The organism is Methylovulum sp. (assembly GCF_028687615.1).
Lineage (GTDB): Bacteria > Pseudomonadota > Gammaproteobacteria > Methylococcales > Methylomonadaceae > Methylovulum.
Map to the genome: position 1 here is coordinate 57,672 of NZ_JAQTZU010000007.1, position 57,671 is coordinate 115,342.

Annotated in this window: 47 protein-coding genes, 1 tRNA gene and 3 pseudogenes (2 of these 51 cut by a window edge); 29 read left to right on the forward strand and 22 right to left on the reverse strand. The window is 49.6% G+C overall.

Annotated elements, in window-relative coordinates:
• Together rseP and PHH59_RS05755 are read left to right on the forward strand one after the other, a co-directional pair.
• Positions 1-410 carry the 3' portion of an RIP metalloprotease RseP gene (gene rseP, locus PHH59_RS05750; RefSeq protein WP_300012579.1) on the forward strand. The gene continues 958 nt to the left of window position 1, outside the view, so 410 of the gene's 1,368 nt are visible here — the last part of the coding sequence; its start codon lies beyond the left edge, outside the window; it ends in the stop codon at positions 408-410.
• Positions 411-498: 88 nt separating this feature from the next.
• Positions 499-1,221 (forward strand): DsbC family protein, encoded by a 723-nt coding sequence (locus PHH59_RS05755; protein WP_300012582.1) that lies wholly within the window; start codon positions 499-501, stop codon positions 1,219-1,221.
• A gap of 68 nt (positions 1,222-1,289) precedes the next feature.
• Here the strand turns inward: PHH59_RS05755 and PHH59_RS05760 are convergent, their stop codons facing one another.
• Positions 1,290-1,904 (reverse strand): DedA family protein, encoded by a 615-nt coding sequence (locus PHH59_RS05760; protein WP_300012585.1) that lies wholly within the window; start codon positions 1,902-1,904, stop codon positions 1,290-1,292.
• 410 nt (positions 1,905-2,314) lie between these two features.
• Complete coding sequence (locus PHH59_RS05765) at positions 2,315-3,361, reverse strand: hypothetical protein (RefSeq protein WP_300012588.1); 1,047 nt, start codon at positions 3,359-3,361, stop codon at positions 2,315-2,317.
• Positions 3,362-3,979: 618 nt separating this feature from the next.
• Between PHH59_RS05765 and smc the strand changes: the two genes are divergently transcribed.
• The 4 genes from smc to PHH59_RS05785 all read left to right on the forward strand — a co-directional run bounded on the left by smc (position 3,980) and on the right by PHH59_RS05785 (position 10,985).
• The gene (smc, locus tag PHH59_RS05770) at positions 3,980-7,540 is read left to right on the forward strand and encodes a chromosome segregation protein SMC (protein WP_300012591.1); all 3,561 of its coding nucleotides are present in this window, start codon (positions 3,980-3,982) and stop codon (positions 7,538-7,540) included.
• Entirely contained in the window at positions 7,540-8,376 is an 837-nt protein-coding gene (locus PHH59_RS05775; protein WP_300012595.1) for a cell division protein ZipA C-terminal FtsZ-binding domain-containing protein, read from the forward strand. Before smc ends, PHH59_RS05775 begins: the two co-directional genes overlap by 1 nt.
• A gap of 128 nt (positions 8,377-8,504) precedes the next feature.
• Positions 8,505-10,511 (forward strand): NAD-dependent DNA ligase LigA, encoded by a 2,007-nt coding sequence (gene ligA, locus PHH59_RS05780; protein ID WP_300012598.1) that lies wholly within the window; start codon positions 8,505-8,507, stop codon positions 10,509-10,511.
• A gap of 138 nt (positions 10,512-10,649) precedes the next feature.
• Positions 10,650-10,985: an ASCH domain-containing protein gene (locus PHH59_RS05785; protein WP_300012601.1), complete on the forward strand. Its 336-nt coding sequence runs from the start codon at positions 10,650-10,652 to the stop codon at positions 10,983-10,985.
• Between the two features lie 233 nt (positions 10,986-11,218).
• On the opposite strand, the gene PHH59_RS05790 is transcribed toward PHH59_RS05785, so the two are convergent.
• The 3 genes from PHH59_RS05790 to PHH59_RS05800 all read right to left on the reverse strand — a co-directional run bounded on the left by PHH59_RS05790 (position 11,219) and on the right by PHH59_RS05800 (position 17,581).
• The gene (locus tag PHH59_RS05790) at positions 11,219-14,572 is read right to left on the reverse strand and encodes an ATP-binding protein (RefSeq protein ID WP_300012604.1); all 3,354 of its coding nucleotides are present in this window, start codon (positions 14,570-14,572) and stop codon (positions 11,219-11,221) included.
• Between the two features lie 482 nt (positions 14,573-15,054).
• Positions 15,055-16,605 (reverse strand): regulator, encoded by a 1,551-nt coding sequence (locus PHH59_RS05795; protein ID WP_300012607.1) that lies wholly within the window; start codon positions 16,603-16,605, stop codon positions 15,055-15,057.
• Between the two features lie 304 nt (positions 16,606-16,909).
• Positions 16,910-17,581, reverse strand: a complete 672-nt coding sequence (locus PHH59_RS05800) for a cysteine hydrolase (RefSeq protein ID WP_300012610.1) — start codon at positions 17,579-17,581, stop codon at positions 16,910-16,912.
• A gap of 455 nt (positions 17,582-18,036) precedes the next feature.
• Here PHH59_RS05800 and PHH59_RS05805 point away from each other — a divergent pair, with 455 nt between their 5' ends.
• Complete coding sequence (locus PHH59_RS05805) at positions 18,037-18,741, forward strand: GntR family transcriptional regulator (protein WP_300012613.1); 705 nt, start codon at positions 18,037-18,039, stop codon at positions 18,739-18,741.
• A gap of 368 nt (positions 18,742-19,109) precedes the next feature.
• Here the strand turns inward: PHH59_RS05805 and PHH59_RS05810 are convergent, their stop codons facing one another.
• From PHH59_RS05810 to cas9, 5 genes are all read right to left on the reverse strand, one after another.
• Positions 19,110-19,469, reverse strand: a complete 360-nt coding sequence (locus PHH59_RS05810) for a dimethylsulfonioproprionate lyase family protein (protein ID WP_300012616.1) — start codon at positions 19,467-19,469, stop codon at positions 19,110-19,112.
• A 147-nt stretch (positions 19,470-19,616) separates the two neighbouring features.
• The gene (atzF, locus tag PHH59_RS05815; RefSeq protein ID WP_300012619.1) at positions 19,617-21,398 is read right to left on the reverse strand and encodes an allophanate hydrolase; all 1,782 of its coding nucleotides are present in this window, start codon (positions 21,396-21,398) and stop codon (positions 19,617-19,619) included.
• Positions 21,399-21,550: 152 nt separating this feature from the next.
• Entirely contained in the window at positions 21,551-22,231 is a 681-nt protein-coding gene (locus PHH59_RS05820; RefSeq protein ID WP_300012622.1) for an isochorismatase family cysteine hydrolase, read from the reverse strand.
• Positions 22,232-22,625: 394 nt separating this feature from the next.
• Positions 22,626-22,955 carry a CRISPR-associated endonuclease Cas1 gene (locus PHH59_RS05825; protein WP_300012626.1) on the reverse strand — a complete coding sequence of 110 codons (330 nt, stop codon included), beginning with the start codon at positions 22,953-22,955 and terminating at the stop codon, positions 22,626-22,628.
• Entirely contained in the window at positions 22,900-23,439 is a 540-nt protein-coding gene (gene cas9, locus PHH59_RS05830) for a type II CRISPR RNA-guided endonuclease Cas9 (RefSeq protein ID WP_300012629.1), read from the reverse strand. The genes PHH59_RS05825 and cas9 overlap by 56 nt, the downstream gene beginning before the upstream one ends.
• Before the next feature lie 711 nt (positions 23,440-24,150).
• Here cas9 and hyfB point away from each other — a divergent pair.
• Genes hyfB through PHH59_RS05860 form a run of 6 tightly spaced genes read left to right on the forward strand, consistent with a single transcriptional unit; the run spans position 24,151 to position 31,476 of the window.
• Positions 24,151-26,277 carry a hydrogenase 4 subunit B gene (gene hyfB, locus PHH59_RS05835; RefSeq protein ID WP_300012632.1) on the forward strand — a complete coding sequence of 709 codons (2,127 nt, stop codon included), beginning with the start codon at positions 24,151-24,153 and terminating at the stop codon, positions 26,275-26,277.
• 25 nt (positions 26,278-26,302) lie between these two features.
• Positions 26,303-27,247: an NADH-quinone oxidoreductase subunit H gene (locus PHH59_RS05840; protein WP_300012635.1), complete on the forward strand. Its 945-nt coding sequence runs from the start codon at positions 26,303-26,305 to the stop codon at positions 27,245-27,247.
• Positions 27,247-27,924 (forward strand): formate hydrogenlyase, encoded by a 678-nt coding sequence (locus PHH59_RS05845; RefSeq protein WP_300012638.1) that lies wholly within the window; start codon positions 27,247-27,249, stop codon positions 27,922-27,924. The genes PHH59_RS05840 and PHH59_RS05845 overlap by 1 nt, the downstream gene beginning before the upstream one ends.
• Positions 27,921-29,384, forward strand: a complete 1,464-nt coding sequence (locus PHH59_RS05850; RefSeq protein ID WP_300012641.1) for a hydrogenase 4 subunit F — start codon at positions 27,921-27,923, stop codon at positions 29,382-29,384. Before PHH59_RS05845 ends, PHH59_RS05850 begins: the two co-directional genes overlap by 4 nt.
• Positions 29,381-30,958: an NADH-quinone oxidoreductase subunit C gene (locus tag PHH59_RS05855; protein ID WP_300012644.1), complete on the forward strand. Its 1,578-nt coding sequence runs from the start codon at positions 29,381-29,383 to the stop codon at positions 30,956-30,958. The genes PHH59_RS05850 and PHH59_RS05855 overlap by 4 nt, the downstream gene beginning before the upstream one ends.
• 8 nt (positions 30,959-30,966) lie before the next feature.
• Positions 30,967-31,476 (forward strand): NADH-quinone oxidoreductase subunit B family protein, encoded by a 510-nt coding sequence (locus tag PHH59_RS05860; RefSeq protein WP_300012647.1) that lies wholly within the window; start codon positions 30,967-30,969, stop codon positions 31,474-31,476.
• Positions 31,477-31,883: 407 nt separating this feature from the next.
• Here the strand turns inward: PHH59_RS05860 and PHH59_RS05865 are convergent, their stop codons facing one another.
• The gene (locus PHH59_RS05865) at positions 31,884-34,589 is read right to left on the reverse strand and encodes an Rne/Rng family ribonuclease (protein WP_300012649.1); all 2,706 of its coding nucleotides are present in this window, start codon (positions 34,587-34,589) and stop codon (positions 31,884-31,886) included.
• A gap of 500 nt (positions 34,590-35,089) precedes the next feature.
• Between PHH59_RS05865 and rluC the strand changes: the two genes are divergently transcribed.
• The 6 genes from rluC to PHH59_RS05895 all read left to right on the forward strand — a co-directional run bounded on the left by rluC (position 35,090) and on the right by PHH59_RS05895 (position 40,149).
• Positions 35,090-36,052, forward strand: a complete 963-nt coding sequence (gene rluC, locus PHH59_RS05870; protein ID WP_300012652.1) for a 23S rRNA pseudouridine(955/2504/2580) synthase RluC — start codon at positions 35,090-35,092, stop codon at positions 36,050-36,052.
• Entirely contained in the window at positions 36,036-36,683 is a 648-nt protein-coding gene (locus PHH59_RS05875) for an HAD-IA family hydrolase (RefSeq protein WP_300012655.1), read from the forward strand. The genes rluC and PHH59_RS05875 overlap by 17 nt, the downstream gene beginning before the upstream one ends.
• Before the next feature lie 12 nt (positions 36,684-36,695).
• Positions 36,696-37,664, forward strand: a complete 969-nt coding sequence (locus PHH59_RS05880; RefSeq protein ID WP_300012658.1) for a S49 family peptidase — start codon at positions 36,696-36,698, stop codon at positions 37,662-37,664.
• Between the two features lie 152 nt (positions 37,665-37,816).
• Positions 37,817-38,092: a hypothetical protein gene (locus tag PHH59_RS05885; RefSeq protein WP_300012661.1), complete on the forward strand. Its 276-nt coding sequence runs from the start codon at positions 37,817-37,819 to the stop codon at positions 38,090-38,092.
• A 24-nt stretch (positions 38,093-38,116) separates the two neighbouring features.
• Positions 38,117-38,791 (forward strand): response regulator transcription factor, encoded by a 675-nt coding sequence (locus PHH59_RS05890; RefSeq protein ID WP_300012664.1) that lies wholly within the window; start codon positions 38,117-38,119, stop codon positions 38,789-38,791.
• Between the two features lie 14 nt (positions 38,792-38,805).
• Positions 38,806-40,149, forward strand: a complete 1,344-nt coding sequence (locus tag PHH59_RS05895) for an ATP-binding protein (RefSeq protein WP_300012667.1) — start codon at positions 38,806-38,808, stop codon at positions 40,147-40,149.
• Between the two features lie 87 nt (positions 40,150-40,236).
• Here the strand turns inward: PHH59_RS05895 and PHH59_RS05900 are convergent.
• From PHH59_RS05900 to PHH59_RS05915, 4 genes and pseudogenes are all read right to left on the reverse strand, one after another.
• Positions 40,237-40,566 (reverse strand): annotated as a pseudogene (locus tag PHH59_RS05900) (NAD-binding protein); the annotation flags it as partial.
• 3 nt (positions 40,567-40,569) lie between these two features.
• Positions 40,570-40,802, reverse strand: a pseudogene (locus PHH59_RS05905) (IS5/IS1182 family transposase); the annotation flags it as partial.
• A gap of 41 nt (positions 40,803-40,843) precedes the next feature.
• A complete protein-coding gene (locus PHH59_RS05910) occupies positions 40,844-41,812 on the reverse strand; it encodes a 2Fe-2S iron-sulfur cluster-binding protein (RefSeq protein WP_300012670.1) in 969 nt (322 codons plus the stop codon).
• An 18-nt stretch (positions 41,813-41,830) separates the two neighbouring features.
• Positions 41,831-42,217, reverse strand: a complete 387-nt coding sequence (locus PHH59_RS05915; protein ID WP_300012672.1) for a group 1 truncated hemoglobin — start codon at positions 42,215-42,217, stop codon at positions 41,831-41,833.
• Between the two features lie 170 nt (positions 42,218-42,387).
• On the opposite strand from PHH59_RS05915, the gene PHH59_RS05920 reads away from it, so the two are divergent.
• Positions 42,388-43,029: a methanogen output domain 1-containing protein gene (locus tag PHH59_RS05920; RefSeq protein WP_300012674.1), complete on the forward strand. Its 642-nt coding sequence runs from the start codon at positions 42,388-42,390 to the stop codon at positions 43,027-43,029.
• A 53-nt stretch (positions 43,030-43,082) separates the two neighbouring features.
• Here PHH59_RS05920 and clpX read toward each other — a convergent pair whose 3' ends face one another.
• The 4 genes from clpX to PHH59_RS05940 all read right to left on the reverse strand — a co-directional run bounded on the left by clpX (position 43,083) and on the right by PHH59_RS05940 (position 46,551).
• Complete coding sequence (gene clpX, locus PHH59_RS05925; RefSeq protein ID WP_300012676.1) at positions 43,083-44,348, reverse strand: ATP-dependent Clp protease ATP-binding subunit ClpX; 1,266 nt, start codon at positions 44,346-44,348, stop codon at positions 43,083-43,085.
• Positions 44,349-44,401: 53 nt separating this feature from the next.
• Positions 44,402-45,049 (reverse strand): ATP-dependent Clp endopeptidase proteolytic subunit ClpP, encoded by a 648-nt coding sequence (clpP, locus tag PHH59_RS05930; RefSeq protein WP_300012679.1) that lies wholly within the window; start codon positions 45,047-45,049, stop codon positions 44,402-44,404.
• 9 nt (positions 45,050-45,058) lie between these two features.
• Positions 45,059-46,360 (reverse strand): trigger factor, encoded by a 1,302-nt coding sequence (gene tig / locus PHH59_RS05935; protein ID WP_300012682.1) that lies wholly within the window; start codon positions 46,358-46,360, stop codon positions 45,059-45,061.
• A 106-nt stretch (positions 46,361-46,466) separates the two neighbouring features.
• Positions 46,467-46,551: transfer RNA gene (locus PHH59_RS05940), tRNA-Leu, on the reverse strand.
• A gap of 345 nt (positions 46,552-46,896) precedes the next feature.
• Between PHH59_RS05940 and dnaB the strand changes: the two genes are divergently transcribed.
• Positions 46,897-48,291: a replicative DNA helicase gene (dnaB, locus tag PHH59_RS05945; protein WP_300012685.1), complete on the forward strand. Its 1,395-nt coding sequence runs from the start codon at positions 46,897-46,899 to the stop codon at positions 48,289-48,291.
• Positions 48,288-49,385: an alanine racemase gene (gene alr, locus PHH59_RS05950; protein WP_300012688.1), complete on the forward strand. Its 1,098-nt coding sequence runs from the start codon at positions 48,288-48,290 to the stop codon at positions 49,383-49,385. Before dnaB ends, alr begins: the two co-directional genes overlap by 4 nt.
• Here the strand turns inward: alr and ccsA are convergent.
• The gene (ccsA, locus tag PHH59_RS05955) at positions 49,380-50,177 is read right to left on the reverse strand and encodes a cytochrome c biogenesis protein CcsA (protein ID WP_300012691.1); all 798 of its coding nucleotides are present in this window, start codon (positions 50,175-50,177) and stop codon (positions 49,380-49,382) included. The genes alr and ccsA overlap by 6 nt on opposite strands.
• Before the next feature lie 170 nt (positions 50,178-50,347).
• Between ccsA and ffh the strand changes: the two genes are divergently transcribed.
• The 6 genes from ffh (at position 50,348) to rplS (ending at position 54,936) form a co-directional block, all read left to right on the forward strand.
• Positions 50,348-51,703 carry a signal recognition particle protein gene (gene ffh, locus PHH59_RS05960; protein ID WP_300012694.1) on the forward strand — a complete coding sequence of 452 codons (1,356 nt, stop codon included), beginning with the start codon at positions 50,348-50,350 and terminating at the stop codon, positions 51,701-51,703.
• A 106-nt stretch (positions 51,704-51,809) separates the two neighbouring features.
• Entirely contained in the window at positions 51,810-52,892 is a 1,083-nt protein-coding gene (locus tag PHH59_RS05965) for a glycosyltransferase (protein WP_300012696.1), read from the forward strand.
• Positions 52,893-53,072: 180 nt separating this feature from the next.
• Positions 53,073-53,324, forward strand: coding sequence for a 30S ribosomal protein S16 (gene rpsP, locus PHH59_RS05970; protein ID WP_300012699.1), 252 nt, complete (start codon positions 53,073-53,075; stop codon positions 53,322-53,324).
• 5 nt (positions 53,325-53,329) lie between these two features.
• The gene (rimM, locus tag PHH59_RS05975) at positions 53,330-53,836 is read left to right on the forward strand and encodes a ribosome maturation factor RimM (protein WP_300012702.1); all 507 of its coding nucleotides are present in this window, start codon (positions 53,330-53,332) and stop codon (positions 53,834-53,836) included.
• Positions 53,836-54,582: a tRNA (guanosine(37)-N1)-methyltransferase TrmD gene (gene trmD / locus PHH59_RS05980; RefSeq protein ID WP_300012821.1), complete on the forward strand. Its 747-nt coding sequence runs from the start codon at positions 53,836-53,838 to the stop codon at positions 54,580-54,582. Before rimM ends, trmD begins: the two co-directional genes overlap by 1 nt.
• 9 nt (positions 54,583-54,591) lie before the next feature.
• Positions 54,592-54,936, forward strand: coding sequence for a 50S ribosomal protein L19 (gene rplS / locus PHH59_RS05985; protein WP_300012705.1), 345 nt, complete (start codon positions 54,592-54,594; stop codon positions 54,934-54,936).
• A gap of 138 nt (positions 54,937-55,074) precedes the next feature.
• Here rplS and PHH59_RS05990 read toward each other — a convergent pair whose 3' ends face one another.
• A complete protein-coding gene (locus PHH59_RS05990) occupies positions 55,075-56,715 on the reverse strand; it encodes an OFA family MFS transporter (RefSeq protein WP_300012707.1) in 1,641 nt (546 codons plus the stop codon).
• 220 nt (positions 56,716-56,935) lie between these two features.
• Between PHH59_RS05990 and PHH59_RS05995 the strand changes: the two are divergent.
• Positions 56,936-57,073: pseudogene (locus PHH59_RS05995) on the forward strand (transposase family protein); the annotation flags it as partial.
• A 58-nt stretch (positions 57,074-57,131) separates the two neighbouring features.
• Here the strand turns inward: PHH59_RS05995 and PHH59_RS06000 are convergent.
• On the reverse strand, positions 57,132-57,671 hold the 3' portion of the coding sequence (locus PHH59_RS06000; protein WP_300012710.1) for a hypothetical protein. 57 nt of this gene lie beyond the right edge of the window; only the last 540 of its 597 coding nucleotides appear in the window; the start codon falls outside the window, past its right edge — the gene reads right to left on this strand; it ends in the stop codon at positions 57,132-57,134.

A 57,671-nucleotide genomic window follows, 5' to 3' on the forward strand; every position in this document is an offset into this window, starting at 1 on the left:
TCGATTATGTCTTGTCGCCATTGGCTGCCATTCCGGTTGCATTTGAAACAACATATTATTATTCCATCACGACGTTAAAAATGATGGGCAAAATGTTCATCGGCAAAGCGTCAGTGGAAAACTTAAGCGGGCCCATCAGCATTGCCCAATACGCCGGACAATCCGCCAGCATGGGCTTGGTGCATTTCCTGAAATTCCTGGGTTTGGTCAGCGTCAGTTTAGGGGTGTTAAATTTACTGCCGATACCGGTGCTGGATGGTGGGCATTTGCTGTTTTTCGGGTTGGAGGCCATTAAAGGCAGTCCCATTCCAGAAAAAATCCAAATGGCATTCCAGCAAGTCGGCATCGCGCTTTTACTTTCTGTTATGGCTCTGGCGATGGTGTTGGATTTGCAGCGCCTCTTCCAATAAGACCCATCATCTATTCGCCTAAGGATGAACAAAACCTAGCCATTGCTGTCCGACAACCAAATTACTCAAAGCAACCAACGGGAAAATCATGAAAAAACTACTTAAGATCGCCGCGTTTTCAATCACGGCAGTGGCTTTAGCGGCAGCCCATGCCGATGAAAACGCCATTAAACAATCGATTGCCAAGTCCATGCCGGATGTCAAGATTGATTCGGTCAAGCCTTCCGAAGTTAAAGGCATTTTTGAAGTCGCAGTGGGTTCCACCATCCTTTATGCCACCGAAGATGGCAAATATTTATTCCAGGGACGTTTGATTGATGTTGAATCCCGCACCGATTTGACGGAAAGGAAATTAGCCGCCACCCGTCTTGCCGCACTCGACAAAATCGGTGAAGACAAGATGATCATCTTCAAGCCCAAAATAAATAAATACACCGTTTCAATTTTTACTGATATTGATTGTGGCTATTGCCGCAAGCTGCATTCAGAAATTGACCAGTACATGGCCCAAGGCATCACCATCCGCTACCTGTTTTACCCACGGGCGGGCAAAGGCTCAGAATCTTACAACAAAGCCATTTCAGTTTGGTGTGCAAAAGACCGCAACGCCGCCTTAACTGCTGCGAAAAAAGATCAGAAAGTGGAAACGAAGACTTGTGAGAATCCAGTCGACGAACACATGAAACTCGCCGCCGATTTTGATGTTAAGGGCACACCGATGATTGTGACGGAAAAAGGCAATATCTACCCAGGTTACCTGCCTGCCAAAGAATTGGTCGAGGCATTGGAAACCGAGAAAAAATTGCACTAAAGGGTTTACATTAAAATTTAGGGACAGTGTAAGCTGTCCCTTATTTGCAAGTTCTGCGCTAATGCGTATTAAGACTGGCTCGATTTTTTATGGTGGTAATACCATTTACCTATCATAAAGGCGATGCCGGCAACGATAGCAAAAACAATAAGATGTTCGACATCACTAATCGCGGTAAACACTTCATCGGCTAAATGCCCAAAATGGTATACAACCCAAACTATTCCGGGCACGCTGATTAACGCCGCCAGACCATCATAAAATAAAAACACATCAAAAGGTAAGTGCAAGGTTCCGGCACAGAAAAATGTAGGCGCACGCAAACCAGGCATAAAACGGGATACAAAAATGACTTTATTGCCGTTTCTATGAAGTTTTTCCTTGATGCCGTCAAGGCGTTCCGGCGTTAAAATTTTACTGAAAAAAGGTTTTTGTGTTATTTCCCGCCCGTATTTTGCCCCTAGCAGAAAAATGGTGCTATCGCCAATTAACACCCCCGTCATGCAGACGACGACCATGGCCCACACGTTTACTATGCCGTAATAAGCTAACATGCCTCCTACGAACAAGGTGATGTCTTCAGGAATCGGTAAGCCCAGACCACAGGCCAGCAAGATTACAAACACCAGCACATAAGGCATAATCCCACTGAAAGTCAGCGCGAAATTTAATAAGTCCTGCACGGTTCACCCCCCTCTTTTATAAATAATTGTTTGCCAACAAAAACCGCCGCCCGTTCGGACTTGCTTGTCACCTTTGGCGTTTTTGCGGGACGATTTTTATTAATTTTCCCATAAGTGCTTGCCCCAAAAAGCGCGGGTGAGGCATTCCCTGTTCAAGGCAAGCACTTATGAAACAATTAATGGTATCCACGCTTCAATAAAGCATAGTCTGAAGATAATCGCTGATAGTGGCGGGATTGTCAATTGACTGCTTGTTGGGTAGTGATTCATTTTATGTTGAATAATGACTTGAAACGACCGCTTTTGGAGATTTTTTAGTGGCAGGTTTGAGCACCCCCATCTTAAAACGGGCATCTTCCTAAATACCATGAAACCCGAAACCTAAAAGCACTGTTGTTTTAGCCGTCAAGTCACTGCGAAAAGCCAATATACTTCCGGTAAGGCGAATCCTGTTTCCAGGTGAAACTTTCTGTGTAATAGTGCATTAACGCCAGATAACCGAGCAGTCCTAACGTGATGGCTTTATGGATTTCCACACCAAAGAAAAATTGCGCCAGTTGCTTGACCAACTCGTCACCATAGGCTTGCAAGCCAAATGCCAGTGCGAACGACAATACAGGCAGCACGATAAAAATGGGCAGATGGCAGGCCCTACTTAAATGGTAAATGATATTTTGTGGCTGTGGACGATGTTTGTTGTAATCGTGGGTGACGTAAAAAATATAGGCGGTGACATCATGTACCAAGCGCGGTACGAGTATCGCCAAAAAATAATACTGCTGGGCGAACAGATAAAAACTGCTTAATACCAGCAAGACATTCGCCCACATAAAGCACTTGCCAAAGCGGGTTTTGATATATCGCTGGCATAACACCGCGCTCCCTGCCAAACCAATGCACAAACCGCCGATGATATGTTTTAGCCATTCGACTTGTTGCGCGTCCAAGCTGTTTTTTAGAAAAATGCCGATGTAAATAAAAATGCCTGCAACGACGCTTAACCACAACAACAAATGGTAAGCCCAAGCGGGCAGGCGGCAAATTCCCCGCGCGACACCATGCTGCTGTTTTAGCACATGCAGCACCGTCCATGATGCGACCAAGATGTACAAGGCTTTGTAGGGGATAAATAAGCTGCCGACGCCAAAAAACACGGCCAAAACGAGCGTCATCAATAAAATGTTGCGTTGGTAACGTTGCCAATAATCCGCGTTACTGACCAACAACACGGCACTGGCGACGATATGTGGCGTACCGAATAAAATTTGGAACAGAAAAAAATGCGACGGACTGTTTGGCAAATGGATTTTTAAATAATCTTGCCAAAGTCCTGCATCCAGTAGTTGCAACAATAGGCAGACAGGGATGATCAGGTACAAGCTTAATAACAGTCGGAATGACACGGTCAACTGAGTGTTGAGCGCCACGTCATGGAAAGAAGCGGTAGGTGCAGACATGGGGATTACCTTTTTAGGGTATTATAATTATGGGTTTGTCATAAACATATTGGTGCCAATCACGAAGGAATGTGCATGGAATAAATTCGCGGATCAAGACCTGTCAGGTTTCTTGTGCCCCAGAGGGTATCAAAACCTGACAGGTCTGACGAGCCGGTGCGGAAATTATTTCATGCACATTCCGAAAGACCTTGGGATTTTTGCTTATTTTAATTTTTTGATGCCGTGATTTATTTGCTAAGCCGATGTTTATGGGTACGTTTTCCAGCCGCCACGTTAAGATGTTGTTGCTATTGGGCCAAGCTGGTGGCAAATCCTCTCTTAACTATATGACAGCGGGATGAATATTTGTGGTTTTGTCCATATTTTGTTAATTGCCTGAAAAGCGGATTTTTTACCGATAGCCGATACATTAATATTCCCATCAGTGTTTGCCAAAAAAGCGTGAACGGGGTGCATCTGTCCAATGCAAGCGCTTATGGAACAATTGACAAGTAAAACCGATTAGGGCCTGCATTTAAGCGGGGTATGAAAAATTACCATTTAAAGGTCGAAATTCCTTTAAATATCGTTGATAATGTTAGCTTTTGCGCGTAGTGCCAGAGTTGTTTGTCCGTTATGAAGTTGGAAAAAATCAAGCTGTCAGGATTTAAATCGTTTGTAGACCCGACGACCATTCCGATCAATGGCAATTTGACGGCGATTGTCGGCCCTAACGGTTGCGGCAAATCCAATATCATTGACGCGGTGCGCTGGGTCATGGGCGAGAGTTCCGCTAAACATTTGCGTGGCGGCAATATGGCGGATGTCATTTTCAACGGCTCATCAGGCCGCAAGCCCGTCAGCACGGCCTCCGTGGAATTGGTGTTCAACAACAGCGAAGGCAAATTGGGCGGCGAATACGCGCAATACGATTCCATCGCCATCAAACGCCAGATCAGCCGCGACGGTCAGTCACTGTTTATGTTGAATGGTGCCAAATGCCGCCGTAAGGACATCACGGATTTGTTTTTAGGCACGGGCTTGGGTTCGCGTAGTTATGCGATTATCGAGCAAGGCACGATCTCGCGCATGGTCGAAGCCAAACCGGAAGACTTGCGCCTGCATATCGAAGAAGCGGCGGGCATTTCCAAATACAAGGAACGGCGCAGCGAAACGGAAACCCGTATGCAGCACACGCGGGAAAATCTCGAACGGCTCGATGATTTGCGCGAAGAAGTTGATAAACAGCTCAAACACCTACAAAAACAAGCCGAAAAAGCCGAAAAATACACCGCGCTGAAAAAACAGGAACGCCAATTTAAGCTGGAATTGCTGGCTTTACGCTGGCAAGCCTACCAACTGGCCGCCGACATGCTGGAAACCACGCTGCATGAAGTCGCCGCCGGACATAACCGTCTGTTCATGCAATTGCGCGAATTGGATATTACGCTCGCCGAGCAACGTGCCGGGCATAAACTTCAGCAACAGCAGTTTAACCAAGTCCAAGGCGATTACTACACCATTGCCGCCGATGTGGGCCGCCTTGAGCAAACCATCATCCATCAGCAAACCAGCCACCAGCAAATGCTGCAAGACATCAACCGCAGCCGCCAGCAAATCGAACAATTGCACAGCGAAATTGCCGCCGATACGCAAACCTTGGAAGAGCTTAAGGAGGATTTGGCGGTTGCCGAAGAAGAGCTGGCTATGGCCCAAGACAGCCAGGACGGGTGGCTGGACAAACAGCAGGACATGCAGCAACAACGCTTGCTGTGGCAGCGGCAATGGGACGGCTACCGCACCGAAAGCGCGAAATACCGTGGTCAAGCCGATGTGCAGCGCGTCAAGTCCGAACAATTGGCAAACCAAAACCGTCAGTTGCAAAGCCGTTTGGAAAAATTGCTGTATGAACGCGATGAGCTTGCCGCCCGTGATTTGGCGGAAGAGATCGCGATGCTGGACGAAGCCATCCAAACCATCGCCAGTGAACGCGAAAGCCTGCATGGACAATTGGAAGCGCAGAACCACATTATCCGTGAACAGCGGCAACAATTAAAAACCTGCCAAGCCGATTTGAATAGCCGCCGCTCCGAATTGCACGGGGCCACGGGGCAAATCACCTCGCTGGAATTGTTGCAGCAACATGCGATGGGCAAGGCCAACGAAAATCTGCAAAATTGGCTGGCGGCCTTGGGCTTGGACAAACAGCAACGCCTGGCGGAATATCTGGACGTGCAAACGGGTTGGGAAAATGCCGTGGAAACCGTGTTGGGCAATACCTTGGAAGCCGTTTGTGTCACGGATATTGCTTCGCTGTTGGCCCAATTGTCCGCGCTGACCCAAGATTCCCTGACCTTGTTCAAATTTCCGGCAAGTGCGGCAACGGCAAATTCTGATGCGGTCAAGATGCCACGTTTGTTGGATAAAATTAGCGCACCGTCGCCGTTAAATGGATTGTTGACTGGCGTGTATTGTGCCGATGACCTCGCCACGGCGGAACGTTTGTCTGGGTTATTGCAAGCCCATGAATCCATCATTACCCCTGAAGGTATTTGGCTGGGCGCGGATTGGGTCAAAGTCAGCCGCACCCAGGACAGTAAAATGGGCGTGTTGCAGCGCGAAAAAGCCTTGCGTACCCTGAAGCAACGTCAGGACGAGTTGCGGGAGTCGATTGACGGGCTGGAAGAGCGGTTGGAAAGCAGTGAAGCGGCGTTAAAAACCGCCGAGCAACTGCGTGAATCCCTGCAAATCCAACTTAACCACGTCAATACCGAATGGTCACAGAAAAATGTCCAGCACAGCGCACAATCGGCGCGGCTGGAACAGCAGCAACGGCGTTTGCAGCAAATCCGGCATGATGTGGACAGCATCAACGAAGAACTCACCGAAAATTCGGAAACCATCGCCGAAGCGCGTTTATTGCAGGATGAAGCCGAACAAGTTTTGTTTGACCAAGACGGGCAACGCGAAGGCTTGGAAGCCCTGGACCAGCAGTTGCAACAGCAACAACAGCAACTAGACCACAACGTCAACGAAGCGCGGCAGCGGCTCTACGATGGCAAAGCCAAGTTGGAAAATTTGCGGGCTTTGGAAATTTCCACGCTCAAGCAGCGCACCCGTTTGCAGGAGCAGCGACTACGGGCAATGGAATATCTTGCCGAACTGGAGCAAAAATCCCAACAAACGCTCTCGCCGCTGGCCGCCGAAAAACAGCTTGTGCGGCAAAAAACCGAAGAAAAACAACAGCTAGAGAAACAGTTGAAACAACATCGGCAACAACAGGAAGAGGGCGAAACTAAAATCGTGCAGTTGTCCGAAGAGCAAGTCCGCAGCCAACGGGCCTTGGAATTGCAAAAGGAACGCTTGGATAAATTGCGTTTTGAATTGCAGGAAAACCAAGTCCGCCAGCAAACCATCAACGAACAATTTGATGAAATGGCGGCGGATGTCCGGCAAATCCTCGACGTGTTGCCCGCCGGTGCCGACGAATCCCGTTGGAAAAAAACCGCTGATGAGGTGGTGTCACAGATTGAGCGTTTAGGCACGATCAATCTCTCTGCTATCGAAGAATACCAGGCGCAAGCCGAGCGGATGAAGTTCCTCAACGAGCAACATGCCGATCTGAGCGAAGCCTTGCAGACGCTAGATCAGGCGATCAGTAAAATTGACCAAGAAAGCCGGTTACGTTTTAAGGCGACATTCGATAAAATAAACAGCGGCTTGCAAGAAAAATTCCCCAAATTGTTTGGTGGGGGGCAGGCGTATCTGGAATTGACTGACAATGGCAAGCCAGTCGCATTAGGCGATGCCGGGAAGGTTGCCGAACAAAACTTGCTGGAAGCCGGTGTCAACATCATCGCCAGACCGCCAGGCAAACGCAACAGCTCCATCCATTTGCTGTCGGGTGGCGAAAAAGCCCTGACCGCCGTGGCCTTGGTGTTCGCGATTTTTGAACTCAATCCCGCGCCGTTTTGTTTGCTGGATGAGGTTGACGCGCCGCTGGATGACGCCAATGTCGGGCGGTTCTCTAAAATGGTCGAGGCCATGTCGGAGACCGTGCAATTTTTATATATTTCACATAATAAGGTTACAATGGAAATCGCAAAACAGTTGGCAGGTGTGACGATGAAAGAGCCGGGCGTGTCCCGGATGGTCGCAGTTGATATTGAAGAAGCAGTCAGTCTGGCGGAAATCTAATGGACAAAGAATTATTACGGGTAGTCATTATTGCAAGCGGCCTGATCATCATCGTAGGAATGTTGGCATGGCATTTTTTTAAGAACAAAAAGTCATTTCAAGGCACGATGTTTTTCGGAAATTTGGATATCAAAGGCAAAATCAACGATGCCTTGGTTGTCCATACCGACAATGATGATTTTGATATTGTACCCAAAGACAGAAAAAAACTGATTGATACCGATGAGTTGTTGGAAAAAATCAAATTAAAAACAAAGCCAAAGCCGAAATCAAAACGGCTACAACCTGAGCAAGAGCAGGTATCTGATCCAGCTCCAGGGCAAGAACCAGAACCAGATCAAACGGGGCAAATGTTTGATGATTTTGATGATGAGTTCGATTTTGCCGATAGCGAATATTTTGTTCCTGGGAAAGAACTGGAAGAAGAGGCCCTTGAACAACGCTTTATTGCCCCTGAAATTATTCAGTTCAGTGTGCTTGCCAAATCCGCCGAAGGTTTTAACGGCCTGGATTTGCTCAAAGCCTTCCGCATCGCCCAAATGGAATACGGTAGCTTGAGGATATTTGAACGCTTGGATGCCAACCGCTTGGTGGATTTTGGTGTCGCTTGTCTGGTCGCCTCTGGAACCTTTCCCGATCATGATTTAGATGAGTTTTATTGCCCTGGTTTGGTGTTTTTTATGCAGCCCGCGGTATTGGACGATCCAGTCAAAGTGTTTGATGATTTTCTCGAAGCCATTAATATCGTCGCGGTCGAATTGGACGGCAATTTGCTGGATCATGAGCGCAAACCGCTGACTAACTCGACGATACAGTTAATTCGGCAGAGTTTGTAATCCTAGAGTTTGTAATCCTAGAGTTTGTAATCCTGTAGGAGGATTTGTAGGCTAATGTCTTTAAGTCCATCACAATCCTGCCAGCAGCCTATAGGCATTTTATATCCCAATGTCTACACGGATTTATCGTGAACCCAACTTACCAGCAGCTTATCGCCACCCTCAACCAATGGGATTATGAATACTACATACTCGATAATCCTACCGTTGCCGATGCCCAATACGACCAAGCGTTCCGGCAATTGCTGGCGATGGAGACTGAACATCCCGATTGGGTCACGCCTGAATCGCCATCGCAACGGGTCGGCGCACAAGCGATAGACGAATTCCGTAAAATTGAACATCGCGTCAAAATGCTGTCGCTGGCAAACGCATTTTCACTTGAAGAAACCTGGCATTTTTTTGAAAAAGCAGCCAAAGACTTAGGGGTGGCGGCTGATGATTTGTCAATTGTCAGCGAACCCAAGTTGGATGGTTTGGCAATCTCCATCCATTACGAGCAGGGTTTATTTAGCTACGCCGCGACGCGTGGTGACGGGCAAATCGGCGAAGATGTCAGCCACAATATCAAAACCATCAAATCAGTACCTTTAAAATTAGCCACAGACTCGCCGCCAGAAGTTTTGGAAGTCCGTGGCGAAGTGTTCATGCCCAAAGCCGCTTTTGCCAAACTCAACCGGCTCGCGGAAGAACATAACGCCAAGACTTTTGTCAATCCCAGAAACGCCGCCGCCGGCACGATCCGGCAAATGGACCCGAAAATTGCCGCCGGGCGTGATTTGCGTTTTATCCCTTATGGTATTGGCGACTATCAAGGTGGGAAGGAGTTTGTCGCGCATTCACAAATTTTGGAACATCTGGTCCGTTTGGGTTTTCGAAAAAACGCCCCTTGTTATTGCTTTTCTGGCAGTTTTGCTGAATTTTCAAAAAATTATCAATTGATGGAACAAGCCAGAGACAGCTTGCCTATGGAAATTGACGGCATAGTCTACAAAATCGACAGCCTGGCCTTACAAAACACCTTAGGTTTTATCGCCCGCTCACCGAAATGGGCGGTTGCCAGAAAATTCCCCGCACAACAAATGGTCACGCAATTGCTGGACGTGGATTTTCAAGTGGGACGCACCGGAGTGCTGACCCCGGTGGCGAGGTTGGAGCCTGTGTTTGTCGGCGGCGTGACCGTCAGCAATGCGACCTTGCACAATATGGACGAAATTGAACGCTTGGGATTGTGCATAGGCGATAGCGTCGAAATCCAGCGTGCCGGCGATGTCATTCCGAAAATATCGCGGGTAGTGGCACAAGGCAGGGAACGCAAACCTATCATCATGCTCTCCAACTGTCCGGTTTGTGATGCGGTGGTGGAAAGGACGGCCGGACAGGCGGCGTTCCGTTGCACTGGCGGTTTAAGCTGCCCCGCGCAAGGGGCGGAGCGCATCCGCCATTATGCCTCGCGCAAATTTATGAACATCATCAATCTCGGCACCAAGCTGATAGAGCTGCTGTACAGCAAAGGCGTCCTGCACACCATCGCCGATATTTACACCTTGCAAGCCAGTGATATTGCCGGCTTGGACGGGCAGGGCGAGAAAAGCGCGCAAAACGTCTTGGATTCGATAGCCGCGTCCAAAACCACCCGACTGGGTACCTTCATCGGTGCCTTAGGCATACACGAAATCGGTGAAGAGAGCGCGAAAACGGTGGCGAAACATTTTAAAAATTATCAAGCCATTGCCGCCGCCAGTTTTGAAGAACTGATGCAAGTGCCTGATATAGGCCCGGTGATGGCGAAAAATATCGTCGATTTTTTCAGCGACGCGAAAAACCAAGCGATAGTGCAAGCCATTATCGACGCCGGAGTGAGCTGGTCTGATGAGGTCGGCGAAGCCCCTCAAGCGCAGCCCCTGGCAGGCCAAACCTGGGTCATTACCGGTACGCTATCTATGCCGCGCGATCATTTTAAAACCCTGCTGGAAAGCTTGGGGGCAAAAGTCTCAGGCTCGGTTTCCAAAAAAACCACTTGTGTGTTGGCGGGTGAAGATGCCGGTTCCAAACTGGATAAGGCGCAAGCATTAGGGGTGAATGTGCTGGGTGAAACGCAGTTTAAGCAACAGATAGTTGAATGGGCTGTTTAGATCAACTAGCAAAATCGGTTTTTATATTGAATTCCACTTAGGCTTTAGTTTAGCCTTATCTAATTCACCAAATTTTGAACCGTCTTCGGTAGTGGAAAACAACTATAATGTCCAACTTTTATCCACATGGAATCAACTATGGAAAACTTACCTGAAAAAACCTGCTCAATCGAGCGTTTAGTCACCCAGCCTCGGCTCGTTGCCGCCGCCAAGGCGGGCACGAAAACCCAGCAACGCCGTGATGGCGTTTATGGATGGGCGGGGGAGAGCTTCGAGCTGGAGGGGATGGCTTTTGTCGTGACCGACTTGAGCCGTCAGCGTTTAGGCGATATGACGGATGAGGACGCACGGGCGGAAGGTTTTCCTGGCTTGGCAATGTACAAGGACATCATCTTAAAAATGCACGCAGGCATGACCTGGGAAGAAGACCATTTGGTCTGGGTGCATAGTTTTGCTGTTAAGGAAAATGCTTGATCATTTTGCTGTAAAGACGTTTCCGGCAATTAGTTGCTCCGAATTCCGGAAACGCCGTCCTGTATGATTTTGCCTGCTGACTATCCCGACAATCTGTCATGTATGGCGGCTTATTCTTGCCTGCCTTATCCAAGAGCATAAGTATCTACACAAGTTTTGCAATCATTTGATTTTTATGAAATTGCCACTTTTCGTAAAATAGGGTTTGTGATCCTGTATCAATCCAAGTAAGCCTAAACCAATAACTTCTTAATTTCCGCCAAGCGGAATTCTCTGGTCAACGCTTTAATTCGTATGCCCAACGGCTTATATTCGGGATTGGTTTTCACCAATTCCGCGAGCTTTTTGTTCAAGCCCAGTAAATCGCCAATGCGTACAAACGCTTGCAATTTTTGCAAGATTTCCGGTGGCGGCAGGTGCAATTCGATCTCTGTTTCCCCTAATTCCGCCTCTTCGTTCTGGCAAATCCACGTCAATCCTATGTGCAATTTTAATTTGTTCAGCAACTCCCGCACTTGGATAGGTTTGGCGAGAAAATCATTGCAACCTGCTTGTATCGCCGCCGCGCGGTCAGCAGGATAGGCGTTGGCACTGAGGACGATGATCGGTTTCAGCAAGCCGTTTTTGCGCAATTGTCCGGCGGTTGTCGTGCCATCCATCACGGGCATTGCCAAATCCAATAACACCAGATCAGGATGCTGCTGCCCCGCTTGTAGCAAACATTCTTCGCCGGAGCTGGCGGTGTGCATGATAAAACCTAGCGGTTCTAAAATGGATACCATTACATCACGGTGTTCCGGTTGGTCGTCCACGACGAGGATTTTCTGCCGTCGTCCGCGATAGCCTGTGATGTTTTCTTCTTGTGCGGTTTCCGGCGCGGCCCCCAAATTTGGCAAAAACAGCCGTGCGGTAAACGTTGAGCCTTTACCGACCTCGCTAGCCACCGCCAAATCGCCGCCCATGATTTCGGCGAGGATTTTGCTGATGGTCAGCCCCAAACCGCTGCCGGCAATGGCGTTGCCCGTGGTGGTGTTCAGGCGTGTGAAGGGTTGGAAAATGGCGTCTAATTGCCCAGGTGCTATGCCCGGCCCCGTGTCGATGATCTGGATGGTCGCCACGCCGCCGCTGTAGCCGATACGCACGGTAATTTCACCTGTTTGCGTGAATTTGACGGCGTTGCTGAGGATGTTCATCAAGATTTGCCCGACGCGTTTTTCATCGGCGCGGACCCGTTGCGGCAGCGTGTTAAGGATTTGGCAACGGAATGACAAGCCCTTGTCTTCGGCTTGGGCTTTATAAATCCGCACCAAGTGTTCGATAAAGGCATAAAAGTTGATCGGTTCATAATTCAGCTCAAACTTCCGCGCCTCGATGCGGGCAATGTCCAAAATATCCTCAATCAAGGCCGACAAATGCTCGCCACTGCGTTTGAGCGTGTCCACCGCTTGCCGCCGATGTTCCGGTATTGCGGGGTCTTTGTGCAGGATGTACGAATAGCCGATGATGCTGTTCAAGGGGGTGCGGATTTCGTGGCTCATATTGCTCAAGAAGCGGCTCTTCGCGCTGTTCGCGGAGTCCGCCATTTTGATGGCCTGTTCCAGTTTGGCATCGGTTTTTTTATGTTCTTCAATTTCCATCAGCAGCAATTGCGTTTGCCTGCCGGTTTCTTCATGGGCGACACGGCGGCTTTCGTCATTCAAAATCAGCCACCAGGTGCATAAGCCGATGAACACCAGCAACGACGTGTAGACCTTGACGAAATTGGCTAGCAACAATTGGAAGGTGGGCAGCGAGGCTTCGGCGGCGAGCAAATCCTGATAATAAATGATGCCGATGAAAATACTGGTCAGTACCGATAAAAAACTAAATAACAACGTGAACCGCAACAAGCGTAGCCGTGCCGTCAGGTTCATGCGCGAGGGCATGAACCGCCGTGCGAACACTTCCAGATAATCGTCGAGCCGCGCGCCTGGCTTGCAAGCGTCCAGACAGCGTGCGTCCAAAGCGCAGCACAACGAGCAAATGCTACCGTTGTAGGCGGGGCAGTAGGCGATGTCTTCATGCTCGAAATCATTTTCACAGATCACGCAACGGTTGTGGCTGTGGCGGTTTTTCTTGTTGCGGTCACGGGCCAGATAATGTTTGTGTCCGGTGAAAAAGGCGATACTGGGAACGAGAATAAAGGCCAAGCTCAAGGAAATGAATGCTGAAAAGGCCCGCGCTTCCTCGCCGAACAGACCGATGTAAGCGAGTATCGACACCATCGAAGCCACCAAGGTGGCGATGATGCCGACGGGGTTCAAATCCGGCAGATAGGCGCGTTTGAATTCGATGATGTCCGGGCTAAGTTTCAGCGGTTTGTTGATCAATAATTCCGCCGCCACCGCGCTGATCCACGCTATCGACATATTGGAAAACAGGCCCAGCACTTTTTCCAAGGCGCCGAACACGCCGAACTCCATCAACAACAAGGCGATCAAAACGTTGAACAATAACCAAATCACCCGCCCAGGATGGCTATGGGTGATGCGCGAGAAAAAATTCGACCACGCCAACGACCCGGCGTAGGCATTGGTGACATTGATTTTGAGCTGGCTGATGACGACAAACAAGGTCGTGGCCGCCAAGGCCCATTCGGGGTTTGGCAGTAATTCTTTATAAGCGATCAAATACATTTGGGTCGGTTCGTGGGCGTGTTCGGGCGCGATGCCGTGGCGCATGGCAAGATGCGCGAGCAACGCGCCGCCCAATTGCCGCAACATGCCAAACACTATCCAACCCGGCCCCGCGCTAATCGTTGCCAGCCACCAGCGTAGCCGATTTTTCTCGGTTTTTTCCGGCATGAAACGCAAAAAATCCACTTGCTCGCCGATTTGCGCGACCATCGAAAACGCCACGGTGGTGGCACTGCCGAACAATAGCCAATCGAAGCCTTGCCCCGTTCCGGCAATCCAGAAAAACGTTTGCGCGGTCAGTAGTGCATCTTGTTCGTGCATGATGACGGCGATGTAGGGTGCAATAAGCAAAATCAACCAGATAGGTTGCGTCAACAACTGCATCCGGCTGATGGTGGTGATGCCAAAAGTCACTAGCGGAATCACCGTCACTGCACTGATGACATGGGCGAGGGCGATAGGGATTTGAAAATACAATTCCAAGGCCAGCGACATGATCGAGGCTTCCAGCGCGAACAGCGTGAACGTGAACGAGGCGTAAATCAGCGACGTGACGGTGGAGCCGATGTAGCCGAAGCCCGCGCTACGGGTGAGCAAGTCGATGTCGATGTTGTAACGGGCGGCGTAATAGCTGATCGGAAAACTGGTGATGAAAATAATGAGTCCGACAATGACAATCGCCCAAAACGCATTGGTGAAACCGTAGTGTATCGCCAAAAATCCGCCGATGGCTTCCAACACCAAGAACGAAGTCGAACCGAAGGCGGTGTTGGCGACTTCAAATTCCGTCCATTTGCGGAAACTGCGCGGTGCGAAACGCAAGGCATAGTCTTCCAGGCTTTCGTTCGCCACCCATGAATTGTAATCGCGGCGGATTTTCGAGATGTTTTGGTAGATATTTTTGTTTTTCATGGGCTTTTGTAGGGGGGCATACAGAATCCAATTGTAAGCAATTGAGCATATCCTCGGAAAACTTCCAGGATTTTGCTTGCCAAACATAAGCTCTAATAAATGGGTTATGTGGCAAATCTACTCAAAAACTAAAGGAAAATAATGAAACCTAGGCTAAATGGAAAATGGAAAATGGAAAATGGGAAAGGCAGCCACTGTATTAAAACGCGCTGACATCAGCTATCCGTCAAATAACCCATGAGTTATTTGACGGATTGTATCGGATTAGGGATTTAAGGTGGGAATAAAGGGGAAATGCTTCAGATTTGGAGGCTTTGGAAACATGCGGGGGGTGTTGAGGCAATTTGTTCCGGTGAAAAACAGGCTGATTTTGCAGAGAGATGAGTTTGAGCGAAGGGGGATTTTGAAACTATGCGCCAGTTAATCAAAAATAAACTGGCGCATGGTGATTGTTTCGGCACTAATTTACAAAACCGGGTGCTTTAGTGGGTTTCTGCTGAGGCAGGTGTGATTTCCGCAAACTTCCCTGACAAGAATAGTATCAACGCCACCATCAAGTAACTGAAAGCCACAGGTAAGGATTGCCCAAAGCCAATCGCTTCGCCGTGGATCAGGCCGACGAAAGTGCAAGCTGCTGCGGCAAAGGCAAAAATGGCGGCTTTCATTAGTTTCCGTTCGATAACGAAAGAAGCGATTGCCCCTAACATCAAACCGCCGAGAATCGCGCCGCCGCCTAGCACTTCTAAACCGTGATACAACACGCCGACCTTGCCTAACGCTTCCATGCCAACCGTAGCGGCACTGGTGCCTGCCGCACCCAAGGCATTGTCAATCTGTAATTTGCCCCAAGCGGCGAGGTGCGGCATTAACGCCAAAATGATCGCTGGTGCATGGTTTTTGGGAGTTTCTTGGAAGGCTTGTGCACCGATTAGCATACCGATGTACAACAAAATCGGTGAGATGGCGACGACCGGTATCAGCGAGGCCATCAACGCGAGGATGCCCAACCAGGACAGGATCAACACCGTGATGCCTGTGGCGGCGGAATAACCAATGCGTCCGCCCATCGATTTCCAGCCTGGATGACCGATGTACACGGCGTTGATGAACGGGTTGCCCATCATGCAGCCAATCAGGCTGACCACACCATCGGCGGACAACACGCGGGTAGTCGGGAAGCTGTCGCCGCCAACCGCCGCGCTTTCGACGTTGTCCATCGCTTCGACCAAATCGTAAATGCCGAAGGGGATGGCGGTTACCAAAATCACGCCCAAAAATTCAAAACCGGAAAACACATGCCCGATAGCGGGCATCGGTAATGAGAATCCAAAATTAGCGAACGATGCGCTGACATTGGCCATGCCCATGCCGCCATAATTCAAGCCCATCGCGGTTGAACCCCAAGCGATCAACGTACCCACGGCAATCGCAACCAGGCCCGCTGGAATGCCTTTGAAATACTTTACGCCACCAAACCAGCTCGCCAGAATAATCGCAAAACAGACCACGCCGACCACGGGGGTCATGAACATTTCCAAAGCGGGGCGCAAGGAGATGAAGGCGATGGAAACCCCCGCCAACGTACCCAGTAAAGCGGCGCGTGGCGTGACTTTGCGGATAAACGGCGCGATAAAACCGCCGAGCATCAGCACAAAGCTTTGGATAAACACCCAGGCCAAGCCAGCTTCCCAGCCTTTGACCGGATCACCGCTGCTGAGCGAAATCGGCAACATGATGACGAAAACCACCACGAACATGTGCGGCACGCTCACGCCGGAAGGCAGGGCGCAAACATCATCACGGCCTGTTTCTTTCGCCAACTTATAAGCCAGATAGGCATAGTAGACCGTGCTTAAGAACAGCATCAGCCCGGTCGCCGGAAGAATCCGCCCGAACACCAAATCATCGGGCATTTTCAATACAAACCGTAACAGTCCGGTCAAGACCAGCATATTGACCAGAATGTTCGTGCCAAAACCGAAGTAAGCGTTCCAGTCTCCGGGTGTCCAAATTTTAACCGTTGATGTTGTCATAGTGCCCTCTGTTGGTTTGCCTTGAATAAAAAACTGAAGTGGTATGTTAAGCCCAAGAATCTTGCTTCACTGCCATTAAGTTAATGGATAAGTTTATAAAAATCATTGTGTTGTGGTTTTTATAAATCCCCCTTGATCCCTCTTTTTCAAAGGGGGAAGGTCGTTTCATTGCCATCTCGGCGAAGAGGGTGTTATTTCCCCTTATGAAAAAGGGAAAGGTCTTTTCTTTATCATTCCAGCGAAGAAAACGTTATTCCCCCCCCTTTTGAAAAAGGGGGGTAGGGGGGATTTATCAGCGTAACGCTTACCCAGCCATAGCATCCAAAATACGCGCTGAATCCGTCACCCAACCAAAAATCCCGCCCTGCGCCTTTATCATTTTCAGGCCAGCTTCGTGAAATTCGGGAATATACGAGCCGCAGCAATCGCCCGGCACAAGGCAGCGATAACCCCGGTCATTGGCTTCGCGTATCGTGGTGTGTACACAAACTTCGGTGGTGACACCGCAGACAATCAAGTCTTCAATGCCGTTGGCTTGCAAGATGGATTCAAACTCCGTCGCGTAAAATGCGCCTTTGCCGGGTTTGTCGATGACCGGTTCGCCCGCTTGCGGATAGAGTTCGGGAATAATGTCTTGGCCTGGTTCGCCACGGATCAAAATGCGCCCCATAGGTCCCATTTCGCCTATCCTCACAGAAGGATCGCCGCGCTCCACTTTGGCTTTGTGGGCATCGGACATATCGGGGAGATGGCCTTCGCGGGTATGGATAATCAACATGTTTTGCGCTCTTGCCGCCGCTAGCAAGGCTTTGCAAGGTGCTATGGCGGCGGCCAGCAGGGAAACGTCATTGCCCAGGGATTCGCCAAAACCGCCGGGTTCCAGAAAATCCCGCTGCATATCAATGATGACAACGGCAGTTTTGGCTAGCTTGATGGTGATGGCTTCGGGTTCGGCATGAATTTCAATTACGGGCATAACAAACCTCTGCGGAGTGGGTGGTGATGGCAGGTAAAATGCAACTATGTATACAACAAAGCAAGTCCCGTACCATTGGGAATTCTGTTGTGTGTTTATTGCAAATTATTGTAAATAAATGGTTAATTAAAAATGACAGGGGTATTTTGTAAATGGATTGCGGGGCAGGTTTGCACAGAATTTGATCAATTTGGTGCGAAAAGCGGTAATTTTGCACACCAATGTCGCAACTTATTTATTCAGCCGCATTTACCAGTTGGTTTTGTCGAAGGGGGATGTTGGGGATATGTCGGATTTTCTGCCCTCGCTTCATTATTCAGCAGCCCGATGTTATATACTTCGGCATATTTAGGAATCAGGCAGACCTTTTAGGTTTTTTTATACCCTGGGGCACAAGAAACCTGAAATATCTTATTCGAGATTGACTCCTACCAACGATTGGCAGCAAAAATTACATGACCACGGCAAAAGGCGCGGCGGCGCAAAATATTTACAGCAAACTCCGCAACATGATCCTGAATTTTGAAGTCCAGCCCAATTCGCGTTTGACCGAAACCGAATTGGCGGGTTATTTCAATGTCAGTAGAACGCCGATCCGGGAAGCGTTGCAGCGTCTGGCAACCGAAGGGCTGATCACTATCCGCCCCAAACAGGGGTGTTTTGTGCGGTCTATGGATTTGGATGAATTTACCGACTATTACCAAATCCGCGTTAGTCTGGAAATGTTGTCGCTGGAATTAGCCTGCACCAATATGTCGGACGAGGCGTTGAAAAATTTGTGCAAAATCTGGGAAAAAGACACCACCGAAGATGACGAAGGCAAGGCTGAACGTGTCGCCAGCCTGGATGAAGCGTTCCATATCAAGCTTGCCGAAGGCGGCGGCAACCAGGCTTTAATGAAATTGCTGATCGACATCAGCAACCGTATCCGCATCGTCAGGCGTTTGGATTTTACCGACCAGGAACGCATCAGAAAAACCTACGAAGAACACCACCGCATCCTCCAGCACTTGCTCAACCGCGATGTGCAAGCGGCAAAAAATGAAATGTTGCGCCACATCAAAAAAAGCGAAGAATTCAGCAAAATGCTGACGATTATCCGCATGGGGATACGCAAAAATAACAGCTTTCCGTTTGCGGGCGGGGGGATAATTCGGTGACGTCTGATTTACATCCTTAGGAGTGTGCATGAAATAATTTCCGCACCGGCCCGTCAGACCTGTCAGGTTTTCAAAACCTGACAGGTCTTGATCCGCGAATTTATTCCATGCACATTCATTAGGAGTGAAAATTTTTTACTCCAAAGCTCACGCGAGAATCGATGCGGCAATCAATAGCATTGGTTGGTTTTCCTTAAGAACGTGTTTTAAAAGCGTCGCGAGCGGTTCGAGTGCAAGGCGCGGAGCGGAGAAACCGGAGTGTACTGAAGTACATGAGGATTTTGAGCACCGCGCAACGCCGCAATCGAACCGCGTAGCAGCTTTTAAAACACGTTCTAAGTCAGCTTTTATGTCTTTTGGGTACAGGTCTACTCACCAACAAACTGCACAGGCTTATGCCAATGCACCAACACCAAACACCCATCTTGGCTGCTGACGCTATGTTGTGAACCTTCGGGATTGTAAATGTAGCTGCCTGTGGGATAGATGCCGCGTTCGTCTTGTTGCGAGCCGGAAAGCACATAGATATGTTCGTCGCCGATATGTTTGTGTAATGGCACGGATGCGCCGGGTTGGTAACGGATCAGGCCGACGCTGTAACCGCTGTCGGCATCCTGGAACAAAGTCCGCAAAAGTACGCCTTCGCGTAGGGAATGCCAGCCTGAACTATCATCTGCAAGCATTTCTGGGGATAGGGAAAAGGGCATAGGGATTTGTGGATGGGTCATGATGGCCTTGTTGGGAAAAATTAAAGAATAGTAGCCGGGTATTTTAAGAAGATAAACCCAATCGTTAGTAGGGGCGGACAGCCGTCCGCCCCTACGGGATTTTGTTTCATCCGACAAAAGTAGGAAATTAAATTTAACGAAAACGCTTTACGCCTTATCTTTCAAATAATTCCGCCAGCCACCAAACTCCGTAATCGCCACCGATTTCCCCAGCGGATACGGTTCGCATAAGAATCCGTATTCCCAACGGCCATCTTCCATTTCCACCGAACCGATGCACAGCGGGCTTTTGATGTTGCTGATAAATTTTGCCCAGTTTTCCTTGGGCAATTCCCAGATTTCCAGTTCTATGCTTTGGCCTTGGCTTTCGTCGCGGACTAAACCTGGGCGTTCCGGCGGCGCGATTGCCAAAGCGTAGAGCTGATAGTTGGCGGCGGTGCGGGTGGTGGCGTAAAAACGTGCGCCTAAGTCCAGTAATTGCGGGTTTAACGGCAAACCTTGCATGTGGGCGCCGCAGACGGCTATGCGCTGGTAACGCGAGTTGCTGGGTGTGATGGTTTCCGTTTGCCCGTTAGCGGCAAAGCGTTTGGCAATCGCCAGTAAACGCGCATCCGCCAGGGCGGTTGAAAATAGCGTAATGCCAAACGGCAGTTGGTTACTATAAAAACCGGCGGGGATTGCCAGGGCCGATAAATCCAGCAAGTTCATATAATTGGTGTAATAACCTAGATTGCTATTTAAACGAATCGGGTCGGCCAGCACTTCGGCTATGCGGTAAATGCGCGGCGCGGTGGGTACGGCGATGCAGGACAAGCCTTGCAATAGCGTCGTGGTTTGGCGTTTGAGTTGCTGCAAACGGTGCAGGGCATCGAAAGCGGCAATGGCATTTTTGTCTTTCTCCGCCGATAGCACGTCCATAATGACCGGATGCAGTTGTTCGGGATGGGCTTCGATAAACGGACGGATGCCTGCATAACGTTCGGCAATCCACGGGCCTTCGTAAAGCAAGGCCGCCGCTTCCAGAAACGGTTGGAAGTCGATTTCCACCACTTCGCCCAAGGTTTGTAGCGTGACGATGGTTTGGGCAAACAAAGCCTCGCTTTCTGGATCGCCAAAAAAGTTGAGCTGTTCCGGTTTGGGTACGCCAAAGCGCAATTGTGCCGTTGCCGCAATACTGGCATCTAAGCCTTGGCGGTCATTGCGGGCATAGCTGTCGTTGGCATCGTAAGCATTGATTATGTCGAATAAGTATTCGGCCTCTGCAATAGTTTGGCTAAAAATCGACACGCAATCCAGGCTTTTACAGGCGGGGACGACGCCGCTACAACTGATCAAGCCGCGTGTCGGTTTTAAGCCGACGATATTGTTGAACGCGGCAGGCACACGCCCGGAACCGGCGGTGTCTGTCCCTAGCGAAAAGCTGACGATATTTAACGCCACCGCCACCGCCGAACCGGAACTGGAGCCGCCGGAAATGTAGTCAGGGTTGATGGCGTTTTTGCAAATGCCATAAGGTTCTGGCGAGCGCGTCCCCGTCAGTCCGGTGGCGAATTGATCCATATTGGTCTTGCCGATCAACACCGCACCTGCGTCAATCAAGCACTGCACGGCAAACGCCGATTGTGAGGGCAGGTGACTAAAGCCTGGGCAGGCGGCGGTGGTTGGAAGGCCCATGCAATCAATATTGTCTTTGACGGCGAAGGGAATGCCGTACAGCGGCAAGTCTTTTGGATTCAAGCTTTCCAACTCTTTTGCCTGCGCCATCAAGCTGCTTTCGGCTTGTAGGCTGATCCAAATATTGTGGCCTTGAAAATCTTTAACCCGCGCTAAAGATTGCTGAATGACTGCCGATACTGTGGTCGTGCCGTCCAGATAGGCTTGTCTTAAGGTGAAAATATCGAGCGATAAAAATTCAGTGCTTGTGTTCAAAATCCCCCCTGCGCTTAGGCGATAGGCTTTAGACGAGTGTAGGGTACGCTGTGCGTACCTTTTGCCTCAAAAACAACCCAAGGTACGCACAGCGTACCCTACGGCTTTTTGTATCAAAACAACCCAAGGTACTACGGCTTAATGGTAGTGACTCAAGACACTGCGGCAATAAAACCCGCCGAATCCGCCACTGCGCCAAACACCCCGCCTTGCATTTTTATCATCTGCAATGCCGCTTGATGGTTGCCCGGGTCGGTTGCCGCGCAGCAATCCGCCAGCAGTAGGCATTCGTAGCCACGGTCATTGGCGTCGCGCATCGTGGTGTGTACGCAAACATCGGTGGTGATGCCCGTCAGGATGATGTTTTCAATGCCCAGCGTCCGCAGCAGCAAATCCAAATCGGTGGCATAAAACGAGCCTTTACCCGGTTTGTCGATAATCGGCTCGCCTGGTAAAGGCGCAAGTTCGGGGATGATTTCCCAACCCGGTTCGCCGCGCACCAAAATCCGCCCGCACGGCCCGACATCGCCAATGCCGGCGCCAATTTGCCGGCTACGCCATTGCTTGTTTTTCGGTAAATCCGCTAAATCCGGTCGATGGCCTTCGCGGGTATGGATGACGTGGAAGCCCAGTTTACGGCAAGTCGCCAGCACACGGCCTATCGGTTCAATCGGCGCACGGGTCAGCGAGATGTCGTAGCCCATCTTATCGACATAGCCGCCTTCGCCGCAAAAATCGAACTGCATGTCGATGATTATCAAGCAGGTGTTTTCTGGCCGTAAATCGCCGTTGTAAGGGTAAGCATAAGGTGTGCTGGTGACGTATCGGTTCATGGTGTGGTCTCGTGGTGAAGGCAAGCGCGCCAGACAAGTAGGAACTGGGCTGCGTAAGCGTTGAGTGTTTGGCATAAGCTGCACGGCTGTGCCAGCAAAAAGATAGTCAGGATAATACACGCTTGTCATCGTTGCATACAACAATAAATGCATTATCAATGCCAAGCTGATGGTTGGTTCTTTACTGAATTGGAATCGGGCTAACACGCTGTTATAGCCGGGTTTGGAAGGCTTTTTTGACCTTAGCGCGAAGCTAGCAGATTAGCGGTGCGGGTGGGGTTTGATTGAAATGGGTGCAACAGGGTTATTTTTGCACTGGATTGGTTCGTACCGGATTGCCGCCCGTACCTAAGGGGCGGTTCACTCGACTGTCCAAAATCTTAAGCGGTTGTTTTTATTCAAGCCATTCGGGATAAATGATTTTCTGGTTTTTATCGTCAAACGCCCGTTTTATATCCGCCATTAGATAATGGCTGGCAACCATCAGCGGCATAGTCTGCTTACCCCAGCGCACCGATTCGCCCAGCAGTTTTAAAAACGGCTGTTTGGTGACTTGGTTGACGACTAATTCAGGATGATCCAAAGCCAGTTGGTAAACCCGCAAATCCACCCACGGGCGGAACGGCTCCATCACATCATTCGCCAAACACAAGCCATTGTATTGGTTGCTATGCTGTACACCCAATGCCGGATGCAGGCCGCTGGCGACAATGGCCCGCGCCACCATCGCCCGCATGATGGCATAACACGGCGAGTACATCAGGATCATCCGCCATATCGCCCAACAAAGTTTTGCGGTTGCTTAAAAAGCCGCGCCTCTGCACCAAGTGCAATAACACGCGGCCTAATTCGTAGGGCGTGAGCGCTTCGTCTAAGGCTTTGGCGCGGAGCAGGTACGGGTCGCCGATGGCGTTGAGCTGCACTTCTGGCGTGAGACTGTCTTGTAAGTCTTCTGGCAATAAGTTCAGGTTGATTAAGTATTTCAGCATCCGCAGCTTGCGTTTGGCGCGGCGTTGTAAGACGCGTCTCGTTAAGCGGGCGTCGCGTTTTTTGACATTTTTGGGTGTCGGTGTTTTTTCTTCGACCGCTTTAATAAAAATTCGGCTGCCCAAGTCAATAATCCGGTTAGGTTTGCCGTCTTCTTCTGCCAACAATGCCCAACCGATTGAGTTGCTACCTAAATCTAGTCCTAAAATGGTTTTGCCCATAACTTCCTCTTCTGTATAATCCGAATTTCAGTATAACCGACTAAGGCTTACTTACTTTTCATACCAATGAATTGTATTCGTAGGCAACGCTTCTACGCGACCACGGCTCTCGCAAGGTGACCTTTCACAAGGTAATCTAAGGGGGCTTTTTTATGCCTGAAAGAAAACTATAGTTGCAAGTAGGTGTTTTATCTACAAATGTATTTATATTGCTTTGGGAAGGCCATCTCACCGCGTTTTTAGGGGACAATGCGACAAGGTTGCGATATAAAATGTTAGGCATAAAAACAAGAAACAGTTTGATGATTGTGGGTTACAAAAAAACAAAATGGTTGTAATGAACCAGCCTCCATTGGTTCATTTTGAACGTTAGCTCTGCATAACTATTTTTTTACAGGCCATGCGTAATATAACAATATGTTTTTGCTTGTATATTTTTAATAGAATTTTGTGGCATGAAACTAGCTATATTTTTAAGAATAACAAAAAAACAAAATTAGAATTAGCGGGTAATTTCTAATTTTGACAGAAACCTTACGCTAACAAAGCAAAGAGAAAATCATGAAAATTTTTTTCCATTTTCCATAAAATGGCCGCCTGTTCCGTGGTGATTTTTATATCGACGACTTTCGCCATCAATAAAACAAGCGTCTGTGAGACTCCCTCGCCACTTAGTCCACTTTTGCAACGACAACATTAAGTGAGAATTTCATGATCCTACTATTAGCTTATGGTGCGGTGCTGTTCAGTTTTGCTTCCGGTTTGCTGGCGTTGATGATGAACCAGCGGCAGGTTTTGCTGGGGCTTAGCCGGTATTGGTTTAAAAAGTTTCCAGGTAGCCATCAACAGAATCAGTCTGTGCTTGAGGACAACTTGCAGGAAGCGCGTTACCCGGATGCGCTTCGGCAAGTGGTGTTTGTGTTATTGGGACTGTCGGGCATGTTTGCTGTACTGGCCGGTTTGGGTGTGATGGTTGGTAAAGAAGCCGTGACTGACCAAATCAGTTTAGGCTTGCCCTGGTTGCCCTGGCATGTCCGTTTTGACAGCCTGTCCGGGTTCTTCTATCTGATTATCGGCATTGGCGTGGCGGCGGTCAGCCTTTATGGCCCAGGCTATGTCCGTGCTTATGATGAAAGCCAGCATCCTTTTGCGGCCTTGGGCTTGTTTACCGGACTGTTTGTCGCCGGCATGTTGTTGGTGTTGTTGGCGGACGATGCCTTTTTCTTCATGATTGCCTGGGAACTGATGTCGGTCGCCAGTTACTTCCTGGTGGCGTTCCAGCATGAAAATCCGGCTAATCGCCGCGCCGCGTTTCTGTATTTATTAATGGCGGAAGTCGGCGCGCTGGCGATCATTTTGGCTTTTGGCGTGCTGGCGAGTTTTTCTGACGGCTTTACGTTTGATGCCTTGCGGGAGGCGAAATTATCAAGCACCTGGGCAAGCATCGCTTTTGTGCTCGCCTTGCTGGGGTTTGGCATGAAAGCCGGGGTGGTTCCGGTTCACGTTTGGTTGCCGGAAGCGCATCCGGTGGCGCCCTCGCATATTTCCGCACTGATGAGCGGCGTGATGCTGAAAGTCGCGCTCTATGGGTTGATCCGCTTTTGTTATGATTTGATCGGCGATGTCCATTGGCAATGGGGGGTGGCGCTATTGATTGTCGGCACGGTTTCGGCGCTGGGCGGTATCTTGTATGCGATGATGCAAGCCAATTTAAAACGGCTGTTAGCTTACAGTTCCGTTGAAAATATCGGCATTATTTTTATGGTGCTGGGTTTGTCGATGATTTTTATGGATAACGGCCAGCCGCAACTGGCGGCCTTGGGCTTTCTGGCGGCGTTGTTCCATGCCTTCAACCATGCCTTGTTCAAGAACTTGTTGTTCCTGGGCGCCGGCATCATCCAGCATCAAACGCATGAGCTGAATATCGACCTGATGGGCGGTTTGATCAGACGTATGCCGCATACCAGCAAGTTATTTCTGATTGGCTGCATGAGCATTTCGTCGTTGCCGTTGTTTAATGGCTTTGTTTCGGAATGGCTGGCTTTCCAGACCGCATTGCAGGTCGATGCGCTGGATAATGGCGTGTTGCGCAGTTTGATTCCGGTTGCCGCCGCCGCCCTGGCGTTGACGGCGGCACTGGCGGCGGCGTGTTTTGTCAAGGTGTTCGGCATGGTCTTTTTGGGGCAGTCGCGTTCACGCCACTGTGATAAGGCCCATGAAGTCCAGGATAAAGGGATGCTGGCGGGCCCCTCCTTGCTGGCGGGATTATGTTTTTTAATCGGCATTTTTCCCGGCATGGTGATTAGCTTGCTCAACAGCGTTGCCGGCCAACTGCTAGGGCAAACCCTGCCGAATGACTCCGCGCTGGGCTGGTTGTGGCTGGCGCCGGTTTCAGCCAAGCAGGCCTCCTATTCGCCGCCCTTGGTGCTGATAGCCGCATTGATTGCCGGTTGTATCAGCTTTTGGTATTTGCGGCGCAACCCCGCTACGGTGATGCGCCGGGCGGAGCCTTGGGATTGTGGTTTTGGTGGCTTGACACCGCGTATGCAGTATAGTTGCCATGCGTTTACCATGCCTTTCCGGCGTATTTTTGCCAACGCCTGGATTGTTGACGAGCGGATCGACAAAGACCTGCAAGGCGCCATGAACCAGGATGTTGCCGCCATCCGTTATCAATTGCAGGTCCAGGATCATAGCTGGCCTAGGCTCTATGAACCGATTGCACGCGGGGTGGACTGTTTGGCCCGGCAGGTTGGGCGCATCCAGACCGGCAATATCCGGGTGTATCTGGGCTATTCGTTTGCCACTTTGCTCATTTTGTTATGGGTGGTCAGCTAATGGTTTCCAATAGAGGAGAAACCCAATGAACTGGTTAATCGCCATTCTACAAACCCTGTTATTCATCGTCTTGGCGCCGTTATTGGCGGGTTGGCTGAAGTGCTGCAAATGCCGCTTGCAAAATCGCAAGCCGCCCTCTTTGTTACAACCCTATCGCGATTTGATCAAGTTGACCAGTAAACAACCGGTCGTTGCCGGGCAGGCCTCGTGGTTATTTCCTATCGCGCCGTACCTGGTGTTTTCGGCAACGGTGTTGGCGGCAACCGTGGTGCCGTTGATTGCGGTTGACCTGCCGACCTCCGCCAGCGCCGATGTCATTGTCATGGTGGGCTTTTTTGCCTTCGCCCGCTTTTTTCTGGCCTTGGCGGGGCTGGACATTGGCACGGCTTTCGGCGGCATGGGCTCATCCAGGGAAATGACCATTTCGTCGCTGGCTGAACCGGCGATGCTGATGGCTATTTTTACGCTGACCATGACCGCTTCAACGACGAACTTATCGGTCGCCATCAACCATGTGCTCAATGACGGCCTGATATTGCGGCCCTCGTTTGTGTTTGCCCTGTTTGCGCTGATATTGGTCGCCATCGCGGAAACCGGGCGCATTCCTGTCGATAACCCGTCCACGCATCTGGAGCTGACCATGATCCATGAAGCGATGATCCTGGAATACAGTGGCCGCCATTTGGCGCTGATTGAATGGGCGAGCCAGCTCAAACTCATGCTCTATGGCGTCTTGATCGCGAATATTTTTTTCCCGTGGGGTATCGCTGAAAGCTTTACTGCACAAGCCTTAGGCTATGGTTTGCTCGCGATTATGGGCAAGCTTGCCGTCTTGGCGATATTTCTGGCGATAGCAGAGACCCTGGTTGCAAAAATGCGCTTGTTTCGGGTGCAGGAGTACCTCAGTTTTGCCTATCTGTTAGGGCTGCTGGGGATGTTGAGCCACATCATTTTGGAGGCGTCACGCTAATGAATATTGAACAACAGGATTTTTATACCCAGGCCATTTTATCCCTGGCGGCATTGGTGGGTCTCACCTCGTTTCTGATGTTAGGGCAAGGGCGTTTGTTACGATTGATCTTTATCTTTGCCATGCAGGGGTTTTTATTGACCTTGACGGCGGCATTGGCGGCCTACAGTCTGGATAACCCGCATTTATATATTTCCGCCGCGCTGACGTTGGTGCTGAAAGTGATCTTCATACCCTGGATGCTACGGCGTGAAGTCATCCAAATGAACACCCACCGCGATATCGAAGCCTTGCACAACAAAACGACGGTGATGCTGGGCGGGGCCAGCCTGATGGTGTTCAGTTATTATGTCCTGAATCCGGTTGTGCAAACCACCTCGCCGGTCATGCTGAATGCCTTGGCGGTCAGCCTTTCCGTGGTGCTGTTAGGCATGTTGCTGATGATCTCGCATCGCCAGGCCGTCGCCCACGTCGTGGGTTTTATGGCTATAGAAAACGGCCTATTTTTCGCCGCCATCGTCGCCACCAATGGTATGCCGATGGTGGTGGAGCTGGGTGTGGCTTTTGATGTGCTGGTGGCTGCGGTGTTGTTCGGTATTTTCTTCTTTCATATACGCACCAGTATCGATTCGCTGGATGTTGACAGGTTAAACCGCTTGCATGAGGTGGATAAATGATCGCCGCCTATCTGGTCTTATTGATCCCTTTTATTGGCATTGTGTTTTTTGCGCTGGCCGGGCACAAGGCGGATACCGGGAAACTGAATGTCCGGTTTAACGCCGTCTGTCTGTTGGCAACGGTATGGCTGGCGATTAACGTGCTGAATCAAGGCACGCTCCTGTCTTCAGGCAAGGCGTTTTTGATTGACCCGTTCAATGTCTATTTGATTGTGCTGACGGCGTTTGTTGGATTCACCACGTCGATTTTTTCCTCGCCTTATATGGCGCATGAAAAGGAATTGGGCAAGCTCACGGATAAACGCTTAAGGCTTTATTACTCCATGTACCAGGGTTTTATGTTGGCGATGTATCTGGTGCTGACCACCAACAATATGGGGGTCATGTGGGTGGCGATGGAGGGCGCGACATTGGCCACGGTGCTGCTGGTCAGTTTGTACCGCACCCCTGAATCCATTGAAGCGGCCTGGAAATATTTTATCCTTTGCGGCGTGGGCATTGCCCAAGCCCTGTTCGGCACCATTTTGCTGTATTACGCCGCCGTGCAGGTGGGTGACGTGGAAAACTCCCTGTTGTGGTCGGTGCTTTATGAAAATGCCAGTAAATTGAATCCGGAAATACTTGAGATAGCCTTTGTTTTCATGCTGATAGGTTATGGTACGAAAATCGGTCTGGTGCCCTTGCATAACTGGTTGCCCGATGCCCATTCCGAAGGCCCGACGCCGATGTCGGCGGTGTTGTCAGGATTATTGTTGAACGATGCCTTATATGCCGTCGTCCGCAATAAGATGTTGGTGGATGGCGCCAGCCATTCCGATATGGCCGGCCATTTGATGATGGGCTTTGGCATGCTGTCGTTTCTGGTGGCTGCGTTTTTCTTACATCGGCAGAAGGACATCAAACGATTGTTTAGTTATTCATCCATCGAACACATGGGCATCATGACTTTTGCCTTTGGTATCGGCGGGCCTTTAGCCACTTTTGCCGCGTTGCTGCACATGACCGTGCATTCACTGACCAAATCGGCCATTTTTGTGACGGTAGGCCATGCTTCACAAGTTGCCGGCACCCAAAGCATGGAAAAGATCCGTGGTTTGATAAAAACCCAACCACGGATTGGTTGGGGGTTATTGATAGGCACGGTCGCCATTGCCGGCTTCCCCCCTTTTGGCGTGTTTACCAGCGAGTTTTTGGTATTGTTAGCGACGATGCACAGCTATCCTTGGCTGACGCCACTGCTGCTGCTGGGTATCGGCATTGCCTTTGCCGGATTGTTCAGACATATACAACCGATGGTTTACGGCAATCAACCGGAAGGCCAATTACCCGTTAAGGCGAACCTGTGGCCGGTGATGATCCATCTGGGTTTAGTGTTGTGGCTGGGTTTGGCCATTCCCGGCTTTTTGGCCAACTGGTTTTCACAAGCGACCTTGTTAATTTCCGGGAGCACACCGTTATGAGCGCTTCAAACTGGACGACGGATTTTTTGAACCAGCTTACTGCCGCCGCAATTACCGTTGAACAATTCAGCTTGCCATCGACAACTTTGTGGCAAATCGAAAGCGGACATTGGCAACAGTTCGCCGACTACGCGCTGGCGCAACAACTGCGTTGGGTAGCCGGATGGGCGGAGCACGTTGAAGGCCGGTTATTCATCAATGCCTGTTTTGAAAAACAAGGTGTGTATGTGCTGTCAAGGGCTATTGTCAATGCCGCGAAACCGGAATTGCCCTCACAAGCCACGGTTTATCCTGCCGCCAGCCGCAGTGAACGCCACACCCAGGATATGTTTGGCATCCATTTTACGGGACACCCCGACCATAGACGCTGGACACGTCATCAAGCCTGGGCCAAACACGATTATCCCTTACGCAAGGATTTTCCTGTGCAGGGCGGGCCGGAAACCGTCACGCCACCTGATAAGGAGTATCCATTTGTTAAAGCGCACGGGGAGGGGGTTTATGAAATCCCCGTAGGCCCTATCCATGCCGGTATCATTGAACCTGGGCATTTTCGCTTTCAGGCGGTGGGCGAACTGATTTTGAATCTGGAAGAACGCTTGGGTTATGTGCACAAAGGCATAGAGAAAATTGCCGAAGGCCGGACGCCGGAAGCTTTAGCGCGTCTGGCCGGGCGGGTTTCCGGCGACACCACCGTGGGGCATTGCTGGGCGGCTTGCCGGGCAATGGAGCAAGCCACCGGCATTGAAATCCCCCCGCGTGCGGCTTTGCTACGCGGCATTTTGGCGGAACGCGAACGGGTCGCCAACCATCTGGGCGATATGGGCGCGATTTGTAATGATGTCGCCTTCATTTTTGCGCACATGCAGTTTAGCCGCTTGCGTGAACTGTGGCTGCGCACCAATGCCGCTGTTTTTGGCCATCGTTTGTTAATGGACAGGATTGTGCCGGGCGGTGTCGTGTGTGATTTATCTGAAGCGGACTGCGCCTTGATTGAACGGGAGTGCGTCCGGTTAAGCAAAGAACTGTCAGAAATCATGCCGGCGATAGACCTTAACTCGTCCCTGGAAGACCGGCTGTACACGGCGGGTTACTTGTCGCCGGAAATCGCCGCCGCGTTGGGTACGGTCGGTTACGTCGGCCTGGCCAGCGGACAGGATAGGGATGTCCGCCGCGACGCGCCTTATCCGCCTTACGATCAAGCCAGCTTTAAAGTCGCGTTGGAAGACAAGGGTGATGTCGCCTCAAGATTCTGGGTACGGTACAAGGAAATCAATGCGTCATTGAAACTCATCAAGCAATTTATAGCGCAACTTGCGGCAGGCGACACGCTGGCTGAATGGCAAACGCCACCCGCAGGCAGTGAAAGTTTAGGCATAGTTGAAGGTTGGCGCGGGGAAATCATCGCTTATATCCGCTTTGATGCCGGCAATAAAATCGCCCGTTATTATCCACGCGACCCTAGCATCCTGAACTGGCCTGCATTGGAAAAACTGGTGCTGAACAATATCGTGCCGGATTTTCCTGTGTGCAACAAATCCCTGAATGGCTCTTATTCAGGCAACGATTTATAGGAGGCGGTGTGCTGCGGTTGTTTAAAAAAATTATCACCACCGGTGTCGTCACCGAGAAGTATAAAGTCCCTAAGGACGATGAACTGGAAAAGCTGGGTATCCAGATCAAACGCCACATCGACAAGCAATTTTCCGGCAGCATTGCCATACGGCAGGTCGATGCAGGCTCCTGCAATGGTTGCGAACTGGAAATCCACGCGCTCAATAACCCTTATTATGATATTGAACGTTTTGGCATTCATTTTGTGGCGTCGCCACGTCATGCCGATGTGTTATTAGTGACCGGCCCCGTGTCGCGGCATATGCAGACGGCATTATTACGCACTTATGAAGCGACACCGAATCCCAAATGGGTGGTTGCGGTCGGGGACTGCGCCGCTTGCGGGGGGGAATTCGGGGTCTCTTACGCCAGTTGCGGCGCGGTAGCCAATGTCATACCCGTGGACATGGTCATAGCCGGTTGTCCGCCTACGCCGCATGCGTTAATGAAGGGGCTGCTGGGGCTTATGAAGGGGTAAAAACTTTTCCGGTTTGACGCTTGCCGCCACCCGTTTTTACCCGCATTTTGGCTTCATACCTTTTCACCGCCTAGCACCACGTCATGGCTGGGCAATTCCGTCGCCACCACGGGAGATTCACGGGAGATTCACGGGAGATTCACGGGAGGGTAGTCCTGCAATCGGAATGATAAGGCATTTGTCAAGTCATTCACTGAAACGACTGCGCGTCCTTTAAGGACGGGCAGTCATACCCATAAAACGGCAAGTTTGACTTTTTACAAATCATTCCGATTGCAGGGCCACCAATTTTCCCATAAGTTCTTGCGTATAGTTTTGAGACCGTGCGGGAACTTATGAAACAATTAATATGCTTGTGTTTTAGGCTAATTAGGAGTGCAAAATAGTTTACACTCCTATTTCATCGCTTAGTTTTCTGGGTCGGGTTTATTAGCCGCCACGTTTTCGCTTATCGCCACTGTTTCGGTCACCGGCTGGCTGGTTTCCACCTGATGTTCGATGGCGGTTTGCTGGGGCACGGATTCCTGTTGGATAGACTGGACATTGTCTTGCACAACAACGGCTTCAGAAGCTTGCTCTGACCATGCGGGCGGGGCGGCTTCAATAGCTGGGGCCACGGGTTCAGAAGCTTCAGATGCCTGGACTGGAGGCTTCGCTTCTTCATAAACGGGTTCAAAATGTTCAACAGGTGCGTAAACAGTTTGCACGCTTGACGCAAAGTTTTTCGCTTCGCTATCAAGATTTTGGGCAATCTGTAAATTTTCCTCAGTTTTCTCGGTTTTTTCTAGTTGTGCACTGGAATTATCGGGTAATGACGGCTCGAAATCTTTAAAGCTTTGTTCGCCATCATTTTCATGTGCAGCTTCATGTACAGCCAACCCTTCCTCACCATCAGAATTGCCTTCACCATCGTCTTCTGGCTTTTTGTAGTTAGGATTACGTGGTCTTCTGCGGTTCGGGCCGCGTCTGCCCGAACGTTTGGATGAAGAATTCTTGGTTGCTTGATCGTCGCCGGAGGTTTCAACGGCATTTTCAGAATCCGTTAGGGATGCCACCAATTCAGCTTCTTCGTTGCTGTCATAAGCGCCGTTATCGTGCAGTTCATCAGACACTTCCTGCGGTGCGTTTGCCGAAGGTGGCGGAATAATGTTCGGTCTGACATTGCGTCCAGGTGCTCTAAACTGGCGTGGGGTTTGCGTTGATGATTCCCCCGCAGGTTTTTCCGGGGTGGGTTTTTCTTGCTTGTCGGGTTCCTGGTTTGTCGTTGGTTCGCGCTCACGGTCACGATTGTAATTTTTGTTCCGGTTACGTTTCCGGCTGGAACTACGGCTACGGCTGGATGGCGGGTTGCCATTGGTTTTCGTTTCAACAACTTCCACGGGTTCGGCGGCAACTTCGGGTGTCTCGTTCCCATTGTTTTCTGGTTCGTTGGCAACCACGCTGACCAGTTTGTGCCAGAAGCGTTTGATCAAACCGGCGGCTTCATTTTTATGCGTGATGGGCTCAGGAACATCATGGGTAAATTCTTGGATAAACGGTTTTTCCACTTTGCTTTTCATTTGTTGGGCAAAGTCTGGAATGGCGATTTCTTCGGCTTTTATCTGGATGTAACTGGGTTTTTCATCAGCAGCCGTTTCTTTTTCCTTGATGCGCTCAATTTCGTAAGCGGGGGTTTCCATGTGTTTGCTGGGCAAAATGACGATGCCGACTTTCAAGCGGTTTTCAATTTGCTCAATGGCACTACGTTTTTCATTCAACAAAAAAGTCGCGGATTCAATCGGCAAATGCACGATGACTTTTTCCGTGCTTTTTTTCATTGCCTCTTCTTCAATCAGACGCAGCACCGACAAGGCCACCGATTCTACGTTTCTGATCGTGCCTTGGCCTTTACAGCGGGGGCAGATGATTTGCGTGGAATCGCCTAAAGAAGGCCGCATCCGTTGCCGTGACATTTCCAGTAAACCGAATCTGGAGATTTTTCCGGTTTGGATGCGGGCGCGGTCTATTTTAATCGCATCCCGTAGATGGTTTTCGACACTGCGCTGGTTTTTGTTGGACATCATGTCGATGAAGTCGATGACAAACAGGCCGCCTAAGTCACGCAACCTGAGCTGGCGGGCAATTTCTTCCGCCGCTTCCAGGTTGGTGTTGAGTGCGGTTTCCTCAATGTCGCTGCCTTTGGTGGCGCGAGCCGAGTTGATGTCTATCGAGGTCAAGGCTTCGGTGTGGTCGATGACGATGGAGCCGCCAGACGGCAAGGACACTTCGCGGTTGTAGGCGACTTCAATCTGCGCTTCGATTTGGTAGCGGTTGAACAATGGCACGGCGTCTTGGTACAACTTGGCTTTGGGCAAGAAATGCGGCATGACTTGCTTCAAGAATTTTTGTACCAAGGCAAAGGATTCTTGGTTGTCGATCAATATTTCATCGACATCGCCGCGTAAATGGTCACGCAGGGCGCGGATGATGACATTGCTTTCCTGAAACACCAAAAACGGGGCTTTTTGTTCGGTGGCGGAGCGTTCGATGGATTCCCACAACTGCATCAGGTAATTCAAATCCCATTGCAGTTCTTCGGCGTTTTTGCCACAACCGGCGGTGCGGACGATCAAACCCATGTTGTCAGGGATGGTCAAGGAAGCCATGACTTCGCGCAATTCACTGCGGGTGTCGCCTTCAATGCGCCGGGAAATGCCGCCGGCTTTGGGATTATTCGGCATCAGCACCAAATAAGTGCCAGCCAAACTGATGTAGGTGGTCAAGGCCGCGCCTTTGTTGCCGCGCTCTTCCTTTTCAATTTGCACGACAATTTCCTGGCCTTCTTTGATCAGGTCTTTTACAGAGGCACGGCGGCCTTCTTCGGCACCTTCCGGCGCATTACGGTAAGCGGGGGAGATTTCTTTGAAAGGTAAAAAACCGTGTTTTTCTGCGCCGTAATTGATGAATGCCGCTTCTAAACTGGGTTCTACGCGGGTGATGATGCCTTTATAAATATTGGATTTTTTTTGTTCTTTTGATGGTACTTCTATGTCAAAATCATATAGTTTTTGACCGTCTACCAAAGCGACCCGCAGTTCTTCCGCCTGCGTGGCGTTGATAAGCATTCTTTTCATTGTGTATCCTTGTTGTGTCCTGCTCCGTGGTCAGACTTTATTAATCAGACTGGCTTAATTCCTAGTGCAAAGTGGGTAGTCAATACAATATGGCGATAGTGGGTAAAAAAACACCATCAATTTGGCTTTTTAAAGTGTCATTGTTGTTTTTCAGCGCGATATTGTCAGTATCTTGATCTTCAGCGGATGAAGACAACGGTACCGGCGCTCACAAACACGAAGTCAAACCAGTCTTGGGGTAAATTCTGTTTTCAGCAGGAGTTTAAAATCGCGCATCTAGGGTCGAGCGATGAACCCAAAAAATCTTGTGTTATGAAGCCTAAGTCAAGCGGCATTATGTTTGCCTTGTTATCTTCATTGGTTTGCCCCAAGCCGGTTTTATGGTTAATCAGCGGGGCGGGTATGTTTTTTTTGAAAACGTGCCTAATATAGCAACCTTATCGCCCTACAGCAATTTAAAGAATCAATCCAGTCCATAATACTGATATTATTAACTCATAATGACCATAACAGAACACAGCCCGTCCCCAAAAGTCCAATTGGTCGAAATCACCGAAGAACAATGTGACCAACGTTTGGACAATTTTTTAATCACGTTTCTGAAAGGTGTGCCGAAAAGCCATATTTACCGGATCGTCCGTAAAGGTGAAGTGCGCGTCAATAAGGGTAGGGTGGATGTCAAATACCGGCTGGAAACAGGCGATGTCGTGCGCGTCCCACCTGTGCGGGTTGCGGAAAAAGCCCCCGAATTGTTTGTCGGCCAACATTTGCAAGACGCGCTGGAACAAGGTGTGCTGTTTGAAGACGACGCTTTTATGATTATCAATAAACCTGCCGGTTACGCCGTGCATGGTGGCAGTGGGGTCAATTCCGGCATTATCGAAGGTTTACGCTCTATCAGGCCGAACGCGCCATTTTTGGAACTGGTGCATCGTCTGGATAAAGACACCTCCGGCTGTTTGCTGATCGCCAAAAAACGCAGCGCCTTAAAAAAACTGCATACGCTGTTCCGTGAAGACCAAGTCCAGAAAACCTATATCGCTTTGCTGGCAGGGCAATGGCTTAGAAAAAAGCTGGTCGTCAACGCCCCTCTACAAAAAAACATCAGTCAAGGCGGCGAACGCATGGTGTTTGTCAGCAAAACGGGTAAAGATGCAGAAACCTTGTTCCGGCGGATCAAACTGTTTGCCGATTCCACGTTGGTCGAAGCGTCGCCCAAAACGGGGCGCACCCACCAAATCCGCGTCCATGCCGCCACCAGTTTGGGCCATCCGATAGTCGGCGACGAGCGCTATGGTCAAGATGAAGTCAACAAGGCTTTCCGTAGCCGTGGTTTCAAACGGATGTTTTTACACGCCGCCATTTTGCAATTTGAACATCCGGTCACAGGTGAAATGTTGACCACTTCAGCCCCATTACCTCAACAACTAGATAATTTACTAATTTATGAAGAAAGCATTTGATTTGATCATATTCGATTGGGACGGCACTTTAATCGATTCGATAGACTGGATAGTCCATTGTTTACAAAAAGCGGGGGCGTTGAGCGATTGCGCCATCCCCGAACAGCAGGCCGCCAAAGATGTGATAGGGCTTAGCATTGATAAAGCCATGCAGGCTTTGTTTCCCGAAGCCGACGATCAAAAAATCGAAAAACTGGTGCGCCATTACAGGGAAGAATATTTTTCCAAACAACCCAGCCCGGATGATTTGTTCACGGGTGTTTATGACATGTTGGTGCAGCTAAAAGCGGACGGGTATTTACTTGCCGTCGCCACTGGCAAAGCCCGCGCCGGTCTTGATCAAGCACTGGCTGGTACCGGCACGGGGGACTTGTTCATCACCACGCGTTGCGCTGATGAAACGGCCTCCAAACCAGACCCGCGCATGTTGCATGAAATCATGGCGCACACCCAAGTCGATAAAACACGGGTGTTGATGGTCGGCGATTCCATCCACGATTTGCAAATGGCCCAAAATGCGCAAATTGCGTCCATCGCCGTGGCTTGTGGCGCACATAGCGAAGACTTCTTGCAACAATACAAGCCCTTGCGCTGTCTACAATTGCCTACGCAATTACTGGATTTAATTTAAGGTTAAAATTTAATGAAAAATCAACAAGATAACTTGAAAAATACTGCTGACGGAACCAATTGGGAGCGGGCAGTTTTAGAAAAACTGGCGTTTTCAGCACTTTCCGAACAAAAAGCCACCCGTCGCTGGGGGATTTTTTTTAAATCCTTAATGTTTTTATATTTGTTGGTGTTATTGGGGGTGGCGGTTTATCCAAAAATTAAATTGGATCATAATTCATCCAGCCAGCATACCGCTGTCATTGATCTGGTCGGCATGATCGCCGAAGGTAAGGATGCCAACGCAGAGGATTTGATTGAAAGCCTGCGAGATGCCGTTAAAGATGAAAATACCAAAGGGATCATCATCCATGCCAATTCCCCCGGTGGTAGTCCGGTGCAATCGGCTTATGTTTACGATGAAATCCGCAAAATCAAAAAAGAGCATCCGCAATTACCAATTTATGCTGTCGTTAGCGATATTTGCGCATCCGGTTGTTATTACATAGCTTCAGCCAGCGACAAGATTTTTGTCAATCCTGCGAGCTTGATCGGCTCCATCGGCGTGTTGATGGACGGCTTCGGTTTTGTTGATGCCATGAAAAATCTCGGCGTAGAACGACGCTTGTTGACGGCCGGGGCGCACAAAGCCATGCTTGATCCGTTCTCGCCGCCTAAAGAAGATGAAACTGTCTACATGAAAGACTTGCTGAACCAAGTCCATCAGCAATTTATCACCGCCGTAAAAGCCGGACGTGGCGACCGCTTAAAAGAAACGCCGGATATGTTTTCCGGTTTGGTCTGGACCGGGGAGGCCGGCGTAAAATTGGGTATCGCCGATGATTTTGCCAATGAAGACACCGTCGCCCGCGAAATGATTGGCGCCGAGAAGCGGGTTGATTTTACGCAACGGGAAGCGTTGATTGACAAATTGGCGGGGAAATTGGGTGCGGCATTTGAACGTGCGATCAGTAGTGTGTTGCAAACACCGTCTTTGCGCTGAGGGCATACGCGCCTTATGCTTATTTTATGCGTGCAATTAAGTTATGTGTGCAATTAAGCGCGGGTTCAGGGTCATCGGATACCTTGTTGCAACAACAGAAAGAATAAACCGTTCTTTATGTATGGCTCCAACTAACCATTTCAGGAAATTTTATGAAAAACCTCATTCAAACCACCATACTGGTGCTGTTACTGGGGAATAACTGTTTTGCCGAAGACGGTAACATCAACCCCTTACCCGCCGCCCAAACCATCAGTCTGGAGAGGGCCGCCAACCAAGTGATCCAGGACGAACATAACCGCCTACTGGGTGCTGAAACCGAACAAATTGACGACAAATCCGTCCATGTGATTAAAGTCCTGACCGAACAAGGCCATATCCGCCACTATAAATTTGATGCCGTAACTGGCCAATTGCTTGGCAACTAACTCCACAACACACGGTTACCTACTATGCGTATTTTAGTTGTTGAAGATGAAATAACCCTTTGCGAACAAATCCAACATTTTTTTGCCGAACGGGGGTTTGCCGTCGACACCGCCCATAACGGTGCCGACGGTTTTTACATGGGCAAGGAATTCCCGATTGATGCGGCGGTGATAGACATCGGCTTGCCGGATTTTTCCGGCATCGAACTGATCAAACGCCTGCGTAAAAATAAAATCATCATACCCATTTTGATTCTGACGGCGCGTAGCCGTTGGCAGGAAAAAGTCGAAGGCCTGGAAGCCGGCGCCGATGATTATCTGGTCAAGCCTTTCCATTATGAAGAATTGCTGGCGCGGATCAACGCGCTGATCCGCCGTTCGGCGGGGCAGGCGCATCCGATCCTGACCCATGACAATATCGAACTCGACACCGTCGCCCAGGAAGTCAGCGTCTCCGGTATTAAACTGGAACTCACCGCTTACGAATACAAGGTGTTGGAATACCTGATGTTCCGCAAGGGCGAGCTGATTTCCAAATCGGTGTTGACCGCGCATATTTACGATGAAGATTTTGACCGCGACAGCAACGTCATCGAAGTGTTCATCGGACGCTTGCGTAAAAAACTCGACCCCGACGGGACCCGCAAACCGATAGAAACCCTGCGCGGACGCGGTTACCGCATTCCAGCCACATCCTGACGCAGGTATCGCACTTGCGCCTAAAATCCTTAAGTTTCCGCCTGCTCATCGCCGAGGGCTTGGCGCTGACCGTCTTTTTTGCACTGGTTGCAGTCATCCTCGAACAAGGCTTTCGTGACAGTGCCGAAAAAGCCTTGGAAGAACGTTTGCAAGTGCAAATTTATTCCTTGCTGTCATCGGCGGAAATCAATAATTCGGGCGAGTTGAAAATGCCCGAACATTTGCCGGAGCCGCGTTTTATCAATCCGGGTTCCGGGCTTTATGGCTTTATCCAGCAGAAAAAAAACCAATTGATCTGGCGTTCACCGTCCGCCATCGGTTTGGATGTCATCACCCCGCCGCCGTTAAATGTCGGCGACTCGTACTTTTCTTTCGACAAACATGGGCGGTATGTGCTGCATTACGAGGTGTATTGGCAAAACATCGCGGGCATTGAGCGCGAATATACGTTTACCGTCGCCGAAGACGCCCAGTTCGTCAGGAACCAGGTCGAACAATTACAGGAGACCTTGCGCGTCTGGTTGTTGTTTATCGGCGTGGTCTTGGTCACCATCCAATTTACCTTGTTACGTTGGAGCTTAAAGCCTTTGCGTTCCATCGCCACCGATCTGGAAGCTATTGAAAAAGGGAATAAAACCCATCTGGACGGCGAATATCCCAGTGAATTGAAAGGCTTGGTCGGCAACCTCAACGCTTTTATCAGCATGGAGAGGGCGCATCTGGAACGCTATCGCAACAACCTTGCCGATCTCGCGCATAGTTTAAAGACCCCGCTGGCGATTTTGCGCGGTTGTGTGGAATCATTCAGCGCCAATACCGAAACGGTCAAAGAACAAATCTCGCGCATGGATGAAATTGTCGAATACCAACTGCACCGCGCCGCCGCCAAAGGTGGGCAGAAAACCATCAAAACCGTCGATTTGCCGGAGATAACCAATAAAATCATCGCGTCGTTAAACAAAGTCTATCTGGATAAAGGCATCACCATCACCGCCGTTATGCCGGAGTCTTTGCCGATTTATTGTGAAGAAGGCGATATGTATGAAATTATCGGTAACTTGCTCGACAACGCCTGTAAATGGTGCAAGCAGAACGTCAAAATCAGCGTCTTGCTGAACATCCGCAATAACCGCCGGAATTTTTCCGTGTTGATACAAATTGAAGACGACGGCCCTGGAATCCCGCCTGGTAAATTTAACGAAATACTAAAACGCGGTGTCAGGGCGGATGAAAATATCCACGGCCACGGCATTGGCATGAGCGTGGTTTATGAACTGGTCAATTTGCTGGGTGGTAAATTGGAAGGCGGTAAAAGTGCGGCCTTGGGCGGGATGAAATGGGGGGTTTATTTGCCTTGAAATAGATCGTTTCAAGGCGTTGTTTTTATTTAAGATTGTTATCACTTCCTTGCTTGGGAAACCAACAGGAAAGGGTCGGACAGGTTTTCTCAATCGATACAACGCCGATATGTCTTCATCCCCATAGCCTTCCGCCATCAACCGTTCGTAGTCGGTAACGGTCATCGCCGACAAAGGGATGGCGACATGGGCTTTTTCCGCCATGCGTTGGCAGATTTTCAAATCCTTATGGTGTAAAGCCAGCTTAAAGCCCGGCGCAAACGCCAAGGCTTCTGTCACCGCTTGGTTGATGCCCGCACATAAGACTTGGTTGACCGCTTTGGTCGCTTGCCCGGAACCAGTAGGGCCGATATGGATAATGCGTGAAGACATGGCTTCCAGCACCGGGCGCACTTTGTCCAACGTATCCGCATCGCCTCGCTTGAGCTGTGCTTCGAGTTTTTCGCTATGCCCATACGGCAACGCGCTGTGCCGCAGGGCATTGGCGTCTATCTTTTCGCCATCCAGGCCGGCTTGGGCATTTTCATCTCGTGCGCAAGCTTAAGGACTTGCCCAAACACCCCGGCCAATCCATTCAAAAAACGCCGCCGGCAGGTCGCCAAGGTGTCATGGTCGGGATGGCGGCCCGCTGCGATAAAACGAAACGCCACCGAAACGCGTCAACTGATGATATTAAATGTTTTTAAATCCTTCCTTATTTTCCCGCTATAAACGCATCGGCATAAATGTCCTTAAGCGACGCACCTTTTAGATAAGCCATTTTTTGGCTGTGTTTGACCATTTCTGGATGTCCGCACAAATATACCCGCCAACCTTTGAGGCTGTCCTTGTCCGCCAAGGCGAGGTCATGGGCACGGCCTTGTGCAAAGCCAGGCTTGCTGTGTTTCTCAGATAGGCAGGCGGTGTATTGGAAGTTGGCAAATTTTTCTTCCAGCTTGCGTAGTTCATCGCTTAGATACAAACCATCCGCATTACGGCTACCGTGGAATAAATGGATAACACCATTATGCCCTTGGTTAAGTGCGTCGTTGATGATGCCATATAGCGGGGCCAGGCCGCTGCCCGTGCCAATCAATAGCAGCGGTTGCCCGTGGTTTCCTGGCAGGTAATAACAATTGCCTTGCGCTTGTGACAGGGTGACGGGGCTGCCAATAGCCAGTTCATCATGTGCCCAGTTGCTGAATTGTCCTTGCGGTAAGCGGCGGATGTGAAATTCTAAAAGATTCCCTGTTTGGGGGCTGATGGCGATGGAATAACTGCGCGTCAAGCCGTCGCCGCGCCGCAGGTTAATAAATTGTCCGGCGTAAAATTCCAGTGGGGTTTCGTATTGCAACACCAAGCGCAGAATATCCGGCGCGAGTAGTTGTTTTTTGATGACTACGGCATTAACGGCAAACGTTTGCTGGTCGGGCAGGGCGACGGTCATGTCCTGTTCGGGGTAACAGCGGCAAGCCAGGAAATAGTTTTGCCGCTGCAACGTGTCTTTAAGTCCGGTCTGGGAATTGGCGGGTGGAGCCACATTGAGGCAACGCATCAGGCAAGATTGGCAAACGCCTTGCCGGCAGCTATAGGGAATGCGGAGATTGGCTTTTAACAACGCATCCAGCAAGGTTTCATCGCCAGGGCAGGCGAATTGGGTTTCGCCTAAGCTAATTTGCGGCATGTGGCCCCCATCCAATGCTTATTTGCCTAATACGTCATTGCGCGTGGTTTCTGCCAGCGTGGCGACTTGGGTCACCAAGTTTTCAGGGACATTCAATTCGCGTAAAGTGGCGGTCAGGTTTTCCATCACGGCATCAAAATGGCTGTCGTCCAGCCCCATTTTCACGAAACGGGCATGGGCGTCACGCATGTCTTGCCCGGTGTAGTTGTTGGGGCCGCCAAAGGCCATCGTCAAAAAGGCTTTTTGTTTGGCGGCCTGTTGTTCCATGTCAACGTTGTCGAAGAAACGGTTGATACGGTAATCCGCCAGCACTTTGCGGTAAAAAATATCGACTGCCGCGTCGACTGCCGCCACGCCGCCGAGTTGGTCAAATAGGGATGCTGTGGTTGCTTGTGCTTCACTCATGGTCTGCTCCTCTTGTTGTGTTTATTGTTATAGGTTTAGTTTGGTTTGGCTAAGCTGGTCCGCTTACCGTCAGAAAGTGTATCTTAATGCAAAAACTTATGCAATATTTAACTTATAAAAGTTTTTTATGACATAATCGTTACCAATCAATGATTATCGGATGTACACAAATGTCACGGAAAATAAGTCCCCGCCAACATGAAATTCTTGAACAATTACTGGAAAACCGAGGTGGATTAAGTATGGATGCGCTGGCGATGGCATTGGATATTTCCCGGACCGCGATACAGCAACATTTTGTGACGCTGGAAGGGGACGGTTATATCAGGAAAACGACGCTGAATAAAACAGCCGGACGGCCGGTGACGATTTATGGCATTACCGATAAAGGCATTAATTATTTTCCCAAGCAATATGCGTGGTTTGCCGAATTAATCATCAGTGATTTGCAGGAAGAAATGGGCGAGGAGGCGTTTGCGGCTTATATGCAGCGTCTAGGCGGCAAATTGGCGGATAAATTAACAGCTCAGTTTGCAGGTAAAACGGCGGATGGACGCTTGCAGCAATTGTTACGGATCATGGCGGAACTGGGTTTTCAGGTGCAACAGGAAGTGGGGGCGGAAACAGGACAATCGGTGATTAAAGCCAGCAATTGCATTTATCACGATGTCGCCCAACAACATCCGGCACTGTGCCAGTTTGACCGGGCTTTGATGTCTTCGTTATTGGCAAAAGAAGTGCAGCAGTTAAGCTGTATGGCGAAGGGCGATTGTGTGTGCCGGTTTAGCATCGACACGGATTTGGGGAGTTAGGCGGTTTGTCCTCGTCTGGGTTGCCGCCGGCGAGGACAAAAAGTATTTTCAGGTTAAAGTGTGGAACCGGTTTTTTTCTGCTCGGATTCGTAAACCAAGTAGGGTTCGGAATGCCCAAGCACGACACTTTCATCGACGACCACTTTGGAAATGTCGTCAGATGAAGGCAGTTCATACATGGTGTTCAACAAGATGTTTTCGACGATAGTCCGCAAGCCACGGGCTCCGGTTTTGCGCTCCATCGCCTTACGCGCAATCGCGCCTAAGGAGTCTTCACGGAATTCCAATTCTGTGCCTTCCATGTCAAACAAATGCTTATATTGTTTGATCAACGCATTTTTAGGTTCGGTCAAAATTTGTATCAACGCGGCTTCATCCAATTCTTCCAGCGTTGCCACGATGGGCAGACGGCCGACAAACTCAGGGATCAAGCCGTATTTGATCAAATCTTCGGCTTCCACTTCGGCGAATAATTCGCCGATATTTTTGCTGTCATCTTTGGATTTGACATCGGCTGAAAAACCGATGCCGCCTTTTTCGCTACGCGCCTTGATAACTCGGTCAAGTCCGGCAAAAGCACCACCGACGATAAATAAGATGTTTGCGGTATTGACATGCAAAAACTCTTGATTTGGGTGTTTGCGTCCGCCTTGAGGAGGTACGGAAGCAATCGTGCCTTCAATCAGTTTTAACAGGGCTTGCTGGACACCTTCGCCGGAGACATCGCGGGTGATCGACGGGTTTTCAGATTTCCTGGAAATTTTGTCGATTTCGTCGATGTAAACAATGCCGGTTTCGGCTTTTTCGACATCGTAATCACATTTTTGCAGGATTTTTTGGATGATGTTTTCGACATCTTCACCCACATAACCGGCTTCGGTCAACGTGGTCGCATCGGCAATCGTGAACGGCACATCCAGCAAGCGGGCCAAGGTTTCAGCCAACAAGGTCTTGCCAGACCCGGTTGGGCCAATCAGCAAGATATTGCTTTTAGCCAGCTCGACCGTGTCTTTTTTGCTTTTGTTACGCAGGCGTTTGTAATGGTTATAAACCGCCACGGCGAGAATTTTTTTAGCTTTTTCTTGGCCGATGACGTAATTGTCCAGATTCAGTTTTATATCTTTGGGCTTGGGTAACTCGGTATTGCCAGCGGTGTTGCCGGATTCGTCGGCCAGTTCATCCTTGATGATGTCGTTGCACAATTCAACGCATTCGTCGCAAACATAAACTGACGGCCCTGCAATCAGTTTACGTACTTCATGCTGGCTTTTGCCGCAGAAAGAGCAATACAGCAGTTTATCGTCATCTTTGTTACTCATAATCGGCTCCCGCAAGCATCGAACGAACAGTACTATTTATCGAAATATCCAACTTACTGCTCAACAGCCATTGCGCGGTTAGCCAGGACTTTGTCGATTAGACCATAAGCCACGGCATCATTGGAACTTAAAAAATTGTCCCTATCGGTGTCTTGCGCAATTTTTTCGATGGGCTGGCCGGTATGATGGGCGAGGATTTTATTGAGTTTATCGCGGATGGATAAAATTTCCCGTGCGTGGATGTCAAAATCCGACGCTTGCCCTTGGAAGCCGCCTAAAGGTTGATGGATCATCATTCTGGAGTGTGGCAGGCAGAAACGTTTTCCCGCCGCGCCGCCCGTCAATAACAATGCGCCCATACTGGCGGCCTGGCCGATGCACAAGGTGCTGACATCGGGTTTGATGAACTGCATGGTGTCATAAATGGACATGCCCGCAGTGACTGAGCCACCGGGTGAATTGATGTATAAGTGGATGTCTTTGTCAGGGTTTTCTGATTCCAGAAACAGCAATTGCGCGACCACCAGATTCGCCGAGTAATCTTCAACTTGACCCACCAGAAAAATGACGCGCTCTTTCAGCAGCCTGGAATAAATGTCGAAAGAACGCTCGCCCCTGGCGGTTTGCTCGACAACGATGGGGACCAGCCCGCCCGCCGCTTGAATTTCATTGCTTGGGTTTGTTGCAATATGTTTGTACATAATTAATCCTTACCGTTGGTATTTTTCCATGACATCGCTAAATGGCAGGGTTTCTTCAGAGACTTTCGCTTGGGCCACCAGCCAATCCACCGTTTGATTTTCCAGCACCATTTGCTGGACATCAGCGAGGCGGCTTTTGTCGGCATAATACCAGCTTACGACTTCTTCGGGTGATTCATAACTTTTCGCCATGTCTTCAATGGTTGAACGGACTTTATTCTCATCCAATGCCAGATTGTTTTTTTGTATGACTTCGCCCAAAATCAACCCTAAAGCGACGCGGCGTTTGGCTTGCGCTTCAAACACATCACGCGGCAATTGTAAATCTTCGAGGCTTAGTTTTTGCCGTTTTGCCGTTTCGACATACGGTTTCATCAGGTTCTCGACTTCTTCATCGATCAACGTGCTAGGCAGGGTGATTTGGACTTTTTCGTACAAGGCATCCATAACCGAATTTTTCAGCCGGGCTTGCAGGGCGTTGGCCAGTTCCCGTTCCATATTGGTTTTTACGTCGCTACGGAAGGCTTCCATCGTGCCTTCTTCTATGCCGTAGCTTTGGATAAATTCGGCATTAATTTCTGGTAATGTCGGCTCTTCAACTTTGATGGCTTCGACTTCGAATTCAGCGGTTTTGCCTGCCAGTTTGGTATTGCCGTATTCTTCAGGGAAAGTGGCGGTAAAGGTTTTGCCGGCACCGGCTTGAAGGCCGATAAGATTTTCTTCAAAGCCAGGGATCATTTGCTTGGTGCCAATTTCAACCGAATAATTTTCGACTTTGCCGTTAGTGAAATTTTCATCATCGGCTGTACCGGAGAAATTGACGGTGATGCGGTCTTTTTCTTGGGCTGGACGTTCCACTTCTGTCCAGGCCAGTTTTTGTGTGCGTAATTTTTCAATCATCGCATCGACATCGGCTTCTTCGACAGAGGACAAGCTACGGACAACTTCCATTTGCTCCAAGCCTTCCAGGGATATTTCGGGATAGACTTCAAATATGGCGGTGTATTTAAAACCTTCGCTTTCATCGACTGAGTCAATAAAAGGGTTTCCGGCAGGCTTTAGATCCTGATTCTGTAGGGCTTCGTAATAAGTTGATTGGATCAAGTCACCGGCGATTTCGCCACGGACACGGTCGCCGTAGAGTTTTTTTACGATGTGTGAAGGGACTTTGCCAGGACGGAAACCGTCGACTTTGACTTCGCGGGCCAACGACTTGAAGCGTGTCGCCATTTTTTCCTGAACCACGGATTCTGGTACGCTGACTGTCATTTTCCGGCTTAATTCTGATGTCTTCTCGACAGAAACTTGCATTTCTTTACTCCACGCATTTAATAAGGATTTTTAGAGACGGGTAACGGCTCAACAGAATTGAAAAATGGCCGTTTGATAAAAAAACGGTCATTTTTTATTGAATAAGTGGTGCGAACGGAGAGACTCGAACTCTCACAGGGCAACCTACTGGAACCTAAATCCAGCGCGTCTACCAATTTCGCCACGTTCGCACTTTGATTGAACTTGGCATTATATAGGCTTAACTGTATTGGCAACAAGCTATTATTTTGAAAATAACACTAGTTTCATTAATCAAGCCATTAAATATGTTATGCTTAAAAGTTATTACATAATCGCCTTTCTTAAGATTGTTTCATAAGTGCTTGCATAGAAATGGAATGCCCTGCCCAAGCTTTTTGGGCAAGTGCTTATGGGGAAAAATATATCAGGGGCGATATACCTATAAAAATCCAGCCATCCCCCGATCATTCAATATCGACACTGAAAATTAGATTATCGTGCCGCCTAGATTTGTGCAGATCGTTTAAATTCCACAGAAGCTAAATATCAATATCATGTCCAATAACTATATGTACGATAGCGATGACGCCTTGGACGCGCTAAAAGTCCCGCCCAATTCCATACAGGCCGAGCAGGCGGTTTTAGGTGGTTTGATGCTGGATAACCAAACCTGGGATTCGGTCGCCGATAAGGTGTTGGAAACGGATTTTTATCGTCGTGACCATCGCTTGATTTTTAAAGTGATCGCGCAACTTGCCGAAAAACAATCACCTTTTGATATTATCACCATTTCCGAAGCCCTGGCGGCGGTCGGGGAGTTGGAAGACACCGGCGGTTTGGCGTATTTGGGTTGGTTGGCGAAAAACACCCCCAGTGCGGCAAACATTGTCACCTACGCCAATATCGTCCGCGACCGCTCGGTATTGCGCCAGTTAATCCATGTCGGCACGGGTATCGCCGACTCGGCGTTTAATCCCGAAGGGCGCGAAACTGCCGATTTGCTGGAAAGTGCCGAACGCGAGGTGTTTAAAATCGCCGAGCAAAAACAGCGTGGGCAAGGTGGCTTTGTACCGATTAAAACTTTGCTTGCCAGGGCGGTTGACCGCATTGAGACGCTGTTTGAGCAGGATGGCAATATTACCGGGGCGGCGACCGGATTCTCGGATTTTGACCAATTGACATCGGGTTTGCAGCCCGCTGATTTGATTATCGTTGCGGGTAGGCCGTCGATGGGTAAAACCACCATCGCGATGAACATGGCGGAAAATATCGCCATCAAGGGTGACAAGCCCGTCGCCGTGTTCAGTATGGAAATGCCGGGTGATGCGTTGGCGATGCGGATGATGTCGTCTTTGGGGCGTATTGACCAGCATAAGGTGCGTACGGGTAAGTTGGAAGATGACGAATGGCCCAGATTGACCTCGGCGATCAATATGCTGGCGGAAACCAAATTGTTCATCGATGATACGCCGGCATTGACACCTACCGAAGTGCGTTCTAGGGCGCGCCGTTTGACCCGCGAACACGGGCAGCTCGGCTTGATCGTGCTGGATTATTTGCAATTGATGCAATCACCTTCCAGTGGCGAGAACCGTGTCCAGCAAATCTCCGACATTTCCCGTGGCTTAAAGGCTTTGGCGAAAGAATTGAACGTGCCGGTCATTGCCTTATCGCAGCTTAACCGGAATCTGGAGCAACGCCCCAATAAACGCCCGGTCATGTCCGATTTGCGCGAATCCGGCGCGATTGAGCAAGATGCCGACTTGATCGTGTTTGTTTACCGTGATGAAGTTTATAACGAAGACAGCCCCGATAAAGGCATTGCCGAAATTATTATCGGCAAACAGCGTAACGGTCCGTTGGGGACGGTCAGGCTGACCTTTTTAGGCCAATACACTCGTTTTGAAAATTTTGCCGGACACGGTTACGGTGCGGAGGATTACGAATGACCCCAGCCGCGTATGCCGTGCTTGATTTAAACGCGTTGCAACATAATCTCCAAAAAGTCCGCGAATGCGCACCGGACGCCAACATTATGGCGGTCATCAAGGCCAATGGCTATGGTCATGGCCTGTTGCGGGTCGCTGAAACTTTATCCCACGTTGATGCCTTTGCCGTGGCGCGGGTGCAGGAAGGCATCCGTTTGCGCAAAGCGGGCCTGCAAAATCGGGTTGCCGTGCTGGAAGGCTTCACTTGCATTGAAGAACTGGATGATTTGTTGCACTACCAGCTAGATGCCGTGGTGCACACGGCAAGCCAATTGGATTTGCTGGAGCAGCACACTGGGCGGACGCAAATCGCCGTGTGGCTGAAACTGGATACGGGCATGAACCGCTTGGGGTTTCACGCCAACGAATTTCCAGGCATTTATCAACGCTTAAGCCGTTGTGTATTAGTCAAACAGCCCGTCAACCTGATGACCCATTTGGCGAACGCTGATGATATGCAGGATGACATGACGATTAAACAAATCAATTTGTTTAATCAAACCCTGGGGATGTCGCAAGGTGAGCGTAGCATTGCCAATTCCGCAGGCATTTTGGGTTGGCAAGCGGCGTTGGCGGATTGGGTGCGCCCTGGCGTGATGCTCTACGGTATTTCACCATTTCCTGGCAGCACCGGTGCGGAGTTGGGATTGAAGCACGTCATGGGCTTGCATTCGCGCTTGATCGCCGTCAAACCCTTGGCGAAAGGTGGTACGGTCGGTTATGGCTGTAGTTGGGTTTGTCCGCAAGATACGACTTTGGGCGTGGTGGCTATTGGTTACGGAGATGGTTATCCACGTTACGCCAAGCCGGGTACTCCGGTGCTGGTCAACGGCCAGCGTGTGCCGCTGATTGGACGGGTGTCTATGGATATGATCACCGTTGATCTGGCAAGCCAGCCTGATGCCAAACCGGGCGATGCGGTGACTTTGTGGGGTGACGGTTTGGCAGTGGAAGAGATTGCCTTGTGTGCGGACACCATACCCTATACGCTGGTCTGTGGCGTGACCCAGCGGGTGCGCTTGGTTGAAGCAGAAGAGCGTAATTCGCCGTTATGAACGGTGCAGGATCAGCTCCAACACCAACTTGCTGCCAAAATAAGCCAATAAAAGCAAAACAAACCCGCAGATAGTCCACTGTATTGCGGTTTTACCACGCCAGCCATAGCGTTTCCTGCCTATTAACAAACTCGAAAAAATCAGCCATGCCAGCAGGGACAGCACGGTTTTATGCACCAAATGCTGCGCGAATAAATCTTCAATAAACGCAAAACCACTGATCAGCGAAAAGCTCAGGAAAAACACCCCGGCGGCTATCATCTGGAACAGCAACGATTCCATCGCCTGCAACGATGGTAGCGATTGGATGAAGCGTTTCGGCGGATGGCTTTTCAGTTGCTGGTCTTGCAAATACAGCAACAGGGCTTGCAGGGCGGCGATATTTAACAGGCTAAAGGCAATAATCGACGTGAGTATGTGCGCGGTCATTGCCCAACTGTGGTTTGATAAAGGCTGGGTGGGTTCGGAAAAATTGCTTTCCAGGCCCAGCATGATCGCGGCGATGGGGAATAATACAACGCCGAGTTTTTCAACGGGTTTGTTGAGTGCTGCGATAAGCAGCAATAAGGCGACAATCATCGCAACCAGCGATGCGGTGCTAAAAAAATTGAAACTGAAAGCTTGGTGCTGATGGAATGCCGTGGCGATAAAGGCGATATGTGCAAAAACCGCCGTCCAAGCCAGATAAATGAGGGTGCGGGGTAAGGTATTTTCGCGGATATGCCTAATAATTGACAACGTGCTTACCATGTAAGAAAAAATGGCAATAGTGGCGAGGGCGATGGAAATCATTGGCTTAGTTTAAAGGCGACGAACTCAGGATGGTGTAAGCGGGAATAGTCAGGCTATGACGGCAAAGTGCAAAGCCATCAATGGCTATGTTAATATAACAGGTTAAATAGTCCTAGCGCATTTATGCCAGCGGACGCACCTTGCCAACATCAGAATAAAAATTAGCCGATATGTTTGATAATTTAACCGACCGCTTAAGCGACACACTTAAAAAATTAAAAGGCCAGGGTCGCCTGACCGAAGACAACATTAAAGAATCCTTGCGTGAAGTGCGTATGGCGTTGTTGGAGGCGGATGTCGCGTTGCCTGTTGTCACTGATTTTATTGAACGGGTAAAAATTGGTGCATTAGGCCAGGATGTGCAGTCCAGTTTGACACCAGGCCAGGCCATGATCAAGTTGGTGCAGGCCGAATTGGTCAAGGTCATGGGGGATGCCAATGAAGGTCTCAACCTTAAAGCTGTACCGCCCGCAATCATCCTGTTGGCGGGTTTGCAAGGTGCAGGTAAGACGACGACGGTTGCCAAACTGGGCCGCTGGTTGAAAGAAACCCAAAAGAAAAAAGTCGGCGTGGTCAGTGTCGATGTCTACCGCCCGGCGGCGATCAAGCAATTGGAAACCTTGGCGCATGATTTGTCCTTGGATTTTTTCCCTAGCGACATTTCCCAAAATCCCGTCGATATTGCCAAAAACGCCATAGACGCGGCGAAGAGAAAATTTTTGGATGTCATTATCATCGACACCGCAGGCCGTTTGCATGTCGATGATGAGATGATGGTAGAGATCAAAGCCCTGCATGCGGCGATCAATCCCATTGAAACCCTGTTCGTTGTCGATAGCATGACCGGGCAAGATGCGGCGGTCACTGCCAAGGCTTTTAATGACGCGCTGCCATTGACGGGCGTGATCCTGACCAAAGCGGACGGCGATGCGCGTGGCGGGGCCGCCTTGTCTATCCGCCATATCACGGGCAAGCCCATCAAATTTATCGGTGTCGGCGAAAAGACTTCTGCTCTGGAGCCGTTTTATCCTGACCGTATCGCCTCGCGTATTTTGGGTATGGGCGACATCCTCGGCTTGATTGAGGAAATCGAGAAAAAAGTCGATAAGGAAAAAGCCGAAAAATTTGCCAAAAAAATGCAAAAAGGCAAGGGCTTTGACATGGAAGACTTGCGCGAGCAGCTCGTGCAAATGCAAAGCATGGGCGGCATTGGTTCGATGATGGAAAAGATGCCGGGCATGAACAAAGTGCCGCAAGAAATCAAAGAAAAAATGAATGACAAAATGCTGGCGCGGCAGATTGCCGTGATCAATTCCATGACCATGAAGGAACGCCGCTTTCCCGATCTGATCAAGGGCAACCGCAAAAAACGCATTGCCGCAGGCTGTGGACAGGAATTGCAGGATGTCAACCGGATCTTGAAGCAGCATTTGATGATGCAAAAAGTCATGAAGAAAATGAAAAGCGGCAACATGGCGAATATGATGCGCGGACTTAAAGGCAATGCAAAGAATATGAAAAGGTAGTTTCCTAATTTAAGGAATGGTACGCAAGCCGCTGGTTTTTAAGGACAGCCAATTGTGGAGGATAAGGCCGTCATCCGGACAATTTAATATAACCAATATATTCAAAATGAAAATCCATTTTATCTTCCCTTCCGCACAATATGATTGGCCTCTGGTTAATTTTTTAAGGGAAACGCTTCCTGATGCCACATTCGATTGCGGCGCCGCTTCTGGATTTGGTAGATATCACTATGGCATCCAGTTGTTGGCAAAAATACCTTGGTTGGCTTGCTACGCATTTAACAGTTGGATGGCACGGATAAAGCAAGGCCCGTTACCTGATTATATTTGTGTAGGCACAGACATTGAGGTTATAGGTTGTTTACTGGCACAGTTTTTTTCCGGCATAAAAATCCCCATCATTTTCCTTGGTTTCATTTATACCCCAAGGAAATCCTTATTGTTGACCAAAATCAGGTGGTTATATTTTCGTATCCTACTGGCACAAATAACAGCGGTGATATGCTACTCAAAATATGAGAGCGACTATTTACCGAAACTGTTTCGATTGAAAAAAACGCTGTTCGTGGCAACTCTGTTTGGCGGCAATTTTGATGTGCCTAAGGATTGGGTGGCTAAAAATGAAGGCGGGCCTGGTTATGTGGTTTCTGCGGGCCGTTCAGGGCGGGATTATCATTTACTTTGCGACGCTGTGCGGGGGTTGCCTGTAGAACTGCATATAATTTGTGATTCCAGCCACCCGTTACAGGGGCTGGATTGTCCTGCCAACGTCACCATTCTTCGTAATTGCTACGGGGACAAGTATGTAGAAGAGCTTGCCGGAGCGGATATGGTGCTGCTGATACTTAATAATGACAACCTGTCATCGGGTCAAATGGTACTGCTTAATGCAATGGCATTGGGCAAGTTGGCTATCATCACCAGGACAGCAACAACAATGGAGTACGGCGAGCATTTAAAGACCTGTTATTTTGTCGGGCCTGATTCTGTGGAAGAGATACGCTCTGCTATCGGGATTTGCAGTAAGCCGGAAATTAGAGAGTCTATCGGAGCTGAAGCGCACCGTTATTTTATGGAGAATCATTCCCTCGAACCTTATGTCCAGTCCTTGGTAAAAGCGTTTGAAAAAATAGTCCAACATAATGGGCATGGACAAAGCATTGCAAAAGTGGATGATGCAAAGCACTAAAAATGAAAATCCGGCAAATTAAGCTATAGTGCGTGGCTTAACAAGCAATGCAATAATGCAAGAAAAGCTGGCAAACAGTTTGATTGAATCATAATAAATGCTAATTTCTCTTCACTTATCAATAAAATCGCGTAGAATAGACGGATTAACAATTACTGAAAGTTTTTTCGAGGAAATTAGATGGTAACCATTCGTCTTTCAAGAGGTGGTGCAAAAAACCGCCCTTTTTACCACGTCGTTGTAACCGATAGCCGCAGTTCGCGTGACGGTCGTTATATTGAACGTCTCGGTTTTTTTAACCCATTGGCGCGTGGCAATGAAGAAAGATTACGTTTAGACAGTGAGCGTGTTGCTTACTGGCAATCAAATGGTGCACAACCTTCTGACCGCGTTGCAAAATTGATTAAAGACGCAGCTAAAGCGGCTGCCTAATCCGTTTGCCAGATAAAGAACTGATCAACGTCGGCGAAATTTCCGGCGTTTTTGGTATAAAAGGCTGGGTAAAAGTTTTTTCTTATACCGATAAGCGCGAAAATATCCTTAGATACGCGCCTTGGCTGCTAAAAAAAGCCGACGAGACGAAGACAGTTAATGTTCTTGAAGGTGCTTTGCAAGGTGGGGCGGTGGTTGCCAGGCTTGACGGAATAAATGACAGGGATCAGGCTGCAGCCCTGATGGGTTGGACTATTTTCATAAGGTTCGGGCAACTGCCTAAAACAGCCGAAGATGAATATTACTGGTCGGATTTAATTGGCTTAACTGTCGAAACCGTCGAAGGGATACCGCTAGGCAACGTCGAAAACCTGCTCGAAACGGGGGCCAATGATGTGGTCATCGTCAAAGGCGAGCGTGATCGGGCCATACCGTTTTTACAAGGCCAAACAATTATCCGTATTGACTTGCCAAGCCAAAAAATGATCGTCGATTGGGATCCTGATTTTTGATGGTGCTGACACGATTTGATATTGTCACCTTATTTCCTGAAATGGTTACGGCGGCGGCAAATTACGGCGTAACAGGCCGTGCCATCGAACGGGGCATCGTCAGTTTGTCGGTGTGGAACCCAAGGGATTACACCCATGACCGACATAAAACCGTCGATGACCGTCCCTACGGCGGCGGGCCAGGGATGGTCATGAAATACCAACCCTTGCATGATGCCGTTATGGATGCCAAGCAAGCCCCTGTTGGCAACAGCAAAGTGGTTTGTTTAAGTCCGCAAGGCAAACCCATTACGCAAGCTTTGCTCAAGGATGCCAGCCAGCTTTCGCAATTGGTATTGGTGGCGGGTCGTTATGAAGGTATGGACGAACGCTTTGTCGAACTGGATTGTGACGAAGAATGGTCGCTAGGCGATTATGTCATCAGCGGCGGTGAACTTGCCGCGTTGATAGTGATTGATGCCATCACCCGTTTGTTGCCGGGTGTGCTCGGCGATGCCGATTCGGCAGAACAAGATTCCTATATGGCAGGACTGTTGGATTGCCCGCATTACACGCGGCCTGAACAGATTAATGGCCGTGCCGTACCCGAGGTGTTAATGGGCGGAAACCATGCGGACATAGCCCGTTGGCGTCTGAAGCAATCTCTGGGAAGAACCTGGCAAAGACGGCCAGATTTATTAAAAAACAATAATTTAGATGCAGACCAGGAAAAGCTGCTAAAAGAATTTATAGTCGAATTGAATTAAATAGGTGTAGTGATGAGCAATATTATTGATGAATTGGAAGCCCTGCAATTAAAACAAATCCCTGAATTTAACTCAGGTGACACGGTTGTAGTGCAAGTAAAAGTAAAAGAAGGCGAGCGTGAACGTATCCAGGCGTTTGAAGGCATCGTGATTGCAAAACGTAATCGTGGTTTGAACTCTGCATTCACCGTCAGAAAAATTTCCCACGGCACCGGTGTTGAGCGTGTTTTCCAAACCCACAGCCCTATGATCAGCGAAATTATCGTTAAACGCCGTGGTGATGTGCGCCGCGCCAAACTGTACTACCTGCGTAATTTGACTGGTAAGGCGGCGCGTATTAAAGAAAAACTGTAAACGCTTGTTTATCCCGTTTACGAAAAAAGGCAGCTTGGGCTGCCTTTTTTGTGCCTGTTGTTTTGCCGTCAATTCAAAGCAAAGTAGCCCGTATGCAGCGATAGCGAAATACGGGGAAGGAACTTGAAATATCCAATTTCAAGAAAAAAACTTGCCCACATTCAGCACCGTCTTATAAATCCCCCAAGACAAGGGGATAATGACGATGGCCCAGGCCAACACCGCCACGATAATATTTACGGCTTTGTGTTGCACTGGCAATGCTTCCATCGTTGCCAGCGGAATTTTTGTATCGCCAGGTATCCTCTCCGCCAGCAATTCTTCTTCTTTCATAAACCATTTATCAGCAACCGGACGCACCAATAAATTGCAAACCAAACCCACCATCAACATGCCCGCCAAAATCATCATGGTTTGGTTGTAGATTTGCTCGCGCGGCAAACCTAGGCTGAGTTGGTATTCGCGCATGTAATTGACGATCACCGGGCCTAAAATCCCCGCAGTTGCCCACGCGGTGAGCAGGCGTCCGTGGATTGCGCCGACATTTAAGGTGCCGAACAAATCGGCGAGATACGCCGGGATGGTGGCGAAACCGCCGCCGTACATGCTTAAGATCAAACAAAACGCACCGACAAACAGCAGCTTGTTGCCGGAAGCCGCGCTTTCGGGGATGCTCAGGTACAGCAAGCCACCGATGACAAAAAACACGATGAAGGTGAGCTTGCGCCCCAGTTTGTCCGACAAGCTCGCCCAGACGAAACGTCCGCCGATGTTGAACAGGCTCAACAAGGCGGTAAAGCCCGCCGCGATGCCGGCAATGGCGGCGAGCTGGGTTTTATCGAGTTCGCTGTAAGTTTTTGTGATGCCAAGCAATTGCCCGCCAAACACTTCTTGCAACATCGGCGAGGACATGCCGATTACGCCGATTCCGGCGCTGACGTTCATGCACAACACCCCCCACAATAACCAGAACTGTTTAATCTTAAAGACATTTTTGGCGTGGATGTGATGTTCGGTAATCATGCGTTTTACTTTCGGGTTGCTAGTCGGTGTCCAACCCGCTGGCTGCCAATTTTCCGGCGGAATGCGGTAGCTGAGTGCGCCTGTCATCATAAACACAAAGTAAACCGCCGCCATGACGATGAACGTGGGCATCACGCCAACATCAGCGGTATTGGCAAATAATTTCATCAATTCGGTCGCCAAAGGGGAGCCGATCATCGCGCCACCACCGAAACCCATGATTGCCATACCCGTCGCCATGCCGCGCCGGTCTGGGAACCATTTAATCAGCGTCGACACGGGCGAGATGTAGCCCAAGCCCAAACCCATGCCGCCAATCACGCCGGAACCCAGCAACATGATCCAAAATTGGTGCAGATAAATGCCCAAAGCAGACAATAACATGCCGCCGCACCAGCAAAACGCACTGACCACGCCCGCTTTACGTGGGCCGACGTGCTCCAGCCAACCTCCCCACACCGCCGCCGATGAACCCAGGAACACGAAAAACAAGGTGTACATCCAGCCTAAGGTGGAGATTTTCCAATCACAAGTGGTGATGAATAATTCTTGAAAAAAACCGACGTCAGCAGGGCAGGCGATGCTTTCTTTGATGCCGATGGCTTTCGACAAGGGCAACCAAAATACCGAAAATCCGTAAGCCATGCCGATACACAAATGGATGGCCAAGGCGGCAGGAGGGACTAGCCAGCGGTTAAATCCCGCTTCGGCGATGATGCGTTTTTTGTCTAGGAAAGGGTAATGGGCTTGTGTCATGTCAGGTGATGGGTCAAGTGCAAAATTGTGCGATAGTTTATGCTAATCAGCGGATATTTTCATTGAATTGATCATCCGGGCTGTTCAAGAAAATGAACCTGAAATTCTAATATAAGCTTACGAATACGCCTTTAATTCAAAAATGTGTGACATGGCAAGCGCATATAAATTGGCCTAAAATGAGATACTACGCATTTTGGGAATATGCCGTTGGCCTTAATTACAGGAAGCCTTTTCAACCTTGGAAGACCCGCGTATAGAACGGCATAAGCGGCACCAGCTGCTTGAGATCATCATTTTGACGATAGGCGCGGTGATCAGCGGGGCGGCAGGCTGGGAAGCCATAGAAGCGTTTGGTAGGGTTATATTTACTGTGATACGGCGGGTAGTAAACCAGCACGCAACAAGGAACCATTCTAACCGGAAAACTCAGTCAGGCGCTTCATAAACTGGGTTCGCTGGCTGGAGTTGTTCGGCCCGTTATCCAAGTTGATGACTAGTTGCTTGATAGCGCCGTGCTTGTCCTTATTGCGTTTCCACCAGTGTTCAAGGGCATCAACAATAAAATCACTGGTCTCAAATGACACGCCAAAAACTATCGTGAGCAATCCGGCCATCACCTCCAGAATACTGAAAGGCACGAGCTTGGATTTAACACCCATATCATCGTCGTCGGCCTGTACCGGCTTTTGACAACGCGATGTGCCGCCATGTGAGGAATCGCACAAGTCCACTTCGGCTGGTGTCGATGGAAATACGTAAGCCAATACGCGCCAAAACTCGGCCACGTTATGCTCAACGATTACTAAATTCTGCAACCGGGCCAGATCGGCATTGGACAAATTATGTGCAAGACCCGTTGTGCTTGCCGGGGCGGGTGAAACCGCAATTGACTTTGGAGCATCCGGGGATGCCATTATGTTGGCCTCTTGGGAAAATGCCGTAAAGGTGGATGT

Excerpts from the sequence above, each read along its gene's own strand:
- PHH59_RS05965 (WP_300012696.1), top strand. The coding sequence starts at position 51,810 with ATGAAAATCCATTTTATCTTCCCTTCCGCACAATATGATTGGCCTCTG.
- PHH59_RS05810 (WP_300012616.1), bottom strand. The coding sequence starts at position 19,469 with ATGACCCATCCACAAATCCCTATGCCCTTTTCCCTATCCCCAGAAATG.
- alr (WP_300012688.1), top strand. The coding sequence starts at position 48,288 with ATGACCCCAGCCGCGTATGCCGTGCTTGATTTAAACGCGTTGCAACAT.
- ccsA (WP_300012691.1), bottom strand. The coding sequence starts at position 50,177 with ATGATTTCCATCGCCCTCGCCACTATTGCCATTTTTTCTTACATGGTA.
- PHH59_RS05755 (WP_300012582.1), top strand. The coding sequence starts at position 499 with ATGAAAAAACTACTTAAGATCGCCGCGTTTTCAATCACGGCAGTGGCT.
- hyfB (WP_300012632.1), top strand. The coding sequence starts at position 24,151 with ATGATCCTACTATTAGCTTATGGTGCGGTGCTGTTCAGTTTTGCTTCC.
- PHH59_RS05840 (WP_300012635.1), top strand. The coding sequence starts at position 26,303 with ATGAACTGGTTAATCGCCATTCTACAAACCCTGTTATTCATCGTCTTG.
- dnaB (WP_300012685.1), top strand. The coding sequence starts at position 46,897 with ATGTCCAATAACTATATGTACGATAGCGATGACGCCTTGGACGCGCTA.
- PHH59_RS05910 (WP_300012670.1), bottom strand. The coding sequence starts at position 41,812 with ATGCCGCAAATTAGCTTAGGCGAAACCCAATTCGCCTGCCCTGGCGAT.
- PHH59_RS05790 (WP_300012604.1), bottom strand. The coding sequence starts at position 14,572 with ATGAAAAACAAAAATATCTACCAAAACATCTCGAAAATCCGCCGCGAT.
- trmD (WP_300012821.1), top strand. The coding sequence starts at position 53,836 with ATGGTGCTGACACGATTTGATATTGTCACCTTATTTCCTGAAATGGTT.
- rpsP (WP_300012699.1), top strand. The coding sequence starts at position 53,073 with ATGGTAACCATTCGTCTTTCAAGAGGTGGTGCAAAAAACCGCCCTTTT.
- PHH59_RS05850 (WP_300012641.1), top strand. The coding sequence starts at position 27,921 with ATGATCGCCGCCTATCTGGTCTTATTGATCCCTTTTATTGGCATTGTG.
- cas9 (WP_300012629.1), bottom strand. The coding sequence starts at position 23,439 with ATGGGCAAAACCATTTTAGGACTAGATTTAGGTAGCAACTCAATCGGT.
- PHH59_RS05785 (WP_300012601.1), top strand. The coding sequence starts at position 10,650 with ATGGAAAACTTACCTGAAAAAACCTGCTCAATCGAGCGTTTAGTCACC.
- PHH59_RS05920 (WP_300012674.1), top strand. The coding sequence starts at position 42,388 with ATGTCACGGAAAATAAGTCCCCGCCAACATGAAATTCTTGAACAATTA.
- PHH59_RS05855 (WP_300012644.1), top strand. The coding sequence starts at position 29,381 with ATGAGCGCTTCAAACTGGACGACGGATTTTTTGAACCAGCTTACTGCC.
- ffh (WP_300012694.1), top strand. The coding sequence starts at position 50,348 with ATGTTTGATAATTTAACCGACCGCTTAAGCGACACACTTAAAAAATTA.
- PHH59_RS05820 (WP_300012622.1), bottom strand. The coding sequence starts at position 22,231 with ATGAACCGATACGTCACCAGCACACCTTATGCTTACCCTTACAACGGC.
- rluC (WP_300012652.1), top strand. The coding sequence starts at position 35,090 with ATGACCATAACAGAACACAGCCCGTCCCCAAAAGTCCAATTGGTCGAA.
- clpX (WP_300012676.1), bottom strand. The coding sequence starts at position 44,348 with ATGAGTAACAAAGATGACGATAAACTGCTGTATTGCTCTTTCTGCGGC.
- tig (WP_300012682.1), bottom strand. The coding sequence starts at position 46,360 with ATGCAAGTTTCTGTCGAGAAGACATCAGAATTAAGCCGGAAAATGACA.
- smc (WP_300012591.1), top strand. The coding sequence starts at position 3,980 with ATGAAGTTGGAAAAAATCAAGCTGTCAGGATTTAAATCGTTTGTAGAC.
- clpP (WP_300012679.1), bottom strand. The coding sequence starts at position 45,049 with ATGTACAAACATATTGCAACAAACCCAAGCAATGAAATTCAAGCGGCG.
- PHH59_RS05915 (WP_300012672.1), bottom strand. The coding sequence starts at position 42,217 with ATGAGTGAAGCACAAGCAACCACAGCATCCCTATTTGACCAACTCGGC.
- PHH59_RS05805 (WP_300012613.1), top strand. The coding sequence starts at position 18,037 with ATGACCACGGCAAAAGGCGCGGCGGCGCAAAATATTTACAGCAAACTC.
- PHH59_RS05845 (WP_300012638.1), top strand. The coding sequence starts at position 27,247 with ATGAATATTGAACAACAGGATTTTTATACCCAGGCCATTTTATCCCTG.
- PHH59_RS05990 (WP_300012707.1), bottom strand. The coding sequence starts at position 56,715 with ATGACACAAGCCCATTACCCTTTCCTAGACAAAAAACGCATCATCGCC.
- PHH59_RS05880 (WP_300012658.1), top strand. The coding sequence starts at position 36,696 with ATGAAAAATCAACAAGATAACTTGAAAAATACTGCTGACGGAACCAAT.
- PHH59_RS05885 (WP_300012661.1), top strand. The coding sequence starts at position 37,817 with ATGAAAAACCTCATTCAAACCACCATACTGGTGCTGTTACTGGGGAAT.
- PHH59_RS05875 (WP_300012655.1), top strand. The coding sequence starts at position 36,036 with ATGAAGAAAGCATTTGATTTGATCATATTCGATTGGGACGGCACTTTA.
- PHH59_RS05800 (WP_300012610.1), bottom strand. The coding sequence starts at position 17,581 with ATGCCCGTAATTGAAATTCATGCCGAACCCGAAGCCATCACCATCAAG.
- PHH59_RS05865 (WP_300012649.1), bottom strand. The coding sequence starts at position 34,589 with ATGAAAAGAATGCTTATCAACGCCACGCAGGCGGAAGAACTGCGGGTC.
- PHH59_RS05765 (WP_300012588.1), bottom strand. The coding sequence starts at position 3,361 with ATGTCTGCACCTACCGCTTCTTTCCATGACGTGGCGCTCAACACTCAG.
- PHH59_RS05775 (WP_300012595.1), top strand. The coding sequence starts at position 7,540 with ATGGACAAAGAATTATTACGGGTAGTCATTATTGCAAGCGGCCTGATC.
- PHH59_RS05795 (WP_300012607.1), bottom strand. The coding sequence starts at position 16,605 with ATGACAACATCAACGGTTAAAATTTGGACACCCGGAGACTGGAACGCT.
- PHH59_RS05890 (WP_300012664.1), top strand. The coding sequence starts at position 38,117 with ATGCGTATTTTAGTTGTTGAAGATGAAATAACCCTTTGCGAACAAATC.